Source organism: Nostoc sp., from assembly GCF_036919575.1.
Taxonomy (GTDB): Bacteria; Cyanobacteriota; Cyanobacteriia; order Cyanobacteriales; family Nostocaceae; genus Nostoc.
Map to the genome: position 1 here is coordinate 55638 of NZ_JBALBY010000063.1, position 56891 is coordinate 112528.

Annotated in this window: 66 protein-coding genes, 1 tRNA gene and 1 pseudogene (2 of these 68 cut by a window edge); 53 read left to right on the forward strand and 15 right to left on the reverse strand. The window is 43.7% G+C overall.

Going from position 1 to position 56891, the window contains the following annotated elements:
- Positions 1-1394 carry the 3' portion of a group II intron reverse transcriptase/maturase gene (locus V7K27_RS16960; RefSeq protein WP_334949173.1) on the forward strand. The gene continues 187 nt to the left of window position 1, outside the view, so 1394 of the gene's 1581 nt are visible here — the last part of the coding sequence; the start codon falls outside the window, past its left edge; its stop codon occupies positions 1392-1394.
- Between the two features lie 555 nt (positions 1395-1949).
- On the opposite strand, the gene V7K27_RS16965 is transcribed toward V7K27_RS16960, so the two are convergent.
- Positions 1950-2207: a microviridin/marinostatin family tricyclic proteinase inhibitor gene (locus tag V7K27_RS16965; RefSeq protein ID WP_334949175.1), complete on the reverse strand. Its 258-nt coding sequence runs from the start codon at positions 2205-2207 to the stop codon at positions 1950-1952.
- A gap of 1039 nt (positions 2208-3246) precedes the next feature.
- Here V7K27_RS16965 and V7K27_RS16970 point away from each other — a divergent pair.
- A complete protein-coding gene (locus V7K27_RS16970) occupies positions 3247-3615 on the forward strand; it encodes a hypothetical protein (RefSeq protein ID WP_334949177.1) in 369 nt (122 codons plus the stop codon).
- A gap of 370 nt (positions 3616-3985) precedes the next feature.
- Here V7K27_RS16970 and V7K27_RS16975 read toward each other — a convergent pair whose 3' ends face one another.
- Positions 3986-4990: a transaldolase gene (locus V7K27_RS16975; protein WP_334949179.1), complete on the reverse strand. Its 1005-nt coding sequence runs from the start codon at positions 4988-4990 to the stop codon at positions 3986-3988.
- A 162-nt stretch (positions 4991-5152) separates the two neighbouring features.
- On the opposite strand from V7K27_RS16975, the gene V7K27_RS16980 reads away from it, so the two are divergent.
- On the forward strand, positions 5153-5323 hold the full coding sequence (locus tag V7K27_RS16980) for a hypothetical protein (RefSeq protein ID WP_334949181.1): 171 nt from the start codon (positions 5153-5155) through the stop codon (positions 5321-5323).
- Positions 5324-5375: 52 nt separating this feature from the next.
- Here V7K27_RS16980 and pyk read toward each other — a convergent pair whose 3' ends face one another.
- Both pyk and gap read right to left on the reverse strand, forming a co-directional pair.
- The gene (gene pyk / locus V7K27_RS16985) at positions 5376-6806 is read right to left on the reverse strand and encodes a pyruvate kinase (RefSeq protein ID WP_334949279.1); all 1431 of its coding nucleotides are present in this window, start codon (positions 6804-6806) and stop codon (positions 5376-5378) included.
- Positions 6807-7043: 237 nt separating this feature from the next.
- Complete coding sequence (gap, locus tag V7K27_RS16990) at positions 7044-8087, reverse strand: type I glyceraldehyde-3-phosphate dehydrogenase (RefSeq protein ID WP_334949183.1); 1044 nt, start codon at positions 8085-8087, stop codon at positions 7044-7046.
- Between the two features lie 143 nt (positions 8088-8230).
- Between gap and V7K27_RS16995 the strand changes: the two genes are divergently transcribed.
- Both V7K27_RS16995 and V7K27_RS17000 read left to right on the forward strand, forming a co-directional pair.
- Entirely contained in the window at positions 8231-8383 is a 153-nt protein-coding gene (locus V7K27_RS16995) for a hypothetical protein (RefSeq protein WP_334949185.1), read from the forward strand.
- A gap of 20 nt (positions 8384-8403) precedes the next feature.
- Positions 8404-9024 carry a pentapeptide repeat-containing protein gene (locus V7K27_RS17000; protein ID WP_334949187.1) on the forward strand — a complete coding sequence of 207 codons (621 nt, stop codon included), beginning with the start codon at positions 8404-8406 and terminating at the stop codon, positions 9022-9024.
- 197 nt (positions 9025-9221) lie between these two features.
- On the opposite strand, the gene V7K27_RS17005 is transcribed toward V7K27_RS17000, so the two are convergent.
- Positions 9222-10265 (reverse strand): DUF2891 domain-containing protein, encoded by a 1044-nt coding sequence (locus tag V7K27_RS17005; protein WP_334949189.1) that lies wholly within the window; start codon positions 10263-10265, stop codon positions 9222-9224.
- Positions 10266-10545: 280 nt separating this feature from the next.
- On the opposite strand from V7K27_RS17005, the gene V7K27_RS17010 reads away from it, so the two are divergent.
- Positions 10546-10731: a hypothetical protein gene (locus tag V7K27_RS17010; protein WP_334949191.1), complete on the forward strand. Its 186-nt coding sequence runs from the start codon at positions 10546-10548 to the stop codon at positions 10729-10731.
- A 376-nt stretch (positions 10732-11107) separates the two neighbouring features.
- Here V7K27_RS17010 and V7K27_RS17015 read toward each other — a convergent pair whose 3' ends face one another.
- On the reverse strand, positions 11108-12091 hold the full coding sequence (locus tag V7K27_RS17015; RefSeq protein WP_334949193.1) for a CHAD domain-containing protein: 984 nt from the start codon (positions 12089-12091) through the stop codon (positions 11108-11110).
- A 668-nt stretch (positions 12092-12759) separates the two neighbouring features.
- On the opposite strand from V7K27_RS17015, the gene V7K27_RS17020 reads away from it, so the two are divergent.
- The gene (locus tag V7K27_RS17020; RefSeq protein WP_334949195.1) at positions 12760-14577 is read left to right on the forward strand and encodes a serine/threonine-protein kinase; all 1818 of its coding nucleotides are present in this window, start codon (positions 12760-12762) and stop codon (positions 14575-14577) included.
- A 22-nt stretch (positions 14578-14599) separates the two neighbouring features.
- Here V7K27_RS17020 and V7K27_RS17025 read toward each other — a convergent pair whose 3' ends face one another.
- Positions 14600-14899, reverse strand: coding sequence for a 30S ribosomal protein PSRP-3 (locus V7K27_RS17025; protein ID WP_012410744.1), 300 nt, complete (start codon positions 14897-14899; stop codon positions 14600-14602).
- Between the two features lie 137 nt (positions 14900-15036).
- Here V7K27_RS17025 and V7K27_RS17030 point away from each other — a divergent pair, with 137 nt between their 5' ends.
- From V7K27_RS17030 to V7K27_RS17045, 4 genes are all read left to right on the forward strand, one after another.
- A complete protein-coding gene (locus tag V7K27_RS17030; protein WP_334949197.1) occupies positions 15037-15507 on the forward strand; it encodes a DUF29 domain-containing protein in 471 nt (156 codons plus the stop codon).
- A 246-nt stretch (positions 15508-15753) separates the two neighbouring features.
- On the forward strand, positions 15754-16221 hold the full coding sequence (locus V7K27_RS17035; protein ID WP_334949199.1) for a DUF29 domain-containing protein: 468 nt from the start codon (positions 15754-15756) through the stop codon (positions 16219-16221).
- A 47-nt stretch (positions 16222-16268) separates the two neighbouring features.
- Complete coding sequence (locus V7K27_RS17040; protein WP_334949201.1) at positions 16269-17072, forward strand: TIGR01548 family HAD-type hydrolase; 804 nt, start codon at positions 16269-16271, stop codon at positions 17070-17072.
- A gap of 436 nt (positions 17073-17508) precedes the next feature.
- The gene (locus tag V7K27_RS17045; protein WP_334949203.1) at positions 17509-18852 is read left to right on the forward strand and encodes a phthiocerol/phthiodiolone dimycocerosyl transferase family protein; all 1344 of its coding nucleotides are present in this window, start codon (positions 17509-17511) and stop codon (positions 18850-18852) included.
- A 19-nt stretch (positions 18853-18871) separates the two neighbouring features.
- Here V7K27_RS17045 and V7K27_RS17050 read toward each other — a convergent pair whose 3' ends face one another.
- From V7K27_RS17050 to V7K27_RS17060, 3 genes are all read right to left on the reverse strand, one after another.
- The gene (locus V7K27_RS17050; RefSeq protein ID WP_334949205.1) at positions 18872-19675 is read right to left on the reverse strand and encodes a tetratricopeptide repeat protein; all 804 of its coding nucleotides are present in this window, start codon (positions 19673-19675) and stop codon (positions 18872-18874) included.
- Between the two features lie 498 nt (positions 19676-20173).
- Positions 20174-21274 carry a Holliday junction branch migration DNA helicase RuvB gene (ruvB, locus tag V7K27_RS17055; protein ID WP_334949207.1) on the reverse strand — a complete coding sequence of 367 codons (1101 nt, stop codon included), beginning with the start codon at positions 21272-21274 and terminating at the stop codon, positions 20174-20176.
- A 22-nt stretch (positions 21275-21296) separates the two neighbouring features.
- Complete coding sequence (locus V7K27_RS17060; RefSeq protein WP_334949209.1) at positions 21297-21479, reverse strand: hypothetical protein; 183 nt, start codon at positions 21477-21479, stop codon at positions 21297-21299.
- A gap of 91 nt (positions 21480-21570) precedes the next feature.
- Between V7K27_RS17060 and hisF the strand changes: the two genes are divergently transcribed.
- The 9 genes and pseudogenes from hisF to V7K27_RS17105 all read left to right on the forward strand — a co-directional run bounded on the left by hisF (position 21571) and on the right by V7K27_RS17105 (position 29849).
- Entirely contained in the window at positions 21571-22344 is a 774-nt protein-coding gene (gene hisF, locus V7K27_RS17065; protein WP_292763171.1) for an imidazole glycerol phosphate synthase subunit HisF, read from the forward strand.
- 98 nt (positions 22345-22442) lie between these two features.
- Positions 22443-22634, forward strand: a complete 192-nt coding sequence (locus V7K27_RS17070; RefSeq protein ID WP_292763173.1) for a hypothetical protein — start codon at positions 22443-22445, stop codon at positions 22632-22634.
- A 97-nt stretch (positions 22635-22731) separates the two neighbouring features.
- Positions 22732-22804 (forward strand) — tRNA-Ala (locus V7K27_RS17075).
- A 769-nt stretch (positions 22805-23573) separates the two neighbouring features.
- Positions 23574-23654, forward strand: a pseudogene (locus V7K27_RS17080) (Uma2 family endonuclease); the annotation flags it as partial.
- Positions 23655-23925: 271 nt separating this feature from the next.
- Positions 23926-24672, forward strand: a complete 747-nt coding sequence (locus tag V7K27_RS17085) for a GDSL-type esterase/lipase family protein (protein WP_334949211.1) — start codon at positions 23926-23928, stop codon at positions 24670-24672.
- A 332-nt stretch (positions 24673-25004) separates the two neighbouring features.
- The gene (locus V7K27_RS17090) at positions 25005-25439 is read left to right on the forward strand and encodes a hypothetical protein (RefSeq protein ID WP_334949213.1); all 435 of its coding nucleotides are present in this window, start codon (positions 25005-25007) and stop codon (positions 25437-25439) included.
- A 780-nt stretch (positions 25440-26219) separates the two neighbouring features.
- Positions 26220-28406 carry a cation:proton antiporter gene (locus V7K27_RS17095; RefSeq protein ID WP_334949215.1) on the forward strand — a complete coding sequence of 729 codons (2187 nt, stop codon included), beginning with the start codon at positions 26220-26222 and terminating at the stop codon, positions 28404-28406.
- A 4-nt stretch (positions 28407-28410) separates the two neighbouring features.
- Positions 28411-28920, forward strand: coding sequence for a hypothetical protein (locus tag V7K27_RS17100; protein WP_334949217.1), 510 nt, complete (start codon positions 28411-28413; stop codon positions 28918-28920).
- A gap of 83 nt (positions 28921-29003) precedes the next feature.
- Positions 29004-29849: an AMIN domain-containing protein gene (locus V7K27_RS17105; protein WP_334949219.1), complete on the forward strand. Its 846-nt coding sequence runs from the start codon at positions 29004-29006 to the stop codon at positions 29847-29849.
- Between the two features lie 425 nt (positions 29850-30274).
- Here V7K27_RS17105 and V7K27_RS17110 read toward each other — a convergent pair whose 3' ends face one another.
- Positions 30275-32194, reverse strand: coding sequence for a transketolase C-terminal domain-containing protein (locus V7K27_RS17110; protein WP_334949221.1), 1920 nt, complete (start codon positions 32192-32194; stop codon positions 30275-30277).
- A gap of 292 nt (positions 32195-32486) precedes the next feature.
- Here V7K27_RS17110 and V7K27_RS17115 point away from each other — a divergent pair, with 292 nt between their 5' ends.
- Complete coding sequence (locus tag V7K27_RS17115; protein ID WP_334949223.1) at positions 32487-33251, forward strand: DeoR/GlpR family DNA-binding transcription regulator; 765 nt, start codon at positions 32487-32489, stop codon at positions 33249-33251.
- Between the two features lie 462 nt (positions 33252-33713).
- Here the strand turns inward: V7K27_RS17115 and V7K27_RS17120 are convergent, their stop codons facing one another.
- Positions 33714-34253 (reverse strand): DUF3172 domain-containing protein, encoded by a 540-nt coding sequence (locus V7K27_RS17120; RefSeq protein WP_292763190.1) that lies wholly within the window; start codon positions 34251-34253, stop codon positions 33714-33716.
- A 720-nt stretch (positions 34254-34973) separates the two neighbouring features.
- Between V7K27_RS17120 and V7K27_RS17125 the strand changes: the two genes are divergently transcribed.
- Positions 34974-35801, forward strand: a complete 828-nt coding sequence (locus V7K27_RS17125) for an ABC transporter permease (RefSeq protein WP_334949225.1) — start codon at positions 34974-34976, stop codon at positions 35799-35801.
- Between the two features lie 42 nt (positions 35802-35843).
- On the opposite strand, the gene V7K27_RS17130 is transcribed toward V7K27_RS17125, so the two are convergent.
- Together V7K27_RS17130 and V7K27_RS17135 are read right to left on the reverse strand one after the other, a co-directional pair.
- Positions 35844-36374: a hypothetical protein gene (locus V7K27_RS17130; protein WP_334949227.1), complete on the reverse strand. Its 531-nt coding sequence runs from the start codon at positions 36372-36374 to the stop codon at positions 35844-35846.
- Between the two features lie 187 nt (positions 36375-36561).
- Entirely contained in the window at positions 36562-37038 is a 477-nt protein-coding gene (locus V7K27_RS17135; protein ID WP_334949229.1) for an NAD(P)H-quinone oxidoreductase subunit N, read from the reverse strand.
- 1007 nt (positions 37039-38045) lie between these two features.
- Here V7K27_RS17135 and rplC point away from each other — a divergent pair.
- The 31 genes from rplC to prfA all read left to right on the forward strand — a co-directional run bounded on the left by rplC (position 38046) and on the right by prfA (position 56833).
- Entirely contained in the window at positions 38046-38678 is a 633-nt protein-coding gene (gene rplC, locus V7K27_RS17140; protein WP_334949231.1) for a 50S ribosomal protein L3, read from the forward strand.
- 103 nt (positions 38679-38781) lie between these two features.
- Positions 38782-39420 carry a 50S ribosomal protein L4 gene (gene rplD / locus V7K27_RS17145; RefSeq protein WP_300420191.1) on the forward strand — a complete coding sequence of 213 codons (639 nt, stop codon included), beginning with the start codon at positions 38782-38784 and terminating at the stop codon, positions 39418-39420.
- Positions 39413-39727 (forward strand): 50S ribosomal protein L23, encoded by a 315-nt coding sequence (locus V7K27_RS17150; RefSeq protein WP_179068331.1) that lies wholly within the window; start codon positions 39413-39415, stop codon positions 39725-39727. Before rplD ends, V7K27_RS17150 begins: the two co-directional genes overlap by 8 nt.
- 178 nt (positions 39728-39905) lie before the next feature.
- Positions 39906-40769, forward strand: a complete 864-nt coding sequence (gene rplB / locus V7K27_RS17155) for a 50S ribosomal protein L2 (protein WP_334949233.1) — start codon at positions 39906-39908, stop codon at positions 40767-40769.
- A 143-nt stretch (positions 40770-40912) separates the two neighbouring features.
- Entirely contained in the window at positions 40913-41191 is a 279-nt protein-coding gene (rpsS, locus tag V7K27_RS17160; RefSeq protein ID WP_012410721.1) for a 30S ribosomal protein S19, read from the forward strand.
- Between the two features lie 108 nt (positions 41192-41299).
- Positions 41300-41656: a 50S ribosomal protein L22 gene (gene rplV, locus V7K27_RS17165; RefSeq protein ID WP_196518347.1), complete on the forward strand. Its 357-nt coding sequence runs from the start codon at positions 41300-41302 to the stop codon at positions 41654-41656.
- Between the two features lie 54 nt (positions 41657-41710).
- Positions 41711-42490: a 30S ribosomal protein S3 gene (gene rpsC, locus V7K27_RS17170; RefSeq protein WP_334825531.1), complete on the forward strand. Its 780-nt coding sequence runs from the start codon at positions 41711-41713 to the stop codon at positions 42488-42490.
- Positions 42491-42563: 73 nt separating this feature from the next.
- A complete protein-coding gene (rplP, locus tag V7K27_RS17175) occupies positions 42564-42989 on the forward strand; it encodes a 50S ribosomal protein L16 (protein ID WP_012410718.1) in 426 nt (141 codons plus the stop codon).
- Positions 42990-42992: 3 nt separating this feature from the next.
- Positions 42993-43220, forward strand: a complete 228-nt coding sequence (gene rpmC / locus V7K27_RS17180) for a 50S ribosomal protein L29 (RefSeq protein WP_334949235.1) — start codon at positions 42993-42995, stop codon at positions 43218-43220.
- Positions 43221-43226: 6 nt separating this feature from the next.
- Positions 43227-43475, forward strand: a complete 249-nt coding sequence (gene rpsQ, locus V7K27_RS17185) for a 30S ribosomal protein S17 (RefSeq protein WP_100901244.1) — start codon at positions 43227-43229, stop codon at positions 43473-43475.
- A 46-nt stretch (positions 43476-43521) separates the two neighbouring features.
- Positions 43522-43890 (forward strand): 50S ribosomal protein L14, encoded by a 369-nt coding sequence (gene rplN, locus V7K27_RS17190; protein ID WP_069070772.1) that lies wholly within the window; start codon positions 43522-43524, stop codon positions 43888-43890.
- The gene (gene rplX, locus V7K27_RS17195; protein WP_292799317.1) at positions 43890-44243 is read left to right on the forward strand and encodes a 50S ribosomal protein L24; all 354 of its coding nucleotides are present in this window, start codon (positions 43890-43892) and stop codon (positions 44241-44243) included. Before rplN ends, rplX begins: the two co-directional genes overlap by 1 nt.
- Before the next feature lie 118 nt (positions 44244-44361).
- The gene (gene rplE, locus V7K27_RS17200) at positions 44362-44910 is read left to right on the forward strand and encodes a 50S ribosomal protein L5 (RefSeq protein WP_334949237.1); all 549 of its coding nucleotides are present in this window, start codon (positions 44362-44364) and stop codon (positions 44908-44910) included.
- Between the two features lie 20 nt (positions 44911-44930).
- Positions 44931-45332 carry a 30S ribosomal protein S8 gene (gene rpsH, locus V7K27_RS17205; protein WP_012410712.1) on the forward strand — a complete coding sequence of 134 codons (402 nt, stop codon included), beginning with the start codon at positions 44931-44933 and terminating at the stop codon, positions 45330-45332.
- A gap of 79 nt (positions 45333-45411) precedes the next feature.
- Complete coding sequence (rplF, locus tag V7K27_RS17210) at positions 45412-45960, forward strand: 50S ribosomal protein L6 (RefSeq protein ID WP_334949239.1); 549 nt, start codon at positions 45412-45414, stop codon at positions 45958-45960.
- 2 nt (positions 45961-45962) lie between these two features.
- Positions 45963-46325, forward strand: coding sequence for a 50S ribosomal protein L18 (gene rplR / locus V7K27_RS17215; protein ID WP_099101131.1), 363 nt, complete (start codon positions 45963-45965; stop codon positions 46323-46325).
- Positions 46326-46431: 106 nt separating this feature from the next.
- Positions 46432-46959 (forward strand): 30S ribosomal protein S5, encoded by a 528-nt coding sequence (gene rpsE, locus V7K27_RS17220; protein ID WP_334730166.1) that lies wholly within the window; start codon positions 46432-46434, stop codon positions 46957-46959.
- 134 nt (positions 46960-47093) lie between these two features.
- Positions 47094-47537 carry a 50S ribosomal protein L15 gene (gene rplO, locus V7K27_RS17225; RefSeq protein ID WP_334949241.1) on the forward strand — a complete coding sequence of 148 codons (444 nt, stop codon included), beginning with the start codon at positions 47094-47096 and terminating at the stop codon, positions 47535-47537.
- A 74-nt stretch (positions 47538-47611) separates the two neighbouring features.
- Positions 47612-48925, forward strand: coding sequence for a preprotein translocase subunit SecY (gene secY / locus V7K27_RS17230; RefSeq protein WP_334949243.1), 1314 nt, complete (start codon positions 47612-47614; stop codon positions 48923-48925).
- Positions 48925-49479, forward strand: coding sequence for an adenylate kinase (locus V7K27_RS17235; RefSeq protein WP_334949245.1), 555 nt, complete (start codon positions 48925-48927; stop codon positions 49477-49479). Before secY ends, V7K27_RS17235 begins: the two co-directional genes overlap by 1 nt.
- A gap of 197 nt (positions 49480-49676) precedes the next feature.
- Positions 49677-49901 carry a translation initiation factor IF-1 gene (gene infA / locus V7K27_RS17240; RefSeq protein ID WP_006276978.1) on the forward strand — a complete coding sequence of 75 codons (225 nt, stop codon included), beginning with the start codon at positions 49677-49679 and terminating at the stop codon, positions 49899-49901.
- Positions 49902-50018: 117 nt separating this feature from the next.
- Positions 50019-50132 carry a 50S ribosomal protein L36 gene (gene rpmJ, locus V7K27_RS17245; protein WP_015129703.1) on the forward strand — a complete coding sequence of 38 codons (114 nt, stop codon included), beginning with the start codon at positions 50019-50021 and terminating at the stop codon, positions 50130-50132.
- 115 nt (positions 50133-50247) lie between these two features.
- Complete coding sequence (gene rpsM, locus V7K27_RS17250; RefSeq protein WP_334949247.1) at positions 50248-50628, forward strand: 30S ribosomal protein S13; 381 nt, start codon at positions 50248-50250, stop codon at positions 50626-50628.
- A 54-nt stretch (positions 50629-50682) separates the two neighbouring features.
- On the forward strand, positions 50683-51078 hold the full coding sequence (gene rpsK / locus V7K27_RS17255) for a 30S ribosomal protein S11 (protein ID WP_012410703.1): 396 nt from the start codon (positions 50683-50685) through the stop codon (positions 51076-51078).
- Between the two features lie 392 nt (positions 51079-51470).
- Positions 51471-52418, forward strand: a complete 948-nt coding sequence (locus V7K27_RS17260; protein WP_334949249.1) for a DNA-directed RNA polymerase subunit alpha — start codon at positions 51471-51473, stop codon at positions 52416-52418.
- A gap of 32 nt (positions 52419-52450) precedes the next feature.
- Positions 52451-52801 carry a 50S ribosomal protein L17 gene (gene rplQ / locus V7K27_RS17265; RefSeq protein ID WP_334949251.1) on the forward strand — a complete coding sequence of 117 codons (351 nt, stop codon included), beginning with the start codon at positions 52451-52453 and terminating at the stop codon, positions 52799-52801.
- A gap of 89 nt (positions 52802-52890) precedes the next feature.
- Entirely contained in the window at positions 52891-53739 is an 849-nt protein-coding gene (truA, locus tag V7K27_RS17270; protein WP_334949281.1) for a tRNA pseudouridine(38-40) synthase TruA, read from the forward strand.
- 95 nt (positions 53740-53834) lie between these two features.
- A complete protein-coding gene (gene rplM / locus V7K27_RS17275) occupies positions 53835-54296 on the forward strand; it encodes a 50S ribosomal protein L13 (protein ID WP_334949253.1) in 462 nt (153 codons plus the stop codon).
- On the forward strand, positions 54296-54712 hold the full coding sequence (gene rpsI, locus V7K27_RS17280; protein WP_300420156.1) for a 30S ribosomal protein S9: 417 nt from the start codon (positions 54296-54298) through the stop codon (positions 54710-54712). The genes rplM and rpsI overlap by 1 nt, the downstream gene beginning before the upstream one ends.
- A gap of 675 nt (positions 54713-55387) precedes the next feature.
- Complete coding sequence (gene rpmE, locus V7K27_RS17285) at positions 55388-55630, forward strand: 50S ribosomal protein L31 (protein WP_334825508.1); 243 nt, start codon at positions 55388-55390, stop codon at positions 55628-55630.
- 105 nt (positions 55631-55735) lie between these two features.
- On the forward strand, positions 55736-56833 hold the full coding sequence (gene prfA, locus V7K27_RS17290) for a peptide chain release factor 1 (RefSeq protein WP_334949255.1): 1098 nt from the start codon (positions 55736-55738) through the stop codon (positions 56831-56833).
- Between the two features lie 9 nt (positions 56834-56842).
- Here the strand turns inward: prfA and V7K27_RS17295 are convergent, their stop codons facing one another.
- On the reverse strand, positions 56843-56891 hold the end of the coding sequence (locus V7K27_RS17295) for a hypothetical protein (RefSeq protein ID WP_334949257.1). The gene runs 398 nt beyond the window's last position; 49 of the gene's 447 nt are visible here — the last part of the coding sequence; its start codon lies beyond the right edge, outside the window; the stop codon is at positions 56843-56845.

Sequence of the window (56891 nt, forward strand, 5' to 3'; positions counted from 1 at the left end):
AAGTATCTCAGCTAAATGCGGGTAAAAAGACGGCTGGTATTGATGGCAAAAAATCCCTTTCATTTGAAGAACGCTTCAACCTTGAAGAACTACTGAAAATGAACAGTGGAAATTGGAAGCATCAAGGATTAAGGGAAATCCCTATCCCTAAGAAGGACGGGACTACCAGAATGCTTAAAATACCGACCATAGCGGATAGAGCTTGGCAATGCCTTGCAAAATATGCCTTGGAAGCCGCCCACGAAGCAACTTTCCACGCTAGGAGTTACGGGTTCAGAACTGGGCGCTCTGCCCATGATGCACAACATTACATCTTTACCAACCTAAGCTCTTCCTGCAATGGAATAGAAAAACGAGTAATTGAACTCGACATCGAAAAGTGTTTCGACAGGATAAATCACTCAGCAATAATGGACGAACTCATCGCCCCCAAAGGTTTAAAACTCGGTATCTTCCGATGCCTCAAGGCAGGGGTAAATCCAGAATTCCCCGAACAGGGTACTCCTCAAGGGGGAGTGGTCAGCCCATTACTAGCAAATATTGCACTCAACGGGATTGAGAGTATACACAGATACCACTACGACTACAAACAAGGTCGCAAGATACACGACAAGACCCCAAATAAGTCAATCATAGAACCATCAATCCGGTACGCGGATGACATGGTTATTATACTCCGACCCGAAGATGATGCAACAGAGATACTTGAAAGAATCAGCGAGTTCCTCCGCAAACGCGGAATGAATGTAAGCCAAAAGAAAACCAAAGTTACCGCCGCGACAGATGGATTTGATTTCCTCGGCTGGCACTTCAAAGTCCAGAAAAACGGAAAGTTCAGAAGCACTCCCTCAGTGGACAACTTCAAAGCGTTCCGTAAGAAAGTAAAATACATCGTCAACAACTCGAATTATGGTGCTACCACAAAGGCTGAGAAATTAGCCCCGGTAGTTAGAGGCTGGAGAAATTACCATAAGTTCTGCAAGATGGACGGGTCTAGAAACTCGTTATACCACATCCAAAAAAGAGCCTACACGGTATTTAACAAGGAAACCAAACAAAACCGCTACTCTAGCAAGAAATTACTAGACAAAGCATTCCCAAAAGTTCCCTACTCCGAAAACGAACACGTCATGGTTCAAGGAATAAAATCCCCCTATGACGGAAATATGACCTACTGGAGCAAACGGAATAGTAAGCTCTACGACGGCGAAACCTCTAAAGCTCTTAAGAAGCAAAACCATAGATGTGCGTCCTGCGGTTTGAAATTCATTGATGAGGAACGGGTTCACCTGCATCACATCGACGAAAATCACGCCAACTGGAAGAAAAATAATCTGGAAGCAATTCATGAGAGTTGTCACGATTACAGACACATGAGCAAAAGCGCAAGCTAAGAACATCGGAAGCTGGGTGCGGTGAAAATCGCACGCCCAGATTTAACTGAGAGGTGCGGGGAATAATATCCCCCATCGACTCAACCAAGAATGCAGAATCCAGAATTCAGAATTCAGAATCAAGACTTCGGCAGAGTTACCTAACCATCAGTCGGGGATTGGGACTCGCCACTACGAAAGTTGACCACACTTCGGCGCTGCTCTGTTACCACCAAATCTACGATTTGGTGGGGGTCTAAAAAGAGGTTATTCATCCACTTTTTCGGTCAAAATACCCAACTTAATTCTGACGACTGACGCCTTTATTCTCTTCGATAAAAGCTTTATTCATGCTGAATTCTGACTCCTGAATTCTGAATTCTTCTTATAAAATATTCTCTAACAAATAATGATTAATCACTATCAGGAGCAATCAGGGGCAGCCAACGGCTACCCCTGATTCCCTATTTTGTTATATTTCTCGATCTTCTTCAAAAGTCCAGAGCAGAGATCGCATTTTGTTTTTGCTAGTTTTCAAAACCGGATCTCTGGTGTACTCGAAAATAGACAGTACACTTATTTTGTGGGCAAAGCATCTTCATTATCAGAAGGGAACTTCAAAGTTACTACACCAGCATCTTCATTACCAGAAGGGCACTGCTGAGTACCAGCTTCATCACTATCAGAAGGGTACTTCTTAGTTACGGCTGTGCATCCGCCACTAATTACTTCTGATTGTTGATCAGAAAGGTCTTCAGCGTTTTGCCCTTCTAGGAATCGGGCGAAGAATGGTACTGCTTGTGAATTCAAATCTTCTGGTTTGATCTCAGACATAATCTTTCTCCTATGAAAAGTGAATTTCAATTTAGACTACAACTGAATTTGATGATATTACGTAATACATACGTATAGATAGTATTAATTTTTATTAATAACATATTTATATAAAAATACTTGTATACAATTGAAATTGTAATAATTTTTCTTAAGTATTTTATTAACAATTGCTACTGAGTATTGATTTCACTAAAAGAGAATCTTTCCTTAGGGACTTCCAAGAAATAAATTATCCAAAGAACGAACCACAGAGACGCAGAGAACACAGAGAGAAGAGAAATAGGGAGGATTTTGCGTCAGTTTTGGGATATTTTTTTATTTGGAAGTTCCTTAAAACCCTTTTTCTTAGTAAATAATGTCAACCCCAACTCTTGGAGACGCACTCGCGTTCGGGGAATTCAAAATTCAAAATTCTTGCTTTCAAATCCCCATAAATAAATTTATTTGCTCTGAAACTAGGACTTAGAGTGCTTTGTGCTTAGGCATCGCGGCACAATTGTTTCTACGTTATCCATAAATAAATTTAGTTGCTCTGTATCCTTTTCTTCTTCCGTTAAATGTAGAATCAATTCTCCTCTTTGACTATGGTTTGACAGGAGCAATTAATTTTCGCTATCCATAAAATTAGATATCAAAGCTGGTAATCTTGCTTCTCTAACTTTTAGTACTGTTCAAATAGGGATTACCAATAATATATTTTCTGGATTAGTTTCTGGTTTTGGTAATCTGGCGATACTTTGGTTATCCCTACTCAATGCACTGAGAAGTATTGGAATGTGATTAGCAAAGCAAAGCTCTCTCAAACTGAGATAGCTAGCAATTACCCGCCTTTATCTTCAATTAGGAAAAATTACATTTTGCTGGACACTGACTATTTATTTGCACAAATTAATCTCATTTACAATTATCCATAAGGGTGAAATTGCAATCCAGAATTTCATACTAAATTAAGTTAAAAAAAAGTGTGTGAGCGATAATTTGCCGACTTTAGAGTGTTTAATAAAGTTATTGCCAAAAGTCTAGTAGAAGCAAAAACATGAAAGGTTTCAAAAAGCTATCCTCAATAGCAATGTTGCTATGTGCCTTTGTGTATCCGCCCTCATTAGCTGAAGCGAAGGATATTTCTCTAAATAATGTTCGCAATGAACAGAGCGCTGCACCAGAGGCTAACCTAGTTGGAGATAAAACCGGAGAGCTTTTAATTGCTCAATGGCGGCCAAGACGATACGAAAATAACCGACGACGGCAGATTATCCGACGGCGGGAGCGTTTGGGAGGAGACGAAAATATCCGACGACGGCCTTTTGAACGATACGAAAATAACCGACGACGGTCTTTTGAACGATACGAAAATAACCGACGACGGTCTTTTGAACGGTACCAAAATAACCGACGACGGTATTGATGACTGCTGATACAACGAAGCAATGGTTAGTGGTTGTTCTATTAACCACTAACCATTAACTATCGTTATTAGGACTTACGCAAAACTACACGCTGTAGGGGCAATTCATGAATTGCCCCTACCTAAAAATCATTCTTTTCAGCTATTGTTTGCGTAAGTGCTGGTTATGTTGTGAGGGAATGCCAAAACTCCTTTAAAATCTCGTTTCCAGCAAGAGGCTGGAAATGCAGTTCCTGGTGGCTCTGCCGCAAGTTACGGAGGCGGAGCCTCAATGAGGGGCATTCCCAGTCGGAGACTGGGAACGAGATAATGAGATAATTTGCTAAAAGCTGGTTCTAGGCTGGTTTTCACCTGAAGTTGATACCAATGCCTAATGGCTTGCTACTACCTCTGTTTCCAGGCGAACTAGTCGGTCTGCCAAAAGTTTCTCAAGGTCTTCTAATGCCTTGGTAAAACCTTTGATGCCCTCGTCTAGTTTGTCAGTTGCCATGCGGTCAGCCGCGTGTAATTTGTCATAGGTAGCTTTATCAATGGATATCTTTTCAATTTCCAAGTTTGCTACCTTAGCAGGGTCGAGTTTGCGTGGTAGTTCCCCAATGGTTGCGTGCAATTCACCCAAAAGTGCCGGGGAAATTGTCAACAAATCACTACCTGCAAGTTCGGTAATTTCACCAATATTGCGGAAACTAGCTCCCATAATTTCGGTTTTATAGCCGAATTTCTTGTAGTAGTTGTAGATTTTGGTGACAGACAAAACTCCTGGGTCTTCGGCTGCTGGGTAACTATCGCGTCCGGTATCTTTTTTGTGCCAGTCGAGAATCCGACCGACGAAGGGAGAAATTAAGGTGACGCCAGCTTCTGCACAGGCGATCGCTTGGTGAAGACCAAACAACAAGGTAAGGTTACAGTGAATACCTTCTTTTTCGAGAATTTCCGCAGCGCGAATGCCTTCCCAGGTAGAGGCAATTTTAATTAACACGCGATCGCGGCCAATTCCGGCGGCTTTATACTGAGCAATTAATTCCCGTGCTTTTGTCAGGGTAGCTTCGGTATCGTAGGACAACCGAGCATCTACTTCCGTAGACACGCGACCGGGAATAATTTGTAAAATCTTTAATCCAAAGGCAACTGCCAAACGGTCAAAAGCTAGAGAAACTATCTGTGCTTGGGTAGCTCCGGCTCCAGCATCTTTCTTTGCCTGGAGTAAAGTTTGATCGACAATCCCCTGATATTCCGGCATCTGCGCCGCAGCAGTAATCAGAGAAGGATTGGTGGTGGCGTCTTGGGGTTTGAACTTTTCAATTGCCTGAATATCCCCTGTATCTGAAACCACAACAGTCATTTTCCGCAATTGTTCCAGTAAATTCTGAGACATAAAATACTCCGTGATGTTTGTTTAGGATTTACTTAATTCCCCAGTTCTTTACCAAGTGAGTGCTGAGTTAGGAGTTAGAAGTAGAGACGCGATTAATCGCGTCTGTACAGGAGTTAGGAGTTAAACCTCGTCCATTTTGAAACCTGGAGTAGTGCGGGCATCTTGCCCGCTACTACGAGCAGGGAGCAAGATGCTCCCACTACTTTTAGAAACTATGGTTCTCAAAATAGATGTGGTTTACGAGTTATTATTCTGCTCTTTGCCTCCCCACTCCCCACTCCCCACTCCCTACTTCCTACTTCCTTCAATTCTGATTCTGGCAATTTTTCTTAATCATTGCCCAAGTTTGCTTACTATCCACAGCCACAGCCCTATTCTAAGTGGGTTATGCCGAAATTGGCTGTCCAATGGAATGCACTTTGATTAAACTAGTTGTTCCCGATTTACCAATTGGAACACCAGAGGTAATAACCACCTTATCGCCCTTATTCGCTAAACCCATGTCTACAACTGTGTTCACCACATTGGTAAACATCTCTTCGGCATTGTGGACTGGTGGAATTAGCAAAGCTTCTACACCCCAAGAAAGCGCTAGTTGGCGATAAACAGTCACGTCAGAGGTGAGGGCAATAATTGGAGAAGTTGGCCGATATTTAGACACCATTCTCGCGGTACTCCCTGAAGAAGTGTTACAGAGAATTGCCCGTGAGCCTGTTTCATAGGCGATGCGACACACCGATTCTGCCACGGATTCGGTGACGCTGAGACTGCCTGCCTCATGACACCAGGAATGTTTGCTACCCTCATCTAAAGCTTGTTCTGTCCGCACTGCGATGTTGTGCATCATCTCGACGGCGGCGATGGGATATTGTCCGACAGCTGTTTCACCAGAAAGCATTACCGCATCTGTTCCATCCAAAATCGAGTTAGCAACATCGGTTGCTTCGGCGCGGGTGGGGTCGGGAGCGCTAATCATCGACTCTAGCATTTGCGTGGCTGTAATCACCGGCTTGCCAGCACGATTGCAACGGCGAATAATATCTTTTTGAATTAGGGGTACTTCGTGAATTGGCACTTCCACCCCTAAATCGCCACGGGCAATCATAATCGCGTCGGCAATCTTCAGAATGGAATCAAAATTCTCTATTGCCTCTGCTCTTTCGATTTTGGCAATTAAACGGATGGAAGCGCCAGCTGCTTCAATCATCCTTTGGGCGGGTTCTAAATCTTGTGGCGATCGCACGAAGGATACCGCTACCCAGTCTACACCCAACTGAATCCCAAAGCGCAAATCCAGTAAGTCTTTTTCGGTGATGGAACTGACAGGTAAAGGAGTTTGTGGCAGGTTTACTCCTTTGTGTGTGGAAATTAGCCCGCCAATTTTCACTTGTGCGCGAATGCGATCGGCATCGCGATCGGTGACAATCAACTTGACGCGACCATCATTAATCAAAATCGGTTCGCCTGGTCGCACCATTGCAAATAAAGTTGGCAATGGTAGAGGCAGTTCGTCAATACTCTCACCCTTTTGTTGCAAAACAAAGGTAACTTCACTACCAGCTTCCAGATTTAACCCTTCCGGTGGTAAAACTCCCAAGCGAATCTTCGGGCCACACAGGTCTTGCATAATTGCGATCGGCTTTTGCTGCTCAGTACTAATTTGCCTGAGATACTGAGCTGTTTGGGCGTGAAATTCATAGGCTCCGTGGGAGAAATTCAGCCGCGCCACATTCATTCCAGCTTCTACTAACGCTTGTAGCTTTTCAGGTGCAGATGAAGCCGGCCCAACAGTACAAATGATTTTGGTTCGACGCATAGGGATTGGGGGTTGAGGAATAACCTGCAAATTTGGATGCTTTGTGCCGCAGCTACGCCCGTCGTAGACATCGCGCAAAGCATCCAAATTCACATGTGCTTCATATCAATTGTTTGCTAAAAAAGTTACTTTATTTAGTCTTGCTTTCAGGGTATTTACCATCCCAAATCCCCAAAGTCGATAGTCAAAAGTCAAAAGCTAATGACTAATGACTAATGACTAATGACCAATGACCAATCAAACCACAGCTGCTGTCGGTGCGAGTTTTTCCTTCTGTGACATAGACAACATTAGGTCAATCACGCGATTCGAGTAGCCCCACTCGTTGTCATACCAAGCAATTACCTTGAAAAAGTTGGAGTTCAACTCAATCCCAGCACCGGCGTCGAAGATGCTGGAATGGGTATCGCCTTGAAAATCTGTGGAAACTACTTCTTCATCTGTGTAGCCCAAGATACCAGATAAAGAACCTGCGGCAGCCTCCTTCATGGCAGCACAGATTTCCTTATAACTAGTAGCTTTGGTAGTTTTGAAAGTTAAATCAACTACAGAGACATCGGGAGTCGGAACTCGTAATGCCATACCAGTTAACCTACCCTTCAATTCTGGTAAAACCAGTGCTACAGCTTTAGCTGCGCCTGTAGACGAGGGAATAATATTCTGAGTTGCACCTCGACCACCCCGCCAGTCTTTCTTGCTGGGGCCGTCTACAGTTGGCTGGGTGGCAGTCATGGCATGAACTGTGGTCATCAACCCTTCGCTCAATCCAAAATTGTCATTGATCACCTTAGCGATCGGAGCTAGACAGTTTGTAGTGCAGCTAGCATTGGAGACAATTATATCTTTGCTGGGGTCAAACAAGTGATGATTTACACCCATTAGTAGGGTAGGAACTGTATCTGGGTCTTTGGTGGGAGCAGAAATTATCACTCGCTTTGCACCTGCTTTCAGGTGGTTTGCCGCCCCTTCATAGCCAGTGAAGAGTCCCGTAGATTCCACGACATAATCTGCGCCTAATTGTCCCCAAGGCAGCTCTGCGGGATTCCTCACCGACATACAAGGAATGAAGCGCCCGTCAACGAGGATGCCATCTTCCTTAGCTTCAACCTTAAGCTTTAATTTACCGTGGGTTGAATCGTACTTTAATAGATAAGCGAGGTTATCTGGTGGTACTAAGTCGTTAATCCCCACAAACTCAATGTTAGGGTTATCGATGCCAGCGCGAAGCACAAGTCGCCCGATACGACCGAAGCCATTGATACCAACTTTTAATTTAGTCAAGATTAAACCTCCCGTTGTGGAAAGTTGAACAAAAGGAGAAAGTTAAAAGTCAAAATAGATTGCCTTTTACTCTTTACTCTTTGATCCTGACAGTCTCAGTCGGCTAAGACATATTTACTTGGCATCTTTTAAGAATTGGGGCATTGGGCATTGGGTATTGGGCATTGGGTATTGGGTATTGGGCATTGGGCATTGGGCATGGGGCATTGGGCATTGGGGACTCATTCATCCACCTCAGCTTGCTAGGGTCAAATAAGGTGTTGCAAATAATAAATGCGGTAGAGTTGATGGTGTAAATGGATGCTAAAGATAAATTATGGATGCTGAGGATCTGCTCAGACGTTATGCTGCTGGGGAGAGAGATTTTAGGGGAATTGATCTTAGAGGAGCCGATTTGAGTGGTGTCATTTTGGAGGGTGTTGCATTGAGAATGGTAAATCTGTGCAGTGTCAACTTAAGAGGTGCTAGTTTGAGGAACTGCTACTGCGAAGAAAGCGGGTTGATAAGTGCTGATCTGAGTAGTACTAACTTAGAAAGGGCTGTTCTGGTAGATGTTGTTTTGGAGAATGCTGACTTGAGTAATGCCAATTTGAGAGGTGCTAGTTTGAGCGAAAGTAGTCTCATCGGTGCTAATCTGGCTTTGGCTAATTTGAGTGGCGCTTCTCTGTCTATTGTCCGTCTTCTCTATGCCAACCTTTCTGGAGCTATCTTCAGAAATACTATTTTGAGTGAAGTTGACTTTGACAGTGCCAACCTGAGAGATGCTGACTTCAGAGGTGCTAGAGATGCCAGTATTGATGATATCTACATTTTTGCCACTTATCTGAGATATGCCCCTGTCAAGCCGATCAACTTGAATCGAATCGAGAAAGGAGGTGCTATTTTTTGCAACACTATCCTGCCCGATGGAAGTATTTGCAATGACGGCTGTGAGTAAACTTGAGCCAAAAACTGTCGATTCTGGACTAATTGAATTTGTTAATAATAAATTCGGTTAAGGCATATTTACTTGGTATCTTTTAAGGTTTGAGTCATGGCGCTTCTCTTTCGAGACGCTGCACCATCGCACAAAACTGGGAATTGGGAAAACCCCGATTTAAACAGTCTGATACATTGTTAGATCGCCCAGACTGTTTAAATAATTTGCTTTTGCAACCCACGATTTGTTAAGAGGTAAACAGCAAAAGTTCCTAGCCAGTGACTAGCTGCATAATGCTCAATTACAACATTTGCTAGTCCATGCTGACGATGACGAATGGCAGCAGAGCGAAGTGTTTCTATGCGGCGATCGCTATTTGCCAACCCATAAATGATCCCTTCAAGCATCCAAGCACGACTGAGATTAAGACCGTAGAAGTGAGATTGCATATAATCTTTAGGATTATCTACTGTGTTTGGTTCTAACCAATTTGCTGAATTCTCAATCGGTATTTGGGGAAGAAAATTGGTCAGCCAGTCAGTAAAAGCTGTTGTTGAAAGGACTCGCCGCATCAGGTCTGCTTCAGCAAGGCCAGGAGAGAGAAAATCGTAGCCAAGCGGCTCGAATTGTAATGAGTAGTTGCGATCGCTAAAATAGAATTGTCGTGCTTTGTTCTCCACTAACTGAGTGAAGTCAGCATTTTCGGTAATCCTTGCCCAATCTAGCATCAAACCAAGTGCAAAAGCTGTTTGGCTATGCATCCCTGTGCGATTTGGAAGTTTTAGTTTGTCAATCCAACGGTGTAAGTTAGCTGCAATCAACTTTTCCAACGGTTCCAATACAATCCGCCATTCTTTCGCTTGAGGATGATTCCACTCGTGAAGTTCCGCAGCCAGTTGCAGAAACCATGCCACCCCATAAGGAAATTCATAAAAGGGTAGCCGTTGAAAATGGGCAATCTCTCCTTGAATCTTCTCAGGTGTTAGGCTCTGATTAAGTGCTTGCTTTGACGCGGCATTGAAAGAGGCTTCAGGAAAGTGACGCACCAGACGTACCAGCAACCAGTGACCATGTACGGCTGAATGCCAATCTAAGCAGCCATAAAAAGCAGGAGTCAATTTACGCGGTGGTTTTATATCCTCGTCGCTATCAGCCCAATACAGATTACTGTTGGGATACTCCCGCCCGATACAATCCAGAACTAATTGAGCAAATTGTGCTGCGATCGTTTCATTAATCTCCAAATTATCGGCTGGCATAATTACTTAGTACAGTTTTGCGTAAAAGCGTAGCGTTTTTAATGTAGGGGAACGCATTAACATTGTATCGGGATGCATTGGCATTGCAAGGAGATGCATTGACATTGCAGGGGGACGCATTAACATTGCATCGGGATGCCTTGGCATTGTAGGGGGACGCATTAACATTGCATCGGGATGCCTTGGCATTGCAGAGGGACGCATTAACATTGCATCAGATTAAGATGCTGCATTATGCGATCGCTAATTATCGTTTCACTTTAATAATGATACAAATACGTTGGTACGGAACATTGCTCATTGGTGTCAACTTCAGGTAAAAGTCAGTCTAAAACCAGCTTTGTCTCGTTCCCAGTCTCCGACTGGGAATGCATTCCGAGAGGCTCCGCCTCAAGACTTGCGGCAGAGCCGCAACGAGGTGCATTTCCAGCCAGAGGCTGGAAACGAGGTTTTATATCATGTCTGAGTAATTAGTTATGATTCCATAGTCATTGCACCCCACACGCCAGATGCTGCCCTTAAGCCCCTCCCCGCTCTTCGGGAGGGGAGACAAAGCGCAGCTTTGGCGGGGGTGGGGTTCTTCGGGTTTAATAAGTAATCAAGCGGACATGATATAGCGGTTCTCAGCCCTTGTGAGGTACAAGAACCCCAACTCCCTAAAAGCAAGCGAGGAGGGGGCTATGATGTACCTCATGTGATTAATAAACGCTATACAGCAGATTTCAAGTTGGTGAGGTACACAAGCTAAGTCCCAAAGCCAGGTATAAACCCTGTTTTACTTCTGAATTCTGAATTCTGGATTCTGAATTCTGAATTCTGAATTCTGCTATATAAGTCCTGCTTTAACTTATTACTCCTGAAAGCGGGTGCAGTATTGTTAAATGAAAACTATGCCTAGTTTCAGCTTTCAGATACCGTTCTTGTAAGGGTTGCCACTGCTGCCACGACTGGTAACGATTTTCAGTTAACAAAGTAGCAAGGGTGGGCAACTCACTCGCAATTTCTGACTTGAAGACATCTGCAAGCCAGTTAGTTAAAACGGCACTATCTTGCATCGTACCCAAAATTTCTTGGATACTTTTCACTTCTGCAAGATAAGCTGCGTAAGACTCACCATATAAGTCACTAAATAACTCCATCTGATAACGTACACGTTTAGCTTCTTTTCGCAAACTATGAAGAATTCCATCTTCTATTGTCAATTGTTTTTCTATCTTTTCGCGTTCCCAGTTTTTCTGGGTTTTCAGTTCTGAGTCCACAAATTTGGTGCCAACTAGCCAACCCGGATGTAGTAACAAGTTACTCACTTCTGGTAACAGTAAGTCTGGTAGTACTTGCTGAATGCTAAAAGATGCCAAAGGTTGATAAGTGGGTTTCTCTAACCATTTATCCAATGAATCTTTTAGAGACTTGTAAGATTCATCCTTTAACGTTTTCTGCACACTCAATAGTACATCTTCACGTTGTTTAGCCAAGGCTGTAAAAGCTGTTTGCAGAGATTCCTGTTCTTTGCGGGGTAAGTTTGGTTTGTAATTGTTTTCCAAACTTTCTTTGAGTACGTCTAAATCTCGCAGATTACCAAGACGACGCGCTATTTTACCAATATTTTTATCGCTGACTGGTTTCGATATATCCACCGCTAGCCCAAACCGAGTTACAGCCGTGCGTAGGCGGCGCATTCCCACTCGCATTTGGTGCAGTGCTTCTGGATCTTCATCTTTCTTTACTGATTTTTCCCACTTCAAGGTTTTCTTAAAGTGTTTTTGAATCGCTTGGTAGGCGTAGTCCCCTAGAGTTTTTACCGTGGGTTGTGTGGCTAATTTCATAATTGATCTTAATGACAATACCTCATGAGGTTATTACATAATAACATTAGTTAAAAAGTTGCATTCAGATTTGATATTTTTTTACACAATCAGGACTTTCAAGTATGTTTATGACTATTGATAGTTGCATACTCTTTTATAAAGATACAATATCTATCAAAGGTCTAAATAGCAGATTCACCCTAGCGATTTAAGATGAGCTATAGTTTTTAGATAGAGGACTACTATAAGATTAGTGAAATGCACGTAAGTAGGTAGGCATAATTAAACATAAGATCAAACCTCACCCTCAATCCCTCTCCTTATTAAGGAGAGGGAAGCCGGAGGCAAGGTGAGGTTTTATATTTAATTTCACCCACTTACTTAGTAGACCCTCATGGCTTTAATAGTGCATTAGACGTAGGTTGGGTGGAGCGGAGCGCAACCCAACTGATTATCAGGATGTTGGGTTACGCAAAGCCTCCACCCAACCTACAATTTTTTTGTAACATTTTAGCCGTAGACTTTTTGATGATTCTGAATTCTGAATTCTGAATTCTGGATTCTGGATTCTGCATTCTTCTTCAATAAAATCTCTGCGCGTCCCCGCGTCAGTCCTAACGATCAGTTTTCAACCGGATATGAAACTGAAGTTCTGAGTAACTAAAAACAGGTATATTTGATTGTGGATGCGCTGTAGGCAAAAAATTTTGCTTTTAGAAGAACATTATCGTTTACTCAAGCAGATTGATCAAGGGGGATTCTGTAAAACCTTCCTCGCTGTAGATGAGGGTCAGTTTCCTCCACTTCCTTGCGTCGTTCAAGAATTCTCGCCAGAATCCGAAACTTCTATTACTTTTCAGCAAAAGGCGCAACAGCTAGAAGAATTAGGAAAGCATCCCCAAATTCCGGCTTTGTTGGCTTATTTCCAGCAGAACGGGCATTTTTATTTAGTGCAGGAGTTTATTGCAGGCACTAATTTAGCTCAGGTGATTGAAGAGGAAGGCACTTTTAATGAAACTCAGATTTGGCAACTTTTAGAAGATGTGTTGCCAGTCTTTCAGTTTATTAGCGATCGCAACATCATTCACCGCGATATTAAACCCCAAAATATCATCCGTAGATCCCCAATTACAAAAAAAGGGGATTTCGTCATAGTCGATTTTACCACTGCGAAAATCGTTACAGAAATTGATCGGCTAACATCTGAAACCAGTATCGGTAGTCCAGAATACGCGGCACCAGAACAAGCGAGAGGAAAAGCGGTTTTTGCTAGTGACTTATATAGCTTAGGTGTAACTTGTATTTACTTACTTACTCAGATTTCTCCCTTTGATTTATTTGATATTGCTAACGATTGTTGGGTTTGGCGAGATTATCTTACTAGTAGAATAAGCGATCGCTTGGCGCAAATCCTCGACAAGCTGCTGCAAAATGCTGTTAACCGCCGCTTTCAATCAGCCGATGAAGTTATGCAAGCAATGGGTATGGAATCTAAAATCCAAGTTGCGCTGGAAGCGCACCAAAGGTGCGACCCAAAATCCAAAATCCAAAATTCAATTCAAAATCCTCCTTGGCGATGCTTGCATACCCTAACTGGGCATTCTGGGACATTGAGTAGTATAAATGCCCTTGCCATCAATCCTGACGGTTACACTTTAGCCAGTGGTAGTGATGACAAAATTGTTAAATTATGGAATTTAAATACCCAAAAAGTCCTAGCTAGCTTATCAGGACATTCCCAAGCTGTAAAATCAGTTACCTTCAGTCCTGATGGTCAAATTCTGGCAACTGCTAGCGATGATAAAACTATCAAATTGTGGCAGGTTAAGACATTAGAGGAAATCTGCACTCTATTGGGACACTCACACATTGTAAAATCTGTTGCTTTCAGTCCAGATGGGCAGATTCTCGCTAGTGGTAGCTGGGATAAGACAGTCAAACTCTGGGATATAAATACTGGCACAGAAATTTGCTCGATGACTGGACACCAATTACAGGTAAATTCAGTAGCATTTAGTCCCCAAGGACAGCTTTTAGCCAGCGCTAGTTATGACCGAACAATTCGCTTGTGGCAGATATCTGCATTAGAAAGTTCCCAGAGAGAATTTAAAAACCGCCCATGCTATAGCTTGTTAAGCACCCTTTCGGGTCATGCATGGGCGGTTTTGACAGTCGCTTTTAGTCCCGATGGTCAAATTTTGGCGACGGGTAGTGATGATAACACCATTAAATTGTGGGAGGTAAACACTGGTCAGCTAATTTGCACACTAGTAGGCCATTCCTGGTCTGTGGTGGCTGTGGCTTTTAGTGCCGATGGCGAAACGCTCCTAAGTGCAAGTTGCGACAAAACAGTTAAACTTTGGAGGGTAAGCACAGCAGAAGAGATTGTTACTCTCTCTGGTCATGTAGACTCAGTATCTGCTGTAGCTATGAGCAAAGTTACACAATTAATTGCAAGTGGCAGCCGAGACAAGACTATCAAACTGTGGCAGCTTGTAGAATAGCACAATCGCTAATTTTGTAATATCAGGCGCTACCTGTGAAGGCAACTTCTGGAAATTTCAACTGAGCTTCTGCCATTGGACGGTTTCTGCCTTCCTCTTGCCAGTAGTTAATCACTTCTGTCGCTTTGTTAAGCAACTCGACACGATCTAGGTCAGTAATCCAATGTTTGGATTCTAGTTCCTTTTTTAACTCTTCCCAGGCATCATTTCTAGGCCAGAAAAAGTACTTAGTCAAAGGACTGGTGCCTTTGCCGACAATTTGATCGACTGCTAGAGCAACGTTTTCGTCTAACCACAGAATTTTCAAAATAAACTTGGTCAATCACACCTCCGGGAATTTCCGGGCATTACTTAACTAGGATAGCGATCGCTTATTTTAACGCAATACTCTATCAAATGACCAAACAGTAATTGGATTGGGCTAGCATAAGGTGTAGTCGGCGCTAACGAAAGATGCTTATGACTGCCCAACTGCCCCAATCTCAAACAACATCTAGTTCAGATTTGTATGAGCAAGATTTTTACCTGTGGATTCAAACCACGGCAGAACTGCTCAAGCAAGGTCGGCTCACAGAACTCGATTTAGAGAATTTGATTGATGAAATTGAAACAATGGGCAGGAGTGAAAAGAAAGCGCTCAGAAGCAATTTGGAAGTGGTGCTAATGCATCTATTGAAGTATAAATATCAAGCCGAGAAGCGCTCTGGTAATTGGCGAGCCACAATTCGAGAGCATCGCAAACGCCTCAGACAAGCTCTAGAAGAAAGTCCTAGCCTCAAACCTTATTTTTGTGAGGTTTTCGGGCAGTGTTATGACGATGCGAGACTCTTGGTTGCTGATGAAACTGAATTACATCTGGCTATCTTCCCAGAACAGTCCCCTTTCACGCCAGAGCAAGCCCTCAACCCTGATTTTTTACCTGAGTCATAATCTCACCTGATTTAACGTGAGTTCGATGAACCTCTCCCGGACAGCCTCCCTCTCCGAAACGGAAAGGGAGGAGGAACGAAAAATTAAGCTTTTTACTCCCCTCTCCGCTTGCCTAAAACGGCAGGCTGACGCCAACGGAGAGGGGCTGCTCTTGAGAGGTCAAACAAGATTTGTCGAACTCACGTTGATTTAGAAGATTTTGCTGTTAATTTTGAATTTTGAATTTTGAATTCGGAGCGAAGCGACGTGACTGCCCAACTGCCCCAATCTCAAACAACATCTAGTTCAGATTTGTATGAGCAAGACTTTTACCTGTGGATTCAAACCACAGCAGAACTGCTCAAACAAGGTCGGCTCACAGAACTGGACTTAGACAACCTGATTGAAGAAATTGAAACGATGGGCAGAAGTGAAAAGCGGGCATTGGAGAGCAATCTGGAAGTGTTGCTGATGCATCTGCTCAAATACCAAATTCAAACTGAAAGGCGCTCAAAAAGTTGGCAATATACAATTTTAGAACACCGTAGGCGAGTCCAAAAAGCACTCAAGGAAAGTCCGAGTTTGAAGCCTTACTTTGATCAGGTTTTCGATGAAAGCTACCAAACGGCTAGACGATTGGCTGTGATTGAAACTGGATTAGCGATCGCTACCTTCCCTGAACAATCTCCTTTTACACTAGAGCAAGTCCTCGACTCTGATTTTTTACCTGAGTGATGATTGTACCCCTTATGATCAGGTAAAACTCTTTTGCTCTCTACCCCATGACTCAACAAACTTCTGCAAAAGCGATTGTTGTTTTCGATATTGATGGCGTTGTGCGCGATGTTAGCGGTTCCTATCGGCGTGCGATCGCAGATACCGTAGAATATTTTACTACCCAAGCATATCGGCCAACCCCACTAGATATTGACCAACTAAAGTCTGAAGGTGTGTGGAATAACGATTGGGAAGCATCCCAAGAATTAATTTATCGCTACTTTGAAACCCAAGGACAGACCCGCGAACAACTGCAACTAGATTATGATGCGATCGTTGCTTTTTTTCAATCCCGCTACCGAGGCTCAGACCCGAATAATTTTACTGGGTATATCTGTGATGAACCTTTGTTATTACAACCTAGCTATTTAGAGCAACTTACCCAAGCGGGTATTGTTTGGGGATTTTTTAGCGGTGCGACTCGCGCTTCCGCCAACTATGTATTAGAAAAACGGTTGGGTTTACAATCTCCGGTGTTGATTGCGATGGAAGATGCACCAGGAAAACCTGACCCCACTGGACTTTTCGCCACAGTTCGCTTACTAGAGAATAACTTTGACAAAACATCAATAATAGTGTATATGGGAGATACGGTAGCAGATATGTATACTGTAGAAAAAGCGCGAGATTTGAATCCAGACCGGACATGGATTGGTGTAGGAGTTTTACCGCCCCATGTCCAGGAAACAGCAGCGCGTAGTGATGGCTACAGTGAGACACTACAGAAAGCAGGAGCAGCAATAGTTTTGAATAATGTCCAGGAATTGACCCCAAGGCAGATTCAAGAATTGGTGAGTTTATCTGCCTGATCTTTGTTCTAAGATAAATTATAGCTACGGGTGCATGAATGACTGGCTGATAACCAGGGCTATTTCATTCTAGACATAAACCGCCCGGAACTGAAGTTCCTTTTCTTATAGCTAAAGTCGATTAAAACTGACTATAACTTTTTCTCAGTCGTCTTTAGACGACTTTCGTTATTAGACTCAGAATGAATTCTGAGGCGGGCTAGATGAGAATGAAATAGCCCTGGGCGAAAGCTAACTTAATAGCATTTTATTACTTGTAGGAGCCTTATCCATTACTGACTTCGGAAGTTACCTATTCAAGCCTGAGCTAAGGTAAAACTTGGATGTCTAAAGAAAAATATTTTTATTTACTTAATAATCAACCTTTTAATTAATACATCTTAGAATATGGTAGTCTGTGGAACTAGATCAATAGCAAAGCCAATCAAAGTTACTTATGACAGTAAATAGAAAACTTGTTCCTATTGAACAAGCGTTCGAAATCTTAAATCAGAGTGCTAACTCTTTCAATATAGCGACAATTAGTCGGATTATCGGCCCTCTTAATGAAGAAATTCTCAGACAAGCTATCGATTTAATCCAGTATCATCACCCACGTCTGAATTCTCGTATTATTGGTACATTGGATAATCTTCGCTTTGAAATGGGATCGAGCAAACTTCCTCTACGTGTTGTTAATAATCTTTACAAGGAGCAATGGCAAGAAGTTCTTGTAGAAGAGCTGAACCAGAAAATCGAGAGCCACAAAAGTTTAGCACGATTTATATTAGTCAGTTCGGAAAGTGAAAACAATGTCAATTATTTAATCACAATATTACATCATGCCATATCAGATGGCTTATCATCAGTCAGGCTGCACTCGGAAATTTTGACTCACTGCCAAAAAATTGCGTCCGATGAATCAATCAGTCAAGTGTTTAGTTTGCCCCCATTACCACCCATACAAGAACTGTTACCTAAATCGATACAGGGATGGCGAGGTCAAATGAATGGCATTTTATTATTATTGCGACTGAAGTTACAGGAGATTTGGTATCGACCAAAAAGCTTGAATTTTGAAAAATTTGTACCTATAGAGTCACGCCATTGTAGCGTTGTTCACAGACAGCTAGATGAACAGCTAACTGAAAAACTGATAAATTTTTGTAGGAAGGAAAAGACAACAGTACAAGCTGCTTTGTGTGCAGCGTTTATGTTTGCAGTAGCGAAAGAAATTAATGGTGAGGAGATGACAGAAATTTGTCTCAGTTGTCGTTCTGAAGTGAGTTTGCGTAACCGCCTGCAACCAGTAGTCAGCGATGAAAATATGGGTGTTTTGGCTTCATCTATTACTTCATTTCATACTTTAGGAAAAAATACATCCTTCTGGAATTTAGCAAAGGCTGTCAAACAATATCTGGAAGAAGGATTAAGATGTGACGATATCTTCAGTATTGTGCTGATGCTTAATAAAATTGTCCAATCCTTACTCGCCCATCCCAATGAAGCACCTGTTAGTGTAGCGATTACTAATATAGGTCAAGTAAATATTCCTAATACTTATGGTCTGTTTGAACTAGAAGAAATCAGCTTTGTTCCAGGACAGGCAGCTTTTGGAGGTATTTTCGGAGCTGCTGTTGCAACTTTTCAGGGAAAAATGCTGTTGAATTTTATGTTTTCTGAGCCTTCAATCAGTAAGGATTTAATAGAAGAACTGGCAAACAATGCTATTTCCTATATTGTGGATGCTTGCTGCCAAGAGTTGAAACAGACAGGTGAAACACCTGTCCTACAGCTATAGGAAAAATTTGCAGATGCACTTACTTGATTTTCAAGAACTTATCTAAAGCTGTAACTAGGCTGGGCGGCCAACGGCGGATATTTGTTACCCAGTCGATATCCTTGTAGCGGCTATCAAGTCCATAAGCTGCTACCCAGTTACTTTCTGCTTCGCCTTGTTCTCCATTCACCCAGTAGGCGGCTGTGAGGGCGGCACGCATATCAGCAAACTGGGGATATTTACGGATAATATTCCGCATTTCACGGATTGCTTGCTCTTTTTGACCTGTTTCATAAAGAGCGAGGGCGTAGTTAGCACGGGCGAAGGCAAAATTTGGAGCTATCTGATTAGATTTTTTGTAGTCTGCGATCGCATCTGACCATTTTCCTAAACCAGCTGTGGCATTCCCGCGATTATTATACGCCATCGCATCATTTGGATCGAGTTCTAAGACATGATTATAATCTGCGATCGCATCGTCCCATTTTCTCAACCCTTCCAACGCCGCGCCCCGATTCAAATAAGGATCGGTGACATTCGGCGCTAGTTCTATAGCTTTGTTATAATCTGCCAGCGCCTCTGGTAATTTGTTCTGACTCACCCGCGAATTTCCCCGGTTACTCCACGCCCCCGCATTAGTAGGAAATTGCTCAATAATCTTTGTCCAGTAAGTTTCAGCCGTCGCAAAATCACCTTGATTGGTCGCTGCAAAGGCTTGATTTGCCCACTCATCACCTTGTTTTAACTGTTCTTGAGTAATAGGCAATTGAGATTGTGCCATGACTGGAGTACCCCAGCCAAATATAAGTAACAGACTAAGAAAAATACTAATTAACTTAATCATTCTGAATTTACCTGTGTCTATTTTGAAAATGTGGCATTGAGCAATAGCGTTCGGATAGATCCCCCCGCCTGTGGCGACCCCCTTAAAAAAGGGGTAAAAGAAATAAGCTGTGATGTGCAGCTAAATTGCATAACACGAAAACCCAAAATTATTGTAGTGCGGGCAACATGAGCGCGTCCAATATACAAATTCAATACGCAACAGCTTATTAGCCCCCCTTTTTAAGGGGGGTTGGGGGGATCTCCGCTCAATAAATACGTTAACCGAACTGTATTGGGGCATGGGGCATTGGGCAGAGGATCTCAAAGGTTCATTAACGAAGCTCAAAGGTTCATTAACGAAGCTCAAAGGTTCATTAACGAAGCTCAAAGGCTCGTTAACGAAGCTCAAAGGTTCATTAATGGAGTTCAAAGACTCATTCACGAAGCTCAAAGACTCGTTAATGGAGTTCAAAGACTCATTCCCAATGGCCAATGCCCAATGCCCAATTTCCCATAATTACAATAATGACAACTGTTCATTAGGCGGCGTGAATCCCAAATGCTTGTATGCAGCCTTTGTCGCCATTCTCCCGCGATGAGTTCTAGTTAAATACCCAATCTGCATGAGGTAAGGTTCGTACACTTCTTCAATGGTTTGGGTATCTTCACCCGTCGTTGCTGCCATTGTTTCCAACCCCACTGGACCGCCGTTAAATTGTTCAATTATTACACTCAACATTTGGCGGTCTGTCCAATCTAAACCGCAGGGATCTACTTGGAATAGTTGCAATGCCTCCGATGCAATGCTTTCATTAATCTCGCCAGATATTTTTACTTCCGCATAATCACGTACTCGTTTAAGTAGCCTGTTAGCAATACGTGGCGTTCCGCGTGAACGACGGGCAATTTCTGTGGCACCATCTTCTGTAACGGGGGTTTTGAGTAATTGAGCAGTTCGCAGTACAATTTTAGTCAGTTCGTCAACTTCATAAAATCGGAGTTTTTGAATCAAACCGAAGCGATCGCGCAGTGGTGAAGTTAAAGCACCCACACGGGTTGTAGCCCCTACTAGGGTAAACTTTGATAGCGGCAAACTTCTAATCCGAGCGCCAGAACCCTTACCAATGGTAATATCTAAGCGATAATCTTCCATAGCCGGATAGAGAATTTCCTCCGTCATCCGCGAGAGGCGATGAATTTCATCCACAAATAAAATATCACCTGGCTTGAGGTTCACCAGTAGTCCGACAATATCTCGTGGACGTTCTAGGGCTGGCGCACTGGTAATTTTGTAATTTACCCCCATTTCCGATGCTAAAATCATGGCCATTGTGGTTTTGCCCAATCCTGGCGGCCCATACAGCAGCAAATGATCCAACACCTCACCACGAGACTTGGCTGCTTTGATGGCAATATCTAGCACATCCTTTAAATCTTTTTGCCCAATGTAATCGGCAAATCGTTGCGGTCGAATACCCTCTTCCTGCTTATCTTGTTCATCAATAGCAGCTTCAGGTTGCAAAATGTTGTCTGTGGAAGGTGCTTTCGCCGACTCTCGACGCTGCTTTGGTTCTCCGTTGGGTTCTGGAGGCTGTTTTTTCGAGGAGATTATCGCCATAATTCAGCTATCTTTTAAGGGACTAGGGAGTGGGGAGTGGGGAGTGGGGAGTGGGGAGTGGGGAGTGGGGAGTGAGGGAGTGAGGGAGTGAGGGAGAAGAATTTAGTAACCAATGCCCAATGACAAATGACAAATGACAAATGACAAATGACAAATGACAAATGACAAATGCCCCATGCCCAATGCCCCATGCCCCATGCCCCATGAATAATGCGAGTGAAAATTTTCGTTTGAGAATACCCGCGCCAATTTAAAATTTAAATTCCGGTCAATTACCCAGAAGTGCAAAAGTTATTATGTTATCTAAAAGAATCTTACCGTGCTTAGATGTGAAGGCGGGACGGGTTGTAAAAGGAGTTAACTTTGTCAATCTCCAAGATGCAGGCGATCCGGTAGAACTGGCCAAGGTTTACAATGAAGCCGGTGCTGATGAGTTAGTATTTCTGGATATTACAGCTACTCATGAAGACCGAGCTACTATTTTAGATGTGGTCTACCGAACTGCTGAACAGGTCTTCATTCCATTGACTGTGGGTGGTGGCATTCAATCCTTAGAAAATGTTAAAGCTTTGTTACGAGCGGGCGCAGATAAGGTTAGTATTAATTCTGCGGCAGTGCGGGAACCAGACTTGATTAATCGGGCTAGCGATCGCTTTGGTAATCAGTGCATAGTTGTTGCAATTGATGCCAGACGCAGAAATAACCCGGAAAATCCAGGTTGGGATGTGTATGTGCGCGGTGGCAGGGAAAATACAGGCTTAGATGCCCTATTGTGGGCACAAGAAGTTGAAAAACGGGGGGCCGGAGAACTGCTAGTCACTAGTATGGATGCTGATGGAACCCAAGCCGGGTATGACATTGAGATTACACGGGCAATTGCCGATGCTGTCGAAATTCCAGTCATTGCTTCTGGTGGTGCAGGTAATTGTGAACATATCTACACAGCCCTAACTGAAGGCAAAGCTGAAGCCGCATTACTCGCATCTCTGTTACATTACGGACAATTAAGCGTAGCAGAAATCAAAAATTATTTGCGCGATCGCAACGTCCCAGTACGTTTGATCTCTTAAACCCCTATTTACCAGTTAATAACATCCATCTGAGGTTAGACACACTTCCTTAAAAGGGTGTTAATATTATTTTACAAGTATTAACAAATATTAAAAATATGTTGATTCCTATTTTACTTTTTGATGTAGCCCTGGTGGCGTGGTCGCTGCACTTAATGGAAAAAGCCTACGAGAGTAAAGAATTTTCTCTCATGTTGGCTGGTACATTGGTTGCTCTGGCTGCTGCTGCCATGTTGGTAGTTTATTTTTTGATGGGGCACTGTATGACTTATTTGTTGCGAGTGTCGTAGAGAGTGCTGAGTGCTAGAGGAGATATTTAAAATTTAGTTTCGATAAAAAGCTTGACAAAATACTCATAATTAAGGGATTATATATAATGGATTTGAAGGGGTTATAGCGCAGTTGGTAGCGCACCTCAATGGCATTGAGGGGGTCAGCGGTTCGAATCCGCTTAGCTCCATTCTTAAAACCCTAACCTTCTCCATTAACGGAGAGGGTTAGGAAAATTTTTTAGAAGTTTTATTTGCTGTCTACCTAGCCAGTCTCGAAAGTTGGAATGATAGAGACTCTAACAGGTGCGCCAATGATGGTGAACTAACCCTCGTTATGGCGGTGGAGAAAGTTGTTAATAGCGATGAGGTAAATAATCAAATCAGAACTTTTTCTTTTACAGATAGATTTTCATGCTCTTTTAGCATTTTTAGTAACCTCTACCTCTACTCTTGAAAAAGATGATTTTTTCCTGGCATAGGTGGCTGATAATAACTTAGTTACTTAAGTAGGTGGGTGGGAAAATTTATAAGTATGTCATTGCGAGTGAAACGGAGTGTAACGAAGCAATCACAAGGACTTTGGCGGTTTTACATTTTGTTACATAGTTAGGTTAATTTGTGCCTACCTACTTATTTGTCTAATATGTTCAATTAGCAGAGAAGTAGAAGACAGTCAAAAGGAAAAAATCTCACCACCTTTCACGAAAATATTTATCCCTACTCTCTATTTTGGAGAATAATAAAACAGGAGTCAGAATACAGAATTCAGAATTGGTGAATACTCTACCCATAAAGGGATAGAGTTTTAAGGCGAGAATATTTTAATTTTTTTCGCTTGACTTCGGGCGAGGTTTTAACCAATATTCATCACCCACTCGTACACAATTCATACGCTCATTCTGACTCCTGAGTTCTGAATTCTTCTTATAAAAAGATGATGCAACAGTGGAGGTAGCAATGTCTGTACAATTGCTAAAACGAAAATTTACAGTTGAACAGTATCACAAAATGGTTGAGTCGGGGATTCTCACAGAGGATGCATCTGGAAAACCTCTCTCTAAATCTCTCTCCTAAGAGGAGAGAGACTTTGAATTTTCCCCCTTCCCGCATCGGGAAGGGGGTTAGGGGGTTAGGTCAATCGTTAGCTTTTCCAGATGACCTGAATTGTCAGAGACGCTCAATTGCGGCAATATTAACCTTGCAACCATCTCAACAAGTAAAAACTCCATAGATGCTTGGACACTAAAGATAGCCATCTATGGTATAGAAATGTATAGATTCTTGTAAAAATATAAAATATAGTTGTTAAATGCACACATTTTTAGCTTCTTCCTCAATGCAGGTGTCTGTACCACCAAATCACTTTCAGCCTATGAAGATTGTCGCACTGGGGGACAGCTTAATTTATGGATTCGGCGATCCAGAAAAAGGAGGCTGGATTGAGCAACTACGGCGATGGTGGATGTTGCCCGATAGTGCCGGTCATGTTCTTTATAATTTAGGGGTAAGAGGCGATCGCACGCAACAAGTAGCACAAAGGCTAGAAGTTGAATTTCGCCACCGGGGTGAACTGCGTAATCGTGTTCCCGACTTGATTATTTTATCAGTAGGCGTGAATGACTCAGCGCGGTTGGCGCGTCCCGATGGTCGAAGTTATACAGATTTTACATTGTTTGAAAAAGAAATTGCTTCTCTGCTAGATTTAGCACAGCAACTATGTCCTGTGTTATTTGTGGGCATGGTGCCAGTAGATGAAGCCAAGATGCCTTTTTTAGATTGCTTTTACTATAATCATACCGATCAGTACCGCTACAAAGAAGCAACTCGAATTGCTTGTAATAAACGGCAGATTCCTTATTTGGATATTTTTGAACAATGGATGGAACGCGGTGAAAGTTGGCGGCTCAAACGCTTGAGTGAAGATGGTCTTCATCCGAATACACTAGGTTATCAAGCTTTGTTAGAAGATGTAATCAATTGGAATGCGATACATTCAGTAGGCTTTGCCAACGCAGCTTACCATTCTAACTTTGATTATCACTTTAAACCATCCTAATAATATATAGTAATCCGCTTTGATTATTGAACTGACTTGCGTGGCTGGGAGTAGGGAATAGGGAGTGGGGAGTAGGGAATAAGCCTTTTCGATTAGTACTTAATTTGTTCAAAAATCAAATAGGAGTCCTATAGATGTGTTGGTGCTTTGAGGTTAGCCAATATTCTTGTATTTGCCATCCTCACAAAAAGCACCATAATCTTACTGAATTTTCAATGAAAGTCAGGTGTAACATCCATTTCAAAATCCATCTATAAAAACTCTAATTTTTCTCTTGTTCATTACTCCTAACTCCTGTACGCGATTAATCGCGTCTTTAACTCCGCACTCTTATGACACCAACTTTATTTGGTCGTTGGCAAACTCGATTATTATTACTTGCAACTGTCGGCGTACTCGTATCTTTGCCATTTGCAATTGGTTGGATTGGTTTTAGTGCTAACTCAGTTTATTTTTGGATACTTGGTTATATCGCCATCTTTGGCTTAGGCTGGGATGTGCTTTATGACTATCTGCAAAAATACCGATGGGATAGAGATTGGCCTGCACTTTATCAACTATTAGCTGGCATCTGGGAATTGGTATTTGTGTTTTGTGGAGTCAAACTGTTTGGCTTCTTACCAATACCTTTACCCAAAGAGGAACTTTCGCCAGCAGCTTTTCTATTGCACTATAGCGTAGTATGGCTAGCAGTTTTTATTAGTTCACAAAGCCTAATGCGAATTATCTTTCTCCGTTGGCGTTTTCGGGGTGGCGAGTGGTTGTAAAACCTCAAACTCTCGAAACCTGAAATTTTTTCCACCTAACTTAAGTCTTGTAGTGGACCCTCTTGCCTAAAATGTTGCAAAAAAATTGCTTTGTTGGGTGGAGGCTTTGCGTAACCCAACATCCTGATATAGCAATCCTAAATCATTCGTGAAAAGTTAGATCCCCGACTTCTCAAAGAAGTCGGGGATCTGGACACCGATAATTTTCACAAATCAGATAGGATTGCTATATATGTTGGGTTGCGCTCCGCTCCACCCAACCTACGTCTACTACGTCTACGTCTAATGCACTATTTTAGCCTAGAGGGTCCACTACGTGCATTTCAAAAATCAAATACTAGTCCTATATAATGATTATTATGGCAGTCATTACTACACTCATGGCATCACCACTGCTTGCCTTTTTATTACAAGGTACAAGCTATGATAAATCTTCCACTTAATAAAATTTAAATATAAAACTAATTACCTACTAATTGGGTAAAACCTTCTGCTTTTACTCTGGCTATAACCGCTAATTTGTTCGTAGTGGCGTTTAAGCGCTATTAGAAACTGACTACCTATTACCTGTTTTTATTGCTATCGTTAATTCGTAAGTTCTTCTAGATTTAGCTCCGAAAATCATCAGAATTCATGTTTCACGGCTGCAACTGCATGATCACAGCAATTGACATGACAACGAAGCACAAACTACTCTTGGGTATATTTAACAAGCTTGACATTTCCCAGTCTTTTAAAGAATCATCTTAGAGAAACCAGATAGTTAATTGTGAGGAAACCATGCACATAGTTGTTCTCGTTCTGGTTGAGGTGCTGATTGTTATTGGACTTTCACGGCTAGTAGGGCTAGCATTCCGTTCCATTAAGCAACCTCTGGTAATTGGTGAGATTGTCGCCGGAATTATGCTCGGCCCATCTTTATTTGGTTTAGTTGCTCCCCATCTAGCAGTTACCTTGTTTCCACCAGAAACTTTTCCTTTTCTAAATGTTTTGTCTCAGGTGGGACTAATATTTTTCATGTTTCTGATTGGGCTAGAACTAAATCCCAAATATCTGAGTGGACAATTAGAAGTAGCAGTCTTAACTTCTCATGTCAGCATTTTGGTACCGTTTTCCTTAGGAACATTGCTAGCGGTGCTACTTTATCCCCTAGTTTCCAATGCAAGTGTATCCTTCACTGCCTTCGCCTTGTTTTTGGGGGCGGCGATGTCGATTACTGCCTTTCCAGTGTTGGCGCGAATCATTACTGAAAACAATTTACAAGGAACGCGTTTAGGAACGTTGGCGTTAACTTGTGCCGCAGTAGATGATGTGACAGCTTGGTGTTTGTTAGCAGTAGCGATCGCAGTCGCTCGAACTGGTGACTTTGCTGGTGCTATACCCACAATTATCGCCAGTATAGTTTACATCGCTTTGATGTTGACGGCGGGACGCTGGTTCCTCCAACGCCTTGCCAAACACTACCTCCGGGCGGGACGCCTCAGCCAATTGCTACTAGCTGGGATTTATATGGCAGTAGTTGCGTCAGCACTAATCACCGAACTAATTGGTATTCACTTAATTTTTGGGGCATTTTTACTGGGTGCAGCCATGCCCAAAAATGAAGATTTAGTGCGGGAATTGGCAGTAAAAACCGAAGATTTTGTCCTGATTTTCTTGCTGCCAATATTTTTTGCCTACAGTGGATTACGGACGGAGATTGGCTTACTCAACCGTCCAGAATTGTGGCTTTTGTGTGCGTTGGTTTTAGGAGTGGCGATCGCAGGTAAATATATTGGCACTTATGTAGCAGCCCGTGTGAGCGGCATTAATAAACGGGAAGCCTCGGCACTCGGTTGGTTAATGAATACTCGCGGCTTGACCGAATTGATAGTGCTAAACATTGGTCTAGAGTTAGGGGTAATTTCTCCCTTAATATTTACCATGCTGGTAATTATGGCATTGGTAACTACATTCATGACTTCGCCACTGCTGGAATGGACATATCCGAAGCGGCTGATCAGGTTAGATGTCGTCAAACCGGAGTCGGGAACAGAAACAGATATTACTGCTGGAAGTGAAACTTACGTTCGTCCCTACCGAATTTTAGTACCAGTAGCTAATCCGAGTACCCAAAAAGGTTTGGTACAGTTGGCTGTAAGCATCGCTCTCAACCACCGATATCCCGCCGTTGTTAACCCTCTTAGCCTGATTGAATTTGAAGAAGATTATGCCTTTGAAAGTACGCCAGTTGAAGCAGACAGATTAATTGCCCAGCGTCGCCAGCAACTAGAAGAATTGATTAATACTCTCGAACCGCTAGAAACACGCTCTTGTGTGCATCCCATCGTTCGCATATCTAGCAATGTCGCACGGGAAACAGCACAGATTGCCGTACTAGACCAAGTTGATTTAATTCTGGTGGGATGGCATCGCCCAGCTTTTAGTAGCAATCGCTTAGGTGGAAGAGTCGGTCAACTTCTCACCACTGCACCAGTTGATGTCGCAGTATTTGTAGATCGGGGAGGCGATCGCTTAGAAAGCTTGTTAGTGCCTTATTCTGCAAATATTCATGATGATTTGGCACTGATACTGGCGCTCAGACTGCTAATCAATCATGAAACTTGTATGTTGCAGATTTTACACGTATTACCAGAAAATCGCCTCAAGGATGAATTGAGTTATGAGTTGAACATGATGATAGAGCAATTACCGAGTAGTGTACGCGATCGCATCGAAATCAAAATTGTCCAAGCTCCAGAGCCAATCCAAGCTGTAGTCGAAGCCTCAAAAAATGTAGACCTGACAATTGCTGGCACCAGCCGCACTTGGGGTATCGAGCGTCAAACCTTGGGAAGATATACAGATCAACTAGCCATCCAATGTTGCTCCTCCCTGCTGATTACCCGCCGCTACAGTCAAGTCACCGCTCATCTAGCTTCTGTACTTACTGAGGTTAGTAGTCAAAAGCCAACATTGAGGAGTTGAGATTATGAATCATTTCAACTTCAAATCTTTAGCTTTTTACGGAGTAGCAATAATTTCAGTGCTACTGTTGTTTAAAACTGTCAGCGTTTATGGCGAAAACAATCTTAAGGCTCCTCCTCCAGTTAACGGCCGGTATCGTCTAACCCTAGCGGAAAATTTGCCGAACTGTGAAAAATCGGATACCCTAACCTTAAACATTGAACAATCGGGTATTTACTTAAATGCCTCTGTATTACCAGCGATGGCCGACGCCGATATTGACGAAAAGCACTCGCTCACAGGCATCTTGAGAAATCAACAATTAAATTTATCTGGAAAAGTTGGCAGATCAATCCTTTGTAATATTCCTCGCCCCCAAAATGATCCTCTAAACTCAGTCACAATTCAAATGCAACTTGTGGACAAAGGTAGCATGACAGGACAATTAACCATTATTGGCATTCCACAAACTCTGAAATTTACGGCTGTGCCCCAAAAAGTTCAGGAAAAATCTCAGAAGTCCAACAATCATTGATTTGGGGAGTGGGGATAGCAATTGAAAGCGCCAATTAAACAGCAATGTTCAGCATTGATGGGTTTTATGGAGCAGTAAAAAGAATGAATCAGAGACTAGAGACTAGGCAATTTTTCCCACGGTGCAAACAGCTATTTAGCTTAAGCTTACTTGGCTTTTATGCAGCGATCGCCCTCGAAACTTGCAGCACTGCCGCTACACCAGTGGCAAAGCTAGATAATTGGCGTTTTTCCCCGAAAACACAGCAACTCGAAATCACCCTCTCAGTAGGCACAACCCCCCGTTATTTCTATTTGGCACAACCCCCTCGTCTTGTGGTAGATATACCGAATACTAAGTTGGGCAAAGTTACCACACAACAAAATTATTCTGGAGCAATCAAAAGCATTCGCGTTTCTCAACTGAACGCAAACGCCACACGCATTGTCCTAGATTTAGCACCAGGGACTGTTTTAAATCCCAAACAGGTACAACTGCAACCCCTTTCCCGAAAAAACCCCACTCGCTGGGTATTACGTCCGGTTATTTCTGGTAAAACTACTGCCGTGAAACCAGGAAACTCCCCACCTTCAGCCAAGAAACAACCTCAAACACCCTATAAATCACAGCTGCCTAGTAACCTACCTGTAACCACTACTAATCCACAACCGCCCTTACTCACAGTTCCGCCTCCATCCAATGAACTGCCTTCAACAATTACTACTAACTCAGAGCAGCCTTTTGTCTCTGTACCTCCCCTAACTCCGAATACATCCTCTCAACAACCTGCTTTGACTCTTCCCCCTCCTTCTTTCCCAAATCAACCCGGTAATTTAAATAGCATTCCTTCTTTTGGGATGTCGGAATTTCCAGTTCCAACAGTGCCCAATGTTCCCGATCCCCAGGTGATCGAGTTTGGTCAACCTTTACCCAAAACCAAATTCAAATAGGGCATGGCGCATTGGGGATTGGGCATGGAAAATCGAACCAATGCCCCATCCGCTATGCGCCATGCCCCAATAATGTTGTGCCTCTAGTAGAGTAGTCTGTCAAGGAAACTTTGACGAGTAAATAAATCCTTCAATTTCTCTTCTTTCCTTCTTCCTTCTCTACGAGACGCTGCGCGAACGCGCTCTTTGCGTCCTTTGCGGTTCGTTCCCTTACCCTTCAAATTTCGCTTGACAGACTACTAGTAGTCTATCAAGCCAACAATGCTTGGTTAAATAACGAACCGCAGAGGCACAGAGAACACAGAGAGAAGGAGAGACGAATTGAATCTTACTCCCCTTCCCTTGTAGGGAAGGGGCTGGGGGTTAGGTCTATATTGGACTCAACTGAGAACCGCTATATCTAGCTTGATCAAAGCAAAATGATATTACTTGCTTCCAACTAACTCCTTCACCTTGTTGATGATGCTCACTGGATCGATACCTTGATATGGGTACTGTTCCCACAAACCACCGCAACCTTCTTTATGAGTTCCAAGATGAGCATATTTGGGAGTCAACCCCCGCTCTAGCAACCAGGAACCGAAACGGCTGCCTAAGCCAGTCCGACGGTTAAAAGCTTCTACTACAAGGACAAAGGGAGCGTTACCAATTTTGGTGATTATTTCTTCATCAATGACGTTCAAAGTTGGCTTATTAATCAAACCTACGTCTAGCCCTTCTTGCTGAAGACGCTCAACGGCATCAACTGCACGGTACAAAGCATCGCCAAAAGTAACAATGTAGCCTTGCGTCCCTTCTCGTATAACCTCATCTTTACCAGGAACAAATTTGTAGCCATTGCCAAAAAAGTCATTACCGTTGCTGTCCTTAATATTGGGCACCTTAGAACGGGTGGAAAAAATAAACCGCAGTCCAGGCTGAAAGAACACAGCTTCTACACAAGCTGTCATTTGATTAACATCTGCCGGGAAATACAACTGTGTTTCGTAGCCATCATCCAAGCCATTGTCGGCAAACATATTGTTCAAACCGAAGTGACAGGTGTTATCTGCCATGTCATCTATACCCGCATGGGAAAAGTGGCACAGAACATTGGAATAGTTCAGCCGCGCCATCGTGATTTCTGAGATACACATTTCTAAGAAGGCGCTGAAAGTCGCAAAAATACCTTGCTTGCCCTTCTCCATCCCAAATCCAGCAGCAGCAGAGAAGTTGCTCCGTTCCATGATGCCAGAGGAAATAAATATTTCCGGGTATGTATCGTGAATTTTCTTCAGACCGCAGGAGCCTTCAAGGTCACTATCAATGACTTTAACTTTTTCTTTACGCTCCGCCTCACTCATCCGACCCAGGACACCCACCACAGCTTCACCAAACACATTGCGGTTAGCGCCCCATTTGTCACTGCTACCCAGAAATGTATATGTTTGCTTAGGTTTCTCAATACTCTTAAGGTATTCGATCGCGGCAGTTTGTCCACGAGATTCTAGATACTTAACTGCTAAATCTACAGAAATTACATCATGACCATGAGTGGAGCCTTCTAAACCTTCAATACCAGGACACATCGGGCGTTTATTGATGACGGCGATCGCTCCGGGAGTATTCACAGCTTCGCTTAGACGATGGTATAAATCGTCTAAGTCTTCCCCATTTCCTTGAAGTACCTTCAAACCGTGACCTTCTAAGGTTTTGGCAACACTGAAACCAGGTAAATATTTAGAAGGATGTCCAGCGATCGTTACATCATTGTCATCAATGATCAGCTTGACATTGAGATGTTGAGCAACAGCCAAGCGAGCAGCTTCAGCATCGTTACCTTCTTGCTGAGAGCCATCAGAACCGAGACAGAAAACAACCTTGCCTGGATTTGCGATCGCCACACCATTAATGTAAGGCCAAACATGCCCCAGCCGTCCAGAACTAAATTTCACACCAGGAGTTAGCCCTAGTTCGGGGTGTCCTGGCAAATGGGAATGTGCTTGGCGATAACGTAATAGTTGCTCGGCAGGTAAGTCACCATGCAACGTGGCCATCAGATATTGGGTAGCCACTCGATGTCCTGCTTCATCAAAGAAAATCGGCACAAATTGCTCTGATGCCCCCCGAAAGAAGGCATCAAGGATCATCACCTCCGGCACCGTATCATAAGGGCCACCAGTATGACCACCCACTCCACTAGCAGCGCCAGTCGCTGTAAAAAAGACGATCGCATCTCGGCAGAGTTGAATATTCGCTTTTAGAGTCTCTCGCTGTTCAGCTGTGAGGCTCGAATTTGCTGGATTGAGCGCTAATGGTTTGTAAGCACCGAGATCAATTGGAAATTGGGTATTAATAATAGTCATGGCTTATTTGTTGAATAAAAAGCAATTTGAACAGACCGGACGCGCGATCGCACTACAAAAAAATTGTTAAAACCCAGATTGGGCAACAATTATCCAAGCATTTCCCAAGCTAAAGTCAACCACTAGGAACCATTGTGGAACCATCTGGCTTCAGTGGACAAAATCAACACATTCAACAGTGCTTGAATTCAATTGAAGTACGGATTACCGTACAAAGACCTGCATACAAATAAGTATAAACTCACAAACGTGCAATTTCAAGTTCAAAAACGCATTTTCAGGAAAATTAATTATGCTAACTGCTGAACGACGACAATTCATCTTAGAAATTCTGCGTCGTGATAAAAAGGTACTTTCAACAGAACTTAGTGCTGTTCTCAAGGTTTCTGAGGATACGATTCGCCGGGACTTGCGAGAACTCGCAGAAGCTGGACTATTGCAACGCGTTCATGGGGGAGCGCTCCTTAAATCTCCAGCCACCGCCAGTTATGCCGATCGCCAAAAGCAAGCGCCAAAAGAAAAGGAAGCGATCGCTCGGACAGCAGCAAAATTAGTTTGTACAGGACAGGTGGTCATTTTAGATGGAGGTACGACAACTCTGCAAGTAACCCGTCATTTGCCCCTAGATTTGCAAGCAACAGTCATTACAAATAGTCCGCCAATCGCCCTTGCCTTAGCAGAACATCCCCATATAGAGGTTGTGATGTTAGGTGGACAACTCTACAAAAAAGCCTTGGTAAACGTAGGTACTGTCACCATTGAGACATTACGGATGATTCGTGCAGATTTGTGCATGTTGGGGGTTTGCAGTTTGCATCCAGAGATTGGGATTAGTGTACCTAACCTAGACGAAGCCCACGTCAAACGAGCCATGATTGCTGGCTCGGCTGAGGTAGTAGGATTAGTAACAGCAGAAAAATTGGACACGGCTGCTCCTTATCTAGTGGAGTCCATTCGTGCCCTGACTTACCTAGTAACTGCACCTACAGTATCTAATAATATGCTGAGTGCCTACAAAGCTTTAGGTTTAACCATTATACGTGATGAGTACGAATAAGAAGCAGGGGGAGTGAGAATTTTAGATTTTAAATTTTGGATTTTAGATTGAAATTTACAGCAGAAATCATGTATTTGAACCACATCTGTCGTAGGGGCACAGCAATGCTCATGCGTGTCAACTTAAGCTCAAACCCCTTTAAAACCTCGTTTCTAGCCAGAGGCTAGAAATGCAGTTCCTGGTGGCTCTGCCGCAAGTTACGGAGGCGGAGCCTCTCCGACGGGCATTCCCAGTCTCTGACTGGGAACGAGACTATCTCTAAAAGCTGGTTTTAGGCTGGCTTTCACGTTAAGTTGACACCAATGAGCTTTTTCTGTGCCCCTACGCGTGGTCTATTTACCTGAAAATAGCTGTAATCCCAAATCGTCAATCCCTTCGGCTTGGTGCAGTCACTCATGGGGGAAACCCCCAAGACCGCGCTGCTTCACCAAAATCCAAAATTGAATTGCCCAATGCCCAAATCTAAAATCTGTCCGTTTCTTGAGGTGTTCCAACTGCTCCTGGTTGAGCCGTAAAGAAGTTTTGAGCCGCTTCATTCTGATATATGCACCTAATATCAGGTTTGTCACTGTCCAAGTTACCTGTGAAGCCAAAGGTGTTCAGGCGATTTTTGCACTCATTTACCTGATCAGATGTCACCAACTTACGTTGCTCTAAAAGCGCCCAGTTATTTTGTCGGATCACACATCCAGGACGCATACTAGGCTGGGCAACATAGACATTGAAGGGGTTGAGAGTGACGAACAGTCTAGCGTCCATCACCATCGCGCTGGCTCCATACTGCACACAAATTTCCGGGTTTGGTGCTTTGGTGTCAATAAATTCACGCGAAGCCACATTTGATGGAGCCAAAGTGGTTGTAGAACTAAAAGCAATGCCAATCCCAATTCCCAAAATCAACACCCCTCCCATAATTGCGATGGTGAAGAGGTTAAACATCGGGGATTGGAAAATAGAGGGTTTAGAAGTAGTTGCCGATTTACCAGGGGGTTTACGTCTCATTGTTGCTTAATCACCTTCACGCCGATTTGGGAGGGAGTAGTCTAAAGTTGTCTCCCTCTTTCAGTATGCCTATTCTTGACTGTAATTGCCTGTGACTTTATGGGCGATATTCTTGTTAAATAAGAAAAATAGGAATCTAGATATCTGAACAGAATTTTAACATACTACACTGTGGGGAAAGTTTGCCTACATTTAACTAGTTGCTCTAAGCAACTTGTGTGGCTAATTGAAATGATAGCTGAATTTATGCCAAGCCCTACTAGTCCCTTATTGTTTCTATCTGGAATATATTGGTGAATATTTTTTATTTATTTGCTCATTAACCAATTGCTATTACTTATGACCTTTCTGGTACTTGACTTCTTAGTTAGTTATCGATTGTATTTATCGATTATACCATATTTTTGATTGTTATCAGATATTCTGAATTGAACTTTCACAATTAATCCACTCAGAATGGGGAGCATCTCAGTGAAAGCAAATATACCAGATCAGAAACAAGATTCTTGCTCCCTCTCCTTGGTAAGGAGAGGGTTGGGGTGAGGTTTTATAAGACTTTTTACACTCATTGAGATGCTCCCCTCATAATGCTTAGATTATCTACCTTTTGTTGTTAATTTTGAACTTTTAGGTTCAGAGATTTTTGTTACCCCTAGTAATTCATGTGTAAAACAATGTAAATTAAAAATTAATGAAATTTTGATAAGTAATTGAAAGCACGTGACATCTCAAAGAGCGCTACTTTCGGGCAAGAGGTTCAAAACTTCGCAACTTCAAATCCTCCTAGCTGATAGCCTGACTATTTTTTGGGCAGATTGGTTAGATTTACGTGTGAGACTTGTACAAGTTGCTGCATCAGGCTTAATATCTCCATTGATATATATTTTAGCTTTTGGCTTAGGTTTGGGTAGTTCCATCAAACCAGGCTCAGGAATTAGTGGTAACTATAACAACTATTTAGAATTCATATTACCGGGGATGGTGGCGCTATCGTCGATGACGATTAGCTTTGGTGGAACGACATTTTCAATTTGTGGAGACAGATTATTTACCAAAACCTTCGAGGAATTGTTGTTAACTCCCATACACCCCTTAGCGTTGCACATCGGTAAAATACTGGCGGGAGTCGTGCGGGGGTTGATGACATCCGGTTCTGTGATTTTGGTAGCGCTGCTGTTGACTGGAAACTGGAATTTTCTCAACCCACTATTTCTACTGGTGGTGGTGCTGAATTGTTCGGTATTTGCTGGGTTAGGGGTGATTGTAGGGTTGAGTGTGCGATCGCTCGAATCAGTCGGACTATACAACAATTTTATAATTATCCCCATGTCATTCTTAGGAGCGACCTTCTTTGACCCTGGTACATTACCAGTTGCTCTCAAAGTCGTAGTTTACCTATTACCGTTGACCTACGCCAGCATTGGATTACGTGCAGCTGCCCATTTACCCTTGTCCCAGTTTCCTTGGTATAGCATACCGATTTTGCTGGTGAGTGCGATCGCTCTTTCTCTGTGGGGTGGTTATAAATTTGCTCACCAAGAAGATTAAAGTAATTCGTAATTCGTAATTCGTAATTAGTTAAAGCCTTGATTACAACCTGTGCTTTAACTGTTGAATTTTATGTAAAACTTTTTCCCGATGCTGGGTCAGCTTGAACCATCGGGGTAGGCGACTGGCAAGACTGCCATTGTGCCAGCCTAATGTAGCATCTGGCAAGCGTTCTCGCAACCTTGATTGAACATAGCTTTCTAGGAAGTTCAAATGTGCTTCATTATACGCCCAAAGCACTTGACCGCAACAAGAGGTTTGTAACCACAGAGGCAAGCCAAAAAAATGATCTAATATTCCATAGTTGGAATTTCTTTGAGCTATGTAATTGTTTTGCCACAATAGCAGTGCAGGTTTTTCTTTGGCAGCATTTGACTGTTGTTTTGTATAGCTACAGTGCTGACAGGTAATTCTTTTGATTGAACCCAGACTTAATTGCTTAGAGTTTACAGTCAATATTTTAGCAGTGCGTAGGCGCAGCCCGCCGTAGGCATCGCATTGGGGACAACGAACTAAAATTTCTTCCTCAAAATCAGAAAGCCGTTTGCCATAGTCTCTAAACCTTATAACCATTTTAGACATCCAGTTAGACATGACATCAAGCAAATTCGTCTAGATGCAGCAGTTGCTAAGGAGGCATCACGGCGGTTATTTGCATCTTGTGGTTTTCGACTCAGCATTATTGAAATGCTGATTGAATTGAGTCATTAGTCATTAGTTATGAGCAAATGACTAATGACAAATGACTAATGACAAAGGACTAACTAGCTAACAGAGTTTTTTCTAGAGAAGTCCAACGGAAAGCGCGATCGCCACCTCTCTCAATAATTACTCTGACTCGTGGTTCTAGCTGAGGCAAATTCGCTAAATACTCAAGTTCCTCATTGGAAAGAATATGCCCTTCAATAATCCACAAGACCAGCCCCTTTGACTTTGGTGGTAGCTGTTCTAAATGAGAACCGATAATTGGTGGCACATAGTATACATAACCTACTGCCGCACCACTACCAGTACTTTTTTTACCAAGATGAGGAGGTCTGATTCCATGAACTCTTGTGAGATATGCAGCTACGTCGCCTAGTCCTTTAGCGGTAATGTGGAGGGTGGTATAGCCAGCAGCGCGTAGTCGGCGCTGATATCGACCTTCATAACCCCCTTCCAGAGGTACATACACCCCAAGAGCGCCAAATTTTTCCAGATCGCGAATTAAACCGTTGCCAGTGGTAATTAGTGCCATAGATTTTCGTCTTATCCCACTTAGATATCTCTATTATTTACCCTGAACCGATAGATTAAAGCATTTTTTTGGGCATTGGGCACTTGTACTGAGCGTTGTCGAAGTATTGGGCATGGGGCATTGGTTATTCTCTTTGTCTCCCCCATCTCCCTCATCCCCCTCATCCCCCACTCCCCACTCCCCACTCCCCACTCCCTACTTTCTAAAAATAACTCTATAAATTACTGGACAAATATAAATAAATAATTTATATTATTAGATTGTGACCAATCGCGCAAATTAGGCAGCCTTCTTACTGTCATTCTGAGGTAGTGTTAGCATGAAAAGCTGATGACTTAATCTAAATAGAATAATCTAACTCAGATTGATCATAGACTGGTAAACTAAGAAAGCTTTCAGGTCAAAATTGGAGCTTATGGACGAACAACCAAAGCTAATCCTAAGCTCCAGAGTACATTTACTCCTGTGCCTCTGAAAAAGCAGGCAAAATCTTAAACAATAGTTTAAGGTGTTTAAGGAAGTAAAAACTGAGCAGCAATGTTGGTTTATGGCATTACGTTAGTCTCAGTTAACGGATACTGGGCGGTAAAAACCGCTTAAGTCCAACTGCAACAAGGCAGTAGCCAACCTCCGGGAATCCGTCTTATGGGCGTGTATAAATCGGAAAACCCGCCGACAGAGCTGCCTCCAGAAAGTGCCAGAGCAATTGCTTGGACGAAAGCATTGCTGCACACAGCCTAAAGCTGTAGCGCCTTGCATTGATTCCAGAAGTTACTCTTCCCAATGGGAGGATACTTGTGGCTGTTCTGGTGATCTAGTGAGTGAAGCTAAACAGATTCACCAAGCAGTACGGACACGGTTTGTTGTGTCCCAAAGCATTTGGAGCGGTTTATTTAAGTAAGCCATTCCAAATTTCGCAGGCTAATCCAGCCTAAACTGATGCGTACAAAGCGTGTCCTCTAGAGTCCAATTCCAAGGTCAGCAAGTAGAAAGGAGAACCAGTTACTGTGTCTGTAGGTATTCTCGGCACCAAGCTGGGCATGACCCAAATATTTGACGAAGCAGGAGTAGCCATTCCTGTCACTGTCATTCAAGCAGGTCCATGCACCGTTACACAAGTTAAAACGAAACAAACCGACGGTTACTTTGCCATTCAAGTTGGTTATGGCGAAGTTAAACCAAAGGCACTGAACAGACCACTATTGGGTCATTTGGCTAAATCATCTGCCCCAGCATTGCGTCACCTAAATGAATATCACACTGATAACTCTAGTGATTATGCTTTAGGTCAACAGATTAAAGCAGATATTTTTAGTGCAGGTCAAATTGTCGATGTAGTCGGCACAAGCATCGGTCGCGGCTTTGCGGGAAACCAGAAGCGCAACAACTTTGCTCGTGGTCCCATGTCACACGGTTCCAAAAACCACAGAGCGCCCGGTTCTATTGGTGCTGGGACAACACCAGGTCGTGTCTATCCAGGTAAGCGGATGGCAGGGCGTTTAGGTGGGAAACGCATCACAATCCGCAAGCTGACCATAGTGCGAGTTGACCCAGAGCGCAACTTATTACTAATTAAGGGAGCCATTCCTGGGAAACCGGGCGCTCTAGTAAGTGTTGTGCCTGCAAAAATAGTGGGATAGTCAAAAGTCATTAGTCAAAAGTCATTAGTCAGTAGTCATTGGCTAAGGACAAATGGCAAAAGACAAATGACAAATGACCAATGACAAAGGACAAATAACAAAGATGGTTGAAAGCGTAGTTAAAAATTGGCAAGGAGAACAGGTCGGCGAGACGACCTTCGAGTTGCGCGTTGCCAAGGAAGAAACAGCGTCTCATATTGTGCATCGCGCCTTAGTACGGCAATTGACCAATGCTCGTCAAGGAAACGCCAGTACAAAAACTCGCGCTGAAGTCAGAGGTGGTGGCCGTAAACCTTGGCGACAAAAAGGTACTGGTCGCGCTCGTGCCGGGTCGATTCGTTCACCACTATGGCGTGGTGGTGGTGTGATCTTTGGGCCAAAGCCTAGAGACTTCAACCTTAAGTTGAACCGCAAAGAGCGACGTTTAGCACTGCGGACAGCATTTGTCGGTCGCATTGACGATTTGATTGTGGTAGAAGAATTTAGCACCGAGCTATCTCGCCCGAAAACTAAAGAATTAGTGGCAGCGCTTGCCCGTTGGGGAGTAGTACCAGAAAGCAAGTCACTGTTAATTTTGTCTGAGATTGCGGATACAGATAACGTTTATTTGTCAGCCCGCAACATTGAAAATTTAAAACTAATTGCAGCCGACCAGCTAAATGTTTTTGATTTACTGCACGCTGACAAAATTGTAGTTACGGCATCAGCCCTAGAAAAAATTCAGGAGGTCTACAGTGCCTAGCTTTGACCCCCGCGACCTTGCCGACTTAGTACGTCGCCCAATTGTCACCGAGAAAGCGACCATCTTGATGGAGCAGAACAAGTACACCTTTGAAGTAATTCCAAAGGCATCTAAGCCAGAAATCAAGGCTGCGATCGAAGACTTGTTTCAGGTCAAGGTTGTAAAAGTCAATACCATCCTACCACCACGTAAAAAACGGCGCGTTGGTAAATTTATTGGTTATAAGCCCCAATATAAGCGAGCCATTATTACCGTCGCACCTGGGGATGAAGACAAGATTAGACAAGTTCTATTCCCAGAAGTCTAGGAATTTTAGATTTTAGACTTCGACTACGCTCAGTCGAACGATTTTAGGTTTGAGATTGAGGAGTTTACTGAATAAGTACCAAAAATGGTCGCAATTAGTTAAACACTCATTAAATCCAAAATCCAAAATCCAAAATTAAGTAAATCCAAAATCCAAAATCCAAAATCCAAAATAGATTATGGGTACTCGTTCTTATCGCCCTTATACCCCCAGCACTCGCCAAGTTACAATCTCTGACTTTGCGGAAATTACCAAAACCGAGCCAGAAAAATCTCTAACAACCTCGAAGCATCGCGCCAAAGGTCGGAATAATCACGGGCGGATTACTAGTCGTCGTCGGGGTGGCGGACATAAACAGCTTTACCGGATCATCGATTTTAAAAGGGATAAACATAATATTCCTGCCAAAGTCGCAGCGATTGAATACGATCCTAACCGCAATGCCCGAATTGCCCTTTTGTATTACCAAGACGGCGAAAAAAGGTACATCCTCCACCCCAACGGGTTGAAAGTTGGAACAATAATTATTGCTGGACCTGAGGCTCCCTTTGAAGATGGTAATGCCTTACCGCTCTGGAAGATTCCCTTAGGTACTAGTGTTCACAACGTAGAATTGACTCCTGGTAAAGGTGGTCAAATCGTCCGTGCTGCTGGTGCTAGCGCCCAAGTGGTGGCAAAAGAAGGTAATTATGTAACTCTCAAGTTGCCTTCAGGAGAAGTCCGCTTGATTCGACGCGAGTCCTACGCCACCATTGGGCAAGTAGGCAACACCGATGCGAGAAACCTGAGTGCAGGTAAAGCCGGACGAAATCGCTGGAAAGGTCGCCGTCCTAAGGTTAGAGGCAGCGTCATGAACCCAGTGGATCACCCACATGGTGGTGGTGAAGGTAGGGCACCTATCGGTAGATCAGGGCCTGTAACACCTTGGGGTAAACCCACATTGGGTGCGAAGACACGCAATCGCAAGAAACTCAGCAGCAAATTGATTATACGTCGTCGCCGTAAGTCTTCTAAGCGCGGTCGCGGTGGTCGTGAATCATAGAATTTTAGATTTTAGATTTTGGATTTTAGATTGGGGTCTACTTGTGAACATTAAAAATTTGTGAAACTTGATTCAGACACCTAATTATCCAAAATCGGAAATTCTAAATCCTAATTCCTAAATCCTAAATCCAAAATTGAACTATGGGTCGTTCTCTAAAAAAAGGTCCTTTCGTTGCGGATCATCTCCTAAAGAAAATTGAAAAGCTCAACGACAACAACAGAAAAGAAGTTATTAAAACTTGGTCACGAGCTTCGACAATTTTGCCCCTAATGGTAGGTCATACCATAGCTGTTCACAACGGACGCCAACACGTTCCAGTTTTTGTAAATGAACAGATGGTGGGACACAAGTTGGGTGAATTTGCCCCAACACGCACCTACAGGGGTCATGGAAAAAGCGACAAAAAAGCAGGTAGGTAGTCATTGGTCATTGGTCATTAGTCATTAGTCATTTGTCATTAGCTTTCGACAAAGGACAAAGGACAAAGGACAAATGACAGATGAAAAATGAAAAAATTGGAGAAAATTATGGCTAATGATACTACTGAAGTAAAAGCGATCGCTCGTTTTATCCGCATCTCGGCCTACAAAGTGCGTCGGGTACTCGATCAAATCCGGGGGCGATCGTACCGAGAAGCGCTAATTATTCTGGAATTCATGCCCTATCGCGCCACTGAACCCATATTAAAGGTTCTCAGAAGCGCTGCTGCTAATGCCGAACACAACGCTGGGTTAGATCGGACTCAACTAGTGATTACTCAGGCATATGCTGATCAAGGACCGCCGTTGAAGCGGTTCCAGCCAAGGGCGCAAGGTCGAGCTTACCAAATTCGCAAGCCGACGTGTCATATTACTGTGGCTGTTGCAGCCGCCCCAGAAAAATAAGCTTTTTTTACACGAATAAATTGCGTAAAGTAAGAAATTTTAGAGGAAGTATTCGTGGGACAGAAGATTCATCCAGTTGGTTTTCGCCTGGGTATTACACATGAACATCAATCCCGTTGGTTTGCTGTTCCTCATCGCTATCCAGAACTTTTACAAGAAGACTACAAACTGCGTCAATACATAGAACAAAAGCTGGGTAGACTCGCTCAAAACAACGCCGGAATTTCCGAGGTGCGGATTGAGCGCAAAGCTGACCAAATCGACTTAGAAGTACGCACAGCTAGACCAGGTGTAGTAGTAGGTCGTGGTGGGCAAGGCATTGAATCCTTGCGTACCGGACTCCAAGGACTGTTGGGTAGTAATCGCCAAATTCGCATTAACGTAGTTGAAGTCCAGCGAGTTGATGCTGATGCCTATCTGATTGCCGAATACATTGCTCAACAATTGGAACGCCGGGTTTCTTTTCGGCGGGTAGTGCGGCAATCGATTCAGCGTGCCCAACGTGCTGGCGTCCAAGGCATTAAAATCCAAGTCAGCGGTCGGCTCAACGGTGCGGAAATTGCCCGGACAGAGTGGACTCGTGAAGGTAGAGTGCCTTTACATACCTTACGGGCTGACATTGACTACTCTTATTGCACGGCAAAAACTGTTTACGGCATTCTGGGTATCAAAGTATGGGTGTTTAAGGGAGAAATTATTCCTGGACAGGAAGAAACCCCCCTACCACCCGCAACCCGTGATCCCCGCGATCGCGGCGATCGCGATCGTGAACCCCGTCGTCGTCAACAACAACGTCGTCGCCAGCAATTTGAAGACCGCTCAAATGAAGGATAAATCGTCATTAGTCATTAGTCGTTAGTAAATGGCAGATGACAAATGACAAATGACAAACGACAAGTGACAAACCATGTTAAGCCCTAGAAGAACTAAATTCCGCAAACAACAGCGCGGACGGATGGAGGGACTAGCCACCCGTGGCAGCACCCTCAACTTCGGTGATTTTGCACTCCAAGCTCAAGAACCTGCTTGGATTACCTCGCGTCAAATCGAGGCTTCCCGTCGGGCAATGACCCGTTATATTCGTCGGGGTGGACAAATCTGGATTCGGATTTTCCCTGATAAACCTGTAACCATGCGTCCTGCTGAAACCCGGATGGGTTCCGGTAAAGGTAATCCAGAGTTTTGGGTAGCGGTAGTCAAACCAGGGCGAATTTTGTTTGAAATCGGTGGGGTTTCTGAAGAAATCGCCCGTGAAGCTATGCGCTTGGCTTCATTTAAACTGCCTATAAAAACCAAGTTTATTGTGCGCTCTCAACCACAGGAGCAGGAGTAGCTGATGCCTCTTCCCAAGATTTCAGAAGCTAGAGAATTAAGTGACGAGAAACTCTCTGATGAAATTGTCGCAATCAAAAGACAACTATTTCAGTTGCGCTTGCAAAAAGCTACAAGACAACTAGAAAAGCCCCACCAGTTCCGACAGATCCGACACCGCCTAGCCCAATTGCTGACGGTAGAAACAGAACGCAAACGGGCAGCAAGTCAATCGGCTCAAGAAGAAAAGTAGGAGATTATGGCAGTCAAAGAACGAGTTGGCTTGGTAGTGAGCGATAAAATGCAAAAAACTGTGGTAGTCGCCATAGAAAACCGCGCTCCTCACCCCAAGTACGGCAAGATTGTAGTCAACACCCAACGATATAAAGTTCACGACGAAGAAAATAAGTGTAAAGTAGGCGATCGCGTTCGCATTCAGGAAACTAGACCCCTGAGTAAAACCAAGCGCTGGAAAATCACAGAAGTCCTCAACGTCAAACCAACTTAAACCTCATCGTTGTTAATTTCTAACAACATTACAAGGGAGAATAATTGTGATTCAACCCCAGACTTACCTGAATGTCGCAGATAATAGCGGCGCCCGCAAACTAATGTGCATCCGCATCTTAGGTGGAGGCAACCGTCGTTATGGTTTTATCGGCGATAAAATTATTGCAGTTGTCAAAGATGCTACACCCAACATGGCTGTAAAAAAGTCTGATGTTGTGGAAGCAGTAATTGTCCGAACTCGGAAAGCTGTAAGTCGTGATAGCGGCATGAGCATTCGCTTTGATGATAACGCCGCTGTGATCATCAACAAAGACGGTAATCCCAGAGGTACACGGGTTTTTGGCCCAGTTGCACGGGAACTGCGCGATAAAAACTTTACCAAAATTGTTTCTCTGGCTCCGGAGGTGCTTTAATGGCAACCAAACAGGGTACGCCCAAAGTATTCCACAAAATGCACGTCAAAACTGGCGACACCGTACAAGTGATTGCTGGCAAAGACAAAGGAAAAGTTGGCGAAATTACTCAGGCACTTCCCCAACTGAGTAAAGTTATTGTCAAAGGTGTCAACATTAAAACCAAGCACGTCAAACCCCAGCAAGAAGGTGAATCAGGGCGGATTGTCACCCAAGAATTCCCGATTCATAGCTCCAACGTCATGCTTTATTCCACCAAGCAAAACGTTGCCAGTCGTGTTTGTTATACCTTTACCTCAGAAGGCAAAAAAGTCAGAAAACTCAAGAAAACTGGCGAAATTCTAGATAAATAGTCATTAGTCATTAGTCATTGGTCATTAGTCATTAGTAAAAAGACAAAGGACAAAGGACAAAGGACAAAGGACAATAAAAGTTCCCTGACCAAGCCCAGGGATATCAGGACAAAAAACTATGCCGACAACAAGACTCAAAAGCTTATATCAAGAGACAATCGTCCCCAAACTGGTCAATCAGTTTCAATATACCAACGTTCATCAAGTACCGAAGTTGGTAAAGGTTACTATTAACCGAGGTTTGGGTGAAGCGGCTCAAAATGCGAAGTCACTAGAGGCATCCATTAACGAAATTGCCTTGGTAACTGGTCAAAAACCAGTAGTGACACGGGCGAAAAAGGCGATCGCAGGCTTTAAGATTCGTCAAGGGATGCCTGTGGGGATCATGGTTACTCTCAGAGCCGAACGGATGTATGCCTTTTTCGACCGACTAGTTAGCTTGTCACTACCCAGAATTCGAGATTTTCGCGGCGTTAGCCCTAAAAGCTTTGACGGACGCGGGAATTATACTTTGGGTGTGAGAGAACAGCTAATTTTTCCAGAAGTCGAGTACGACAGCGTTGATCAAGTGCGTGGGATGGATATTTCCATCATCACCACAGCAAAAAACGACGAAGAGGGTCGCGCCTTACTTAAAGAATTAGGAATGCCCTTTCGCGATCAATAAGTTCATCAATAGAGGGAACGATGGCGGCTAACGACACAATTGCAGATATGCTGACGCGCATCCGCAATGCCAACCTGGCGCGGCATCAAACTACACAAGTGCCAGCTACAAAAATGACCCGGAGTATTGCCAAAGTACTACGGGAGGAAGGCTTTATTGCTGAAATAGAAGAAGCAGAAGAAGGGGTAAAACACAATCTGGTGATTTCCCTGAAATACAAGGGTAAAAACCGTCAGCCACTAATCACCGCCTTAAAGCGAGTGAGTAAGCCTGGCTTGCGTGTTTACTCCAATCGAAAAGAATTACCAAGGGTACTAGGTGGCATTGGCATTGCCATTATTTCTACATCCAGTGGCATTATGACTGACCGCGAAGCGCGGCGTCAGAACTTGGGTGGGGAAGTGCTTTGTTACGTTTGGTAGTCATTGGTCATTAGTCATTTGTCATTAGTGAAAGACAAAGGACAAAGGACAAAGGACAAATAACAAAGGACAAAAAGTCATGTCTCGTATTGGTAAACGTCCAATTACCATTCCCGCCAAAGTCCAAGTGGCGATCGATGGTGCGAATGTTGTGGTGAAAGGTCCCAAAGGAGAACTTTCTCGCACTCTCACAGCTAATGTCTCAGTTTCCCAAGAGGGAGAAATATTACACATAACCCGTCGGGATGAAACTCGTACTTCAAAGCAACTACACGGCTTAAGCCGCACTTTAGTTGCCAACATGGTCGAGGGAGTTTCCCAAGGTTTTCAGCGCCGTTTGGAAATTCAAGGTGTTGGTTACAGGGCACAACTTCAAGGGCGTAACCTAGTTTTAAATATGGGTTACAGCCATCAAGTGCAAATTGAACCTCCAGATGGAATTCAGTTTGCCGTAGAAGGTACTACTAACGTCATTGTCAGCGGCTATGACAAAGAAATCGTAGGTAATACAGCCGCAAAAATTCGTGCCGTTCGTCCACCAGAACCTTACAAAGGTAAAGGCATTCGCTATGCCGGTGAAGTGGTCAGACGGAAAGCTGGTAAGACTGGTAAGGGTGGTAAGAAGTAAAAATGAAACTTACTCGTAGAGAATCAAAAAACCGTCGTCATCGACGTGTTCGGGGCAAAGTTATTGGCTCCCCAGAACGTCCGCGTTTAGCGGTGTTTCGTTCTAATGAGCATATTTATGCCCAAATAATTGATGATACTCAGCATCAAACCATAGTGGCAGCATCGACTGTAGAACCAGAGTTGAAATCTAGTTTAGCGTCATGTGCAAACCGCGACGCATCGGTGCAAGTTGGTAAGTTGATCGCAGTGCGATCGCTAGAAAAAGGCATCACCAAAGTAGTCTTTGATCGCGGTGGTAATTTATATCATGGTCGTGTCAAAGCACTAGCTGATGCAGCACGCGAGGCTGGTTTAGATTTCTAAAGTCATTGGTCATTAGTCATTGGTCATTAGTTATTGGACAAATGACAAAAGACAAATGACAACTGACAAATGACAACTGACAAATGAAGTTAAAAGAGCATAAATTATGGCAACAGAGCGTAAAAGTAGAACAAAGCGTGCCAAAAAAGAAGAAACCACTTGGCAAGAGCGGGTAATCCAAATCCGCCGCGTAAGTAAAGTGGTCAAAGGTGGTAAAAAACTCAGCTTCCGAGCGATCGTTGTCGTTGGTAACGAACGGGGTCAAGTTGGTGTCGGAGTAGGCAAAGCCTCAGATGTAATTGGCGCCGTCAAAAAAGGCGTAGCTGACGGTAAAAAACACCTCATTGATGTCCCAATCACCAAATCCAACTCCATCCCCCATCCTATTGATGGTGTCGGTGGCGGTGCAAAAGTGATTATGCGTCCAGCCTCACCTGGTACTGGGGTAATTGCTGGTGGTGCCGTGCGGACTGTGTTGGAATTGGCAGGAGTTCGTAACGTCCTAGCCAAGCAACTTGGCTCCAATAATCCGCTCAATAATGCTAGAGCCGCAGTTAACGCTTTATCTACACTACGTACCCTTTCTGAGGTCGCCGAAGATCGCGGTATTCCTATTCAAAATCTCTACATCTAATTTAGTCATTAGTCATTGGTCATTAGTCATTAGTGAATAACAAAGGACAAATGACAAATGACAAAGCGCAAAGTCTGAGCGGAACTTTGTAAGAGACGACAAATGACAGACGACAAATGAGAACTTGATAACTTATGAGACTCCATGATGTTAAGCCGCAAAAAGGCTCAAAGAAACGTAAGAAGCGTGTAGCCAGAGGTATTTCTGCCGGTCAAGGTGCCAGTGCTGGTCTAGGTATGCGAGGTCAAAAATCTCGTTCTGGTAGTGGTACCAGACCTGGTTTTGAAGGTGGTCAACAGCCATTGTACCGCCGCTTGCCTAAACTGAAGGGCTTTCCGATTGTGAATCAGAAGATTTACACTACGATTAATGTAGAGAAGCTAGCCTCCCTTCCCGCTAATACGGAAGTAACTTTGACCTCCTTAAAAGCAGCAGGTATCCTGACTGCTGTCAAGGGACCATTGAAAATTTTAGGTAATGGGGAATTGAACACTCCGCTCAAAGTACAAGCGGCAGCTTTCACAGGTTCAGCTCGTAGCAAAATTGAGGCAGCTGGTGGTAGTTGTGAAGTCTTATGAGTGAGCCGGAACAGCGCACTTAAATGCAAGCCAACTCGCTGCCAGTGCTTGGTTCACTATAAAGGTAGCACTCTATGATCAGTCGAGATAAAGCCCCAACGGCTCAAGAAACTTTTATGCAGATGGCACAAGCAGCTGGGCTGAGAGGTAGGCTGCTTGTCACTGTCGGTATTTTAATTTTGGTTCGCCTGGGCATCTTCTTGCCCGTACCAGGGATTAATAGAGAGCGGTTTCACGAAGCCATCTCAGGAAATAATTCCGTATTCGGTTTATTGGATATATTTTCAGGACGCGGACTTTCAACTTTGGGTGTCTTTGCTTTAGGGATTTTACCCTTCATTAATGCGTCTATTATCATCCAATTGCTCACCGCTGCGATTCCATCTTTAGAAAATTTACAGAAAAATGAAGGCGAAGCTGGTCGGCGGAAAATATCTCAAATTACCCGCTATGTAACTGTATGTTGGGCGATTCTTCAAAGTACAGCTTTTTCGGCATTATTCCTCCAGCAATTTGCCTTAAAACCAGGGCCAATTTTCGTAGCTGAAACCGCGATCGCTCTGACTGCTGGTTCCATGTTCGTCATGTGGACATCTGAACTAATTACAGAACGGGGGATTGGAAATGGAGCATCATTGTTGATTTTTGTCAACATTGTCGCATCATTACCAAAAGCTTTAGGCGATACTATCGACTTGGTGCAAGTCGGCGGTCGGGAAACAGTGGGTCGCGTGATCGTACTGATCTTAGTTTTCCTGGCAACCATTGTTGGTATTGTGATTGTGCAGGAAGGAATGCGCCGCATCCCGATTATTTCGGCTCGTCGCCAAGTAGGTCGTCGAGTTTTGGCAGAGCAACGTAGCTTCCTACCCTTGCGGCTAAATCAAGGTGGCGTAATGCCAATTATTTTTGCTGCTGCCATCCTCAGTTTGCCACTGCTGATCGCCAATTTCGCCAAGAATGCCGAATTGGCAAATATAGTTAACACTTATCTCAGTCCAAGCGGTTCTAGCTCCTGGGTCTATGCCTTGGTCTACATGATTTCCATCATTTTCTTCAGCTACTTCTATTCTTCGTTGATTCTCAACCCAGTAGATGTGGCGCAGAACTTGAAGAAAATGGGTTCTAGTATTCCTGGCATTCGTCCCGGTAAGGCAACTAGCGAGTATATTGAGCGCGTATCAAACCGACTAACTTTTTTGGGTGCGATCTTTTTAGGACTGGTTGCTATTATCCCAACCGGTGTGGAAAGTGCTTTAGGAGTACCCACCTTTAAAGGACTGGGTGCTACCTCTTTGTTAATTCTAGTTGGTGTGGCGATTGATACGGCAAGACAAATCCAAACTTACGTGATCTCTCAGCGCTACGAAGGAATGGTGAAACAATAGTGACGCGACTAATCTTCTTGGGACCACCTGGAGCTGGTAAAGGAACACAAGCTCAAACGTTGGCTGAACACTTGAATATTCCCCATGTTTCTACAGGTGAAATATTAAGGCAAGCCATGAAAGAGCAAACTCTTTTGGGAATCAAGGCTCAAAACTATGTAAATAGCGGTGAGTTAGTACCCGATCAGCTAGTGCAGGACTTGGTACAGGAGCGCCTCAGTCAACCAGATGCAAAAAATGGTTGGATTCTGGATGGTTTTCCCCGCAAAGTGACACAAGCGGCTTTTCTAGAAGAATTGCTGGAAAAAATACATCAGAGTGGCGAAAGGGTAGTCAATCTAGATGCACCAGATGAAGTTGTGATCGCACGTTTGCTAGCTAGAGGACGAAAAGATGATACCGAAGAGGTGATTCGTCGTCGTTTAGAAGTGTACCGCGCTGAAACTGCTCCTTTAATTGATTATTATGGCGATCGCCAAAAACTTTTAACAGTCAATGGCAATCAGTCCCAAGAAGATGTCACTGGTGAACTACACAAGGTAATCGCTTCGTGAAAAGTAGGGGAATAGGGAGTGGGGAGTAGGGAGTAGGGAATTCAACACTTATCACTCACCACTCCCCCGTACCAAGAAAAAGAGCAATTTTAGCTAAGATATATTAATAAACTGTTGATATATTTCTTAAAATGTGTTTCTTTGCAGATGAAGCGCTGCAACTGAACACGAAATTGTTGAGTTGAGGAAAAAACAAATTGTCTAAACAAGATTTAATTGAGATGGAAGGCACGGTTACAGAGTCCTTGCCCAATGCGATGTTTCGCGTTGACTTGGACAATGGCTTTAACGTGCTGGCACACATTTCTGGTAAGATTCGCCGAAATTATATCAAGATTTTGCCCGGCGATCGCGTCAAGGTAGAGTTAACTCCTTACGACTTGACCAAAGGCAGAATTACCTATCGACTACGAAAGAAGTAACTATATGTAGACGATTTTACCATAGAACCATTTTTTTGGCTGTTTACTAGTCAATTAACTGGATTAATTTCCCTAGAAATGCTATAATTTTATATTTGGAGTCAAAGAATAAAAGGCATGAAAGTTAGAGCCTCAGTCAAGAAAATCTGTGAAAAGTGTAACGTGATCAAACGTCGTGGTCGCGTTATGGTGATCTGCGTGAACCCCAAGCACAAACAACGTCAAGGATAACGCTCTTACCAACAGAGTGAGTTGCAGGACGCATATCATCATTAAAACGAAAAGACGCGATTAATCACGTTTTTCCAACCAACAGTAATTGCGAGAACAATAGGGAGAGTTCATTGTGGCACGTATTGCCGGAGTAGACCTTCCACGCGATAAGCGCGTCGAGATCGGTCTGACTTATATCTACGGAATTGGATTATCGCGCTCTCAAGAAATTATAGCGGCTACTGGTGTGAACCCAGACACCCGCGTTAAGGACTTAAGTGATGCCGATGTAACAGCCCTGCGAGGGGAAATAGAAAGCAACTATCAAGTTGAAGGGGACTTGAGGCGCTGGGAGTCTTTGAACATCAAGCGCTTAGTTGATATTGGTACCTACAGAGGGCGTCGTCATCGTATGGGCTTACCAGTCAGAGGCCAAAGAACTCGCACAAATGCCAGAACCCGTCGAGGCAGAAGGCAGACAGTGGCTGGTAAGAAGAAGGCTCCAGGGAAATAATTTTGCACCGCTTGCTAATCCGAGCAAGTTTTACCTTAAATCACCTAAACAAGTATGGCGAGACAACCAACTAAAAAATCCGGGAGCAAGAAGCAGAAACGGAATGTACCCAGTGGGATGGCCTACATCCAGTCTACTTTCAACAATAGCATTGTCACCATTACCGATCAAAATGGAGATGTCATCTCCTGGGCTAGTGCTGGTTCTAGCGGTTTTAAGGGAGCAAAAAAGGGAACTCCCTTTGCAGCGCAAACTGCTGCTGAAAGTGCAGCCCGTCGAGCCATTGATCAAGGAATGCGCCAAATTGAGGTAATGGTCAGTGGGCCAGGAGCAGGTAGAGAAACCGCTATCCGGGCACTTCAAGGAGCAGGACTGGAAATTACACTCATTCGGGATATTACCCCGATTCCTCACAATGGTTGTCGTCCACCCAAGCGCCGTCGAGTTTAAACGCCAAGACTTGGGCAGTGAGGACAAAAGTTACAGCCAGCAATGACCGCTTGAGCGTCTAACGTGCAAACTGTCATTGAGTCAAAGCTTGGGCGACCAGAAGCGTGTCAGATTTTCCTGCCGGGAAAGCTGTTAAACTTCCGGCTACCCAAAATATTATTAATCAATTTTGGATTTTAGATTGGCGATTTTAGATTGAACCCGACGACAAGGGTGCTGGTCTTCGTGGATTTTAAGTTGATGATTTAAGATTTGTTGCGCTTACAAGAAGCGGAGCATGAACCAAAGAAGCACAATCCAAAATCCAAAATCCAAAATCGAAAATTTGCAGTCAATTCAGGAGGCAATTGATTTGTCTGCTAGCAGCACCTTAGAAAAAGGGAGGCTCATCCGTGGCGCAGTTTCAAATTGAATGTGTAGAGTCGAATACCGAAGAAAGTCGGAACCATTACAGTAAATTTGTTTTGGAACCTCTAGAACGCGGTCAAGGGATAACTGTTGGCAACGCACTGCGGCGGGTTTTACTGTCTAATCTAGAGGGTACGGCAGTTACAGCAGTGAGGATTGAAAAAGTCTCACATGAGTTCGCCACAGTTCCGGGCGTGCGGGAAGATGTGCTGGAAATCCTCATGAAAATGAAGGAAGTTATCCTGAAAAACTATTCTTCGCAACCCCAGATTGGTAGATTATTGGTTAACGGTCCAGCAACAATCACTGCGGCACATTTTGACTTGCCCAGTGAAGTAGAAGTCATCGATCCGACCCAGTATGTAGCCACCGTCGCTGAGGGTGGAAAACTGGAAATGGAATTTCGGATCGAGAGAGGCAAAGGCTATCGCACCGTAGAGCGAGGACGTGAGGAAGCCACATCGTTGGATTTTCTCCAAATCGACTCAATATTTATGCCGGTGCGAAAAGTCAACTACAGTGTTGAAGAATCTCGTGGGGAAGGCTTGATTCCAAAAGACCGACTACTGTTGGAAGTTTGGACAAATGGTAGTATTTCCCCCCAAGAAGCACTATCTTCGGCTGCTGGGATCTTGGTAGATTTATTCAACCCGTTGAAAGACATCTCCCTGGAACCAACAGACACAGGTTCGGACATTCCAGACGATCCAACTGCCCAGATACCTATCGAAGAGTTGCAACTTTCTGTGCGGGCATATAACTGTCTCAAACGGGCACAAGTTAACTCTGTGGCAGATTTGTTGGATTATACCCAAGAAGACCTCTTAGAAATTAAGAACTTTGGGCAGAAGTCAGCAGAAGAAGTCGTGGAAGCTTTGCAGCGACGCTTGGGCATCACCCTGCCAATGGAAAGAGGCTCTAAACACCCTTAAGAAAAACCGTTCATAATTCATAGTGCATAATTATGCGTCACCGTTGTCGCGTCAAAAAACTCAGTAAACCTGCCGATCAACGCCGTGCTTTACTGCGATCGCTCGCCACCGAGCTGATCCGTCATGGTAAGATCACCACCACTTTAATTAGAGCGAAAGTTCTGCGAAGTAAAGTGGAAAAAATGATTACCCTAGCCAAAAACGGCTCCTTGGCAGCACGCCGGGAAGCCCTTGGCTATATCTTCGACAAACAACTGGTTCACGCTCTATTTGAGCAAGCTCAGACTCGATATGGCGATCGCCAGGGTGGTTATACCCGCATCCTGCATACCGTACCGCGTCGGGGTGATAATGCAAAAATGGCCATAATTGAATTGGTTTAGGTCATTTAGTCATTGGTCATTAGTCATTGGTCATTAGTGAATAACAAAGGACAAATGACAAAAGACAAATGACAAAGGACAAAATCTGTATGTTAGAAAGCCACCAGCCTAGACAAATTCATCGAGTAGCCTTGGTTATCCAATACCTGGGCACTCATTTTCATGGCTGGCAACGGCAAAAACAACAGCGGACAGTTCAAGAAGAGATCGAAACAGCGATCGCTACTATTCTTGGGCATCATGTAACATTACACGGTGCCGGGCGAACTGATTCTGGAGTTCACGCTGCTGCTCAAGTCGCCCATTTTGAAACAACAGGTTTAATTCCGCCTCACAAGTGGGCAACAATCCTCAACAGCTATCTGCCGTCAGATATATTAATCAGGGCTTCAGCTAGTGTAGATAACCGTTGGCACGCTCGCTTTAGTGCAGCCTATCGACGGTATCGCTACACAATATATACTGAAGATCGACTTAACTTGTTTGTAAGACCCTTCAGTTGGCATTATTATTATGCACCCCTGGATGAATCTTTAATCCAAGCTGCCTTGAAACCTCTCTTGGGAAAGCATCACTTAGCTGCTTTTCACCGTGCAGGCTCCAAGCGATCGCATTCCTGGGTAGAGGTGCAAGCAGCAGAGTGTCGTCGCAGTGGGCCATTTATCCATATTGAAATACAGGCAGATGGATTTTTGTATGGCATGGTACGGCTGTTGGTAGGGATGTTGGTACAAGTAGGTTCTGGACAACGGACACTTTCTAGCTTCACCGAACTCTGGAAAGAAGAACGCCGGGAAGAAGTAAAATACGCCGCACCGCCCCAAGGCTTGTGCTTGTTGCGAGTCGGCTATCCAGATTTTCCTTTTCCTAAAGAGATTTGGTACGACACCTTGCCAAAGTTCGTCACTAGTCAAGAGTCATTAGTCATTGGCCAGTAGAGACGCGATTAATCGCGTCTGTACAATGGTCATTAGTGAATAACAAATGACAAATGACAAATGACAAATTAAAAATGACAAAGGACAAATGACAAATGACAACGAGTAAAACATACCTTCCTTCTCAAGCATCCCTTGAGCATGAGTGGTACATAGTAGATGCCACCGATCAACGCCTCGGTCGCCTCGCCAGCGAAATCGCCCAGATTTTGAGAGGCAAAAAGAAACCCGAATATACACCCCACCTAGATACAGGTGACTTCGTAATCGTCATCAATGCCGAGAAAGTCGCAGTCACAGGCAAAAAGCGCACTCAAAAGCTTTACCGCCGCCATTCAGGTCGCCCCGGTGGGATGAAAACGGAAACTTTCGCTAAACTGCAACAGCGCATACCAGAGCGGATTTTAGAACAGGCTGTTAAAGGTATGCTACCTAAAAATAGCCTGGGTAAGCAGTTGTTCACCAAGCTGAAAGTTTACGCTGGTCCGACGCATCCCCATGATGCTCAAAGACCTAAAGAACTACAAATTAGTACAATTCCTGGAGAAGAAAATTAATGGTAGTAGCAGATGCCAATAGCGGTCGCGCCGTATACTGGGGTACTGGTCGTCGCAAGACCTCAGTAGCGCGGGTACGCCTGGTTCCAGGTACCGGTCAACTGACTGTGAACGGTAAAGATGGAAATTTGTATTTCCAATTTAACGCCAACTACCTGGGAGTCATCAAAGCACCCTTGGAAACTCTGGGACTAGAAAACGAATATGACATTTTGGTGAAAGCAGAAGGCGGCGGCTTGACCGGACAGGCTGATTCTGTTCGTTTAGGAGTTGCTCGTGCTTTGTGCCAACTAGACCCAGACAACCGCCCACCTTTGAAAACCGAAGGTTATTTGACTCGCGATCCGAGAGCAAAAGAGCGGAAGAAATATGGTTTACATAAAGCCCGGAAAGCGCCTCAGTACTCTAAACGTTAGGGCATTGGGTATTGGGCATGGGGCATTGGGCACTTGTACTGAGCGAAGCCGAAGTATTGGGCATTGGGCATTGATCAATAAATAACCAATAGTTATTCTTTTCCTGCTTCCTCGTCTCCCCATTACCCCTTATCCCCAGAGGGGACCCCACCTTCCCCACTCCCTAGCCCCAATTGAAACCTGAAAATTATAGAAACCACAAACCACTCGGTAAGCGTAAAACTCAGTCCCTTTAGGGCTGATGTGCCATTCGTGGGACTTTAGGAAGAGTCACTCGTGATATAATCATATTGTCAAGGTGTAACTCCTTTAGCATTGTGAAACAGTTAAGACACACTTTCAGCTAAGAACTTAGGGGCAAAGAGCCAACGAAAACTCTAAAAACAGTTAGGGTAATAACAAAGTACCCAAATACAGAGAAAACAAATATTTTTGATCAAAAAGTAGGGCGGGGCACGCTCGAACTCTAGGTTTAAATATCCTAGTACGCTTGAGAAGATAGACTCTCTGGGATTCAATAAATTAGGCTCGTTGGTTTGTGCTGTGGTACGGTCAAAAAGTTTAAGTATTGCCGTAAGGATATTGGGTTTTAAAGTCCGTCGTTGAGCCAAGAATCTCAGTGTCTAAAGACATTGAGAGTGTCAAAATTTGTATAGATTCACCACAAAAGGAACAATGGCTAAATCTGATATTCACCCCAAGTGGTATCCAGACGCTAAAGTTTACTGCAACGGTCAAGTTGTTATGACCATTGGCTCTACTAAGCCAGAGTTGCACGTAGATGTTTGGTCTGGAAATCACCCATTTTACACCGGCACTCAGAAGATTATTGACACTGAGGGTCGAGTAGAGCGTTTCCTCCGCAAGTACGGCATGAGCAGCACTCAAACTTCTGGCGACGAACAAAACAAAAAGTAGCGGGTTGGCTCTGCTGTTAACGACGACCCTGCATTCTTCGGGGTCGATTGTCATTTATATGCTCGAGCCAATTTGTTATTTTTTTAAGGAGCGATCGCACTCGTCATGGCTGAATCATACTTACTGGATAAACTCAAATCTGTTGAACAAACCTTTAATGAATTAACACGTCGTCTTGGCGACCCTGATACTGCTAGCAACCCTGATGAGTATCAAGAAATCGCTAAGTCTCGTTCTTCTTTGGAAGAGGTAGTTAATACCTATGAAATTTGGAAAGCAGCCCAAGAAGACTTGATAGGAGCCCGTCAGGTTTATAAGGAATCTGCCAGTGACCCAGAGTTGCAAGAAATGGCAGCACTGGAAGTAAAGGAACTTGAACAAAAAATAGAATATTTAGAGATTCGCTTGAAAGTCTTACTGCTACCACGCGACCCCAATGATGAAAAGAATATCATGTTGGAAATTCGCGCTGGCACTGGTGGCGATGAAGCAAGTATTTGGGCTGGCGATTTGATGCAGATGTACACCCGTTATGCCCAGACTCAAGGTTGGAAAGTTTCTCTAGTGAGCGAATCTCGTGGAGAAATGGGTGGCTGGAAAGAGGTCATTCTCGAAATTAAAGGTAATGACGTTTACAGCCAGTTAAAGTTTGAAGCTGGAGTGCATCGTGTGCAGCGCGTGCCGGCAACTGAATCTGGGGGACGGGTTCATACTTCCACAGCTACGGTGGCGATTATGCCAGAGGTGGATGATGTGGAAATTCACATTGACCCGAAAGATATTGAAATGACTACAGCCCGTTCTGGTGGTGCTGGTGGTCAAAACGTCAACAAGGTGGAAACAGCCGCCGACTTGATGCACAAACCGACAGGAATTCGGATTTTTTGTACAGAAGAACGCAGCCAGTTGCAAAATAAAGAACGGGCGATGCAAATTCTGCGGGCGAAGTTGTATGAGATGAAGTTACGCGAACAACAAGAAGCTGTAACTTCCATGCGGCGATCGCAGGTTGGTACAGGATCGCGATCGGAAAAAATTCGCACCTATAATTATAAAGATAACCGCGCTACTGATCACCGATTAGGCCAGAATTATTCACTTAACCCTGTTTTGGAAGGTGATTTAGAGACGCTTATCCAATCTTGTATATCTCTAGACCAGCAGGAACGTCTGGCGGAGTTAGCGACTTCTGCCGCTAACTAATTTTTGCTGTTAAAATTTCTGTAAAACCACTTGTTGTACTGTTGCTTTTAACACACAC

Bases quoted from the DNA above. Each gene is read 5' to 3' on its own strand.
- rplB (WP_334949233.1), top strand. From the start codon at position 39,906: ATGGGTACTCGTTCTTATCGCCCTTATACCCCCAGCACTCGCCAAGTT.
- rpsE (WP_334730166.1), top strand. From the start codon at position 46,432: ATGGCAACAGAGCGTAAAAGTAGAACAAAGCGTGCCAAAAAAGAAGAA.
- V7K27_RS16970 (WP_334949177.1), top strand. From the start codon at position 3,247: ATGAAAGGTTTCAAAAAGCTATCCTCAATAGCAATGTTGCTATGTGCC.
- secY (WP_334949243.1), top strand. From the start codon at position 47,612: ATGATCAGTCGAGATAAAGCCCCAACGGCTCAAGAAACTTTTATGCAG.
- rpsS (WP_012410721.1), top strand. From the start codon at position 40,913: ATGGGTCGTTCTCTAAAAAAAGGTCCTTTCGTTGCGGATCATCTCCTA.
- V7K27_RS17045 (WP_334949203.1), top strand. From the start codon at position 17,509: ATGACAGTAAATAGAAAACTTGTTCCTATTGAACAAGCGTTCGAAATC.
- V7K27_RS17100 (WP_334949217.1), top strand. From the start codon at position 28,411: ATGAATCATTTCAACTTCAAATCTTTAGCTTTTTACGGAGTAGCAATA.
- V7K27_RS16965 (WP_334949175.1), bottom strand. From the start codon at position 2,207: ATGTCTGAGATCAAACCAGAAGATTTGAATTCACAAGCAGTACCATTC.
- V7K27_RS17130 (WP_334949227.1), bottom strand. From the start codon at position 36,374: ATGGTTATAAGGTTTAGAGACTATGGCAAACGGCTTTCTGATTTTGAG.
- V7K27_RS17085 (WP_334949211.1), top strand. From the start codon at position 23,926: ATGCACACATTTTTAGCTTCTTCCTCAATGCAGGTGTCTGTACCACCA.
- rplF (WP_334949239.1), top strand. From the start codon at position 45,412: ATGTCTCGTATTGGTAAACGTCCAATTACCATTCCCGCCAAAGTCCAA.
- V7K27_RS16975 (WP_334949179.1), bottom strand. From the start codon at position 4,990: ATGTCTCAGAATTTACTGGAACAATTGCGGAAAATGACTGTTGTGGTT.
- prfA (WP_334949255.1), top strand. From the start codon at position 55,736: ATGGCTGAATCATACTTACTGGATAAACTCAAATCTGTTGAACAAACC.
- rplM (WP_334949253.1), top strand. From the start codon at position 53,835: ATGACAACGAGTAAAACATACCTTCCTTCTCAAGCATCCCTTGAGCAT.
- ruvB (WP_334949207.1), bottom strand. From the start codon at position 21,274: ATGGCGATAATCTCCTCGAAAAAACAGCCTCCAGAACCCAACGGAGAA.
- rplD (WP_300420191.1), top strand. From the start codon at position 38,782: ATGGTTGAAAGCGTAGTTAAAAATTGGCAAGGAGAACAGGTCGGCGAG.
- V7K27_RS17040 (WP_334949201.1), top strand. From the start codon at position 16,269: ATGACTCAACAAACTTCTGCAAAAGCGATTGTTGTTTTCGATATTGAT.
- rpmJ (WP_015129703.1), top strand. From the start codon at position 50,019: ATGAAAGTTAGAGCCTCAGTCAAGAAAATCTGTGAAAAGTGTAACGTG.
- rplX (WP_292799317.1), top strand. From the start codon at position 43,890: ATGGCAACCAAACAGGGTACGCCCAAAGTATTCCACAAAATGCACGTC.
- V7K27_RS17030 (WP_334949197.1), top strand. From the start codon at position 15,037: ATGACTGCCCAACTGCCCCAATCTCAAACAACATCTAGTTCAGATTTG.
- rplE (WP_334949237.1), top strand. From the start codon at position 44,362: ATGCCGACAACAAGACTCAAAAGCTTATATCAAGAGACAATCGTCCCC.
- V7K27_RS17000 (WP_334949187.1), top strand. From the start codon at position 8,404: ATGGATGCTGAGGATCTGCTCAGACGTTATGCTGCTGGGGAGAGAGAT.
- V7K27_RS17020 (WP_334949195.1), top strand. From the start codon at position 12,760: ATGCGCTGTAGGCAAAAAATTTTGCTTTTAGAAGAACATTATCGTTTA.
- V7K27_RS17095 (WP_334949215.1), top strand. From the start codon at position 26,220: ATGCACATAGTTGTTCTCGTTCTGGTTGAGGTGCTGATTGTTATTGGA.
- V7K27_RS17050 (WP_334949205.1), bottom strand. From the start codon at position 19,675: ATGATTAAGTTAATTAGTATTTTTCTTAGTCTGTTACTTATATTTGGC.
- hisF (WP_292763171.1), top strand. From the start codon at position 21,571: ATGTTATCTAAAAGAATCTTACCGTGCTTAGATGTGAAGGCGGGACGG.
- pyk (WP_334949279.1), bottom strand. From the start codon at position 6,806: ATGCGTCGAACCAAAATCATTTGTACTGTTGGGCCGGCTTCATCTGCA.
- truA (WP_334949281.1), top strand. From the start codon at position 52,891: ATGTTAGAAAGCCACCAGCCTAGACAAATTCATCGAGTAGCCTTGGTT.
- rplP (WP_012410718.1), top strand. From the start codon at position 42,564: ATGTTAAGCCCTAGAAGAACTAAATTCCGCAAACAACAGCGCGGACGG.
- rpsH (WP_012410712.1), top strand. From the start codon at position 44,931: ATGGCGGCTAACGACACAATTGCAGATATGCTGACGCGCATCCGCAAT.
- V7K27_RS17070 (WP_292763173.1), top strand. From the start codon at position 22,443: ATGTTGATTCCTATTTTACTTTTTGATGTAGCCCTGGTGGCGTGGTCG.
- rpmE (WP_334825508.1), top strand. From the start codon at position 55,388: ATGGCTAAATCTGATATTCACCCCAAGTGGTATCCAGACGCTAAAGTT.
- rplQ (WP_334949251.1), top strand. From the start codon at position 52,451: ATGCGTCACCGTTGTCGCGTCAAAAAACTCAGTAAACCTGCCGATCAA.
- V7K27_RS17005 (WP_334949189.1), bottom strand. From the start codon at position 10,265: ATGCCAGCCGATAATTTGGAGATTAATGAAACGATCGCAGCACAATTT.
- V7K27_RS17105 (WP_334949219.1), top strand. From the start codon at position 29,004: ATGAATCAGAGACTAGAGACTAGGCAATTTTTCCCACGGTGCAAACAG.
- V7K27_RS17110 (WP_334949221.1), bottom strand. From the start codon at position 32,194: ATGACTATTATTAATACCCAATTTCCAATTGATCTCGGTGCTTACAAA.
- V7K27_RS17060 (WP_334949209.1), bottom strand. From the start codon at position 21,479: ATGGGGCATGGGGCATGGGGCATTGGGCATGGGGCATTTGTCATTTGT.
- V7K27_RS17115 (WP_334949223.1), top strand. From the start codon at position 32,487: ATGCTAACTGCTGAACGACGACAATTCATCTTAGAAATTCTGCGTCGT.
- V7K27_RS17015 (WP_334949193.1), bottom strand. From the start codon at position 12,091: ATGAAATTAGCCACACAACCCACGGTAAAAACTCTAGGGGACTACGCC.
- rpsI (WP_300420156.1), top strand. From the start codon at position 54,296: ATGGTAGTAGCAGATGCCAATAGCGGTCGCGCCGTATACTGGGGTACT.
- V7K27_RS17120 (WP_292763190.1), bottom strand. From the start codon at position 34,253: ATGAGACGTAAACCCCCTGGTAAATCGGCAACTACTTCTAAACCCTCT.
- rplR (WP_099101131.1), top strand. From the start codon at position 45,963: ATGAAACTTACTCGTAGAGAATCAAAAAACCGTCGTCATCGACGTGTT.
- rpmC (WP_334949235.1), top strand. From the start codon at position 42,993: ATGCCTCTTCCCAAGATTTCAGAAGCTAGAGAATTAAGTGACGAGAAA.
- rplO (WP_334949241.1), top strand. From the start codon at position 47,094: ATGAGACTCCATGATGTTAAGCCGCAAAAAGGCTCAAAGAAACGTAAG.
- rpsK (WP_012410703.1), top strand. From the start codon at position 50,683: ATGGCGAGACAACCAACTAAAAAATCCGGGAGCAAGAAGCAGAAACGG.
- V7K27_RS17090 (WP_334949213.1), top strand. From the start codon at position 25,005: ATGACACCAACTTTATTTGGTCGTTGGCAAACTCGATTATTATTACTT.
- rpsQ (WP_100901244.1), top strand. From the start codon at position 43,227: ATGGCAGTCAAAGAACGAGTTGGCTTGGTAGTGAGCGATAAAATGCAA.
- V7K27_RS17135 (WP_334949229.1), bottom strand. From the start codon at position 37,038: ATGGCACTAATTACCACTGGCAACGGTTTAATTCGCGATCTGGAAAAA.
- rplV (WP_196518347.1), top strand. From the start codon at position 41,300: ATGGCTAATGATACTACTGAAGTAAAAGCGATCGCTCGTTTTATCCGC.